Origin of the sequence: Tistrella sp. (assembly GCF_002684955.1) — a bacterium.
Taxonomy (GTDB): Bacteria; Pseudomonadota; Alphaproteobacteria; order Tistrellales; family Tistrellaceae; genus Tistrella; species Tistrella mobilis.
Genome location: NZ_NYWI01000083.1, coordinates 1 through 54,090, shown reverse-complemented (window position 1 = coordinate 54,090; position 54,090 = coordinate 1). Strand labels below are relative to the sequence as shown.

Genomic DNA, 54,090 nt, shown 5'->3' with positions numbered 1-54,090 from the left:
CTGGTCCGCTGCATGATGCGCTGGTCGTCCACGACCCGTCTCCCTGGTTGTTGCTTGTGCCCGGCCGGCTGGGGTGCGGCCGTTTTGTCTGGACAAGCTACTGTATGCAGAGGGCGGGGGTGGGCGCAAGGTGATTTGTCCGGACAATATGGTTCCGCCAAAAAGGAGAGATTCATTTACGTATATGATCGCTCAGGTTACATGCGATGATGGGCGCCAGAGTTCTCCACCATACAAAAGCGCCCGAGAATGGATGTCCGGATCAAGAAGCTCGACGGCAGTTGGGATCTCGGCTACGCACTCCATAAACACACGCTGTCCAGCACTCACACAGGCATCAACGAATGGGGGCATGATCGGTTCGAGACGACGCGTTCGGAACCTGGAGAAGCCCTCTACCGGCTCAAATACCGCGGAGATTGGACACAGGTCGAACCGCTTGCCCGGCAGATAAATCTCAGCCTGCTACCCCTCTTCGGCAAAATCGGGTTGATTGTCCCCGTCCCCGCCTCAACTCCTCGCCAGAGGCAACCCGTGAATGAGGTGGCCTGTGCGCTTGGCAAGCTGACGGGCATCCCAGTCTTTGACAAAATGGTGCAGAGAGCGCAGGCCCCGGCCGGAAGCCCCCGGCTCAAAGACCTGCGGACCCGGGAAGAGAAAGAAGCAGCGCTTGCGGGTCGGGTTATCCTCCACGAGGTCATCAGGAATGAAGGCTGCTGGAACGCTTTGCTGATCGATGACCTGTTCGACACGGGTGCCACGATGAATGCGGCATGCCGGGCGCTGCGCGGCTATCGCAAGATTGGTCGCATCTATGCTGCGGCCGTTACCTGGAAATAGATCATGACCACAGTCTTCATTGCCGGATCGATCTCCATCACCCGCCTGCACGAGAAGGTGCAGGAGCGGATCGCCGGAATCGTGGCGTCGGGGCTGGATGTGATCGTGGGCGATGCAGGCGGCGCCGACAGCTCCATACAGGCCTGTCTCCAGGATCTTGGCGCCACTCGGGTGACGGTCTATTGCACGGGCAAAGCGCCCCGGAACAATGTCGCGGGCTGGCCAGTCCACTACGTACAGTCGAAGGCGCGGGCGGGAAGCCGTGCCTTTTTCACCGCAAAAGATCGCCAGATGGCCAGGGACGGCGACTACGGCCTGATGATCTGGGATTGCAAAAGCACCGGCACCCTCAGCAATGTTCTGGAGCTGCTCGGGCACCGAAAAAAATCACTCGTGTTCGTCAACAAGACCAGGGACTTCGCGAAGATCGGTAACCCCGCAGATCTTGAGCAGCTGTTGCAGCTGATGTCCGACAGTGCACGCCGACTGGCGGACGAGAAGATCGGACTGTCCGCCAGGCTCGCAGCTCTGGGCCCGGACAGGTCTGCAGACGATCCGTCGCCGGATGCCGCGGCCGTCGCGGCGCAGACTGTTGCCGCCGAGGCCCCGGCCAGCCCGCTCCTCAAGGATCCGACCGGCGGCACGGCTATGAAGCTGCGCCTCTTGCTGATGTCGGCGCTCAGGGACCACATCCTGCAAAGCAGGCTCAGTGAGCCGGCCGCTGCGCGACTGCTCGGCGTGCCCCTGTCGCGCATTTCCGATCTCATGCGAGACAAGGCCGATGTCTTCGGCCTGGACATGCTTGTGAACATGGCCACCACCGCCGGTCTCAGGGTCGACATGCGGATTAGCGACCGGCCGGACCAGCCCTCGGGAGGTATTCCGGGCCTCGGATTTCAGGACAGCCTTCTGTAACCGCTGCCCCCCATCACACCGTCCTGATTTCCCCGCCGCTTGATGCAGGCCGCCCGCCGGACTGCACATGGGGAAATAGCGGGGCGAAAGCTCAGGCGAGCGGTAAGCCTTGAGGCACGGGCAGACGACCCGTTACCTCATCGGGAACAAGGGCTATGACGCCGACAGGCTGCCCGCGCCCTTGCGAGACCTCGATGCGGTTCCGCTTGTGCTGAGACAGCGTATTCCTCGCGGTTGCCGACCGGAGAGAAAAATATTTATATATATCAATAAGTTACTTCAAAGTTTCCGGCTTGATTATCAACCTTAATTGTTCTTGAACATCAATATCTATGACATTATGATTGAATTGTGACAATATGATAATGTCCTATGCCATTGACATGGGCGGTGCGCCACCGCTGCCCTCCGGCATCTGACAGTCGCGGATCCTGGTGCCTTCAAACCGGTGCGCCTGCAGGCGGGCTTCACGGTCCACCACGACGACATCGTCCGAAGACCCGCCGAGCAGATCCGACCCTTCGTTGCGCAAGGAGACGACGTATGTCGCTGGTTTCCGAAAACTTACGCCCCGCCCCCGCCCCCAAGGTTGCAACCGACGACGACATCCGCGACGTCCTGGCTCTCGTCACGCCAGAGGACTATCAGGCCGCCTGCGATCGGCTGGCCCGCATGTACGGGCTGCGATACCGCGAGACGGCCGGGCATCCGCTCAACATCAAGACCATCATCAAAGGCCGCGACATCACCTTTGCGCAGGGCGTTTCCCTGTCGTCGCGGATGTTTATGCTTCTGCACAGCCTGGGGCATTATTTCTTCATCTGTGCGGCGAAGGATAAGAAGATCGAGCGTTATTCTTACATATACGATCTGCGCGGCGTGCAGTCTGCGCTTCACTACTATGAAACCGAAGGCCAGGCCAACGGGCTGGATGCGCCGCCGGAGATGACCGATCAGAAGCGCAAGGATCGGGTGTCGTTCGAAGTCGGCGCCAATAATTTCGCGACCGACCTGCTCCGCCATATCGGTTTTGCCAGGGGCGAGACGGTCGTGCGGACCTACGAGGCCGGGGACATCAACTACATCGTCGACGTCTCGGGCTATGGCAAGAACGCCATCGTGCCGACCGACGGCGATTATCTGCGCAAATATGTCTGCGCCGGCCTGACGATCGATCCCGACGACACCTGTGACGACGGCGTCTACGATGCAACCAGCTTCCGCGTCGACGGCATCGACTGGGATTACATCGAAGACATTAAGCTGGAAATCCATTTCTTCTAGGATTGTGCGACGGGAGATCGACCATGCCTGATGCCGTATCGGCCGCGCTCGACGCACGACCAACAGTTGCCGAGGCAGAAGAAGCCGTCCGGACACTGCTCCGCTGGGCCGGTGATGATCCGGACCGCGAAGGATTGCTGGGGACGCCGGGCCGGGTCGTGCGCGCCTATGGCGAATTCTTCGCCGGCTATGCGATGGAGCCGCAGGAGATTCTGGCCCGAACCTTCGAAGAGATCGACGGCTACGACGAAATCGTGGCGCTGCGCGACATTCGGTTCGAAAGCCATTGCGAGCACCATATGGTGCCGGTCGTGGGAACCGCCCATGTCGCATATCTGCCCCGGACCCGGGTCGTGGGCATTTCGAAACTGGCGCGTGTCGTCGAAGGCTCTGCGAAACGGTTCACCATCCAGGAGAGGATGACGGCGCAGATCGCCAATGCCATCACCACGGTTCTCGACCCGCGGGGCGTTGCAGTCGTCGTCCAGGCATCACACCAGTGCATGACCACGCGCGGCGTGCACAAGCCGGGCGTCGCGATGATCACCAGCCGGATGACCGGCGTTTTCCGGGAAGATCCCGGGGCGAGGCTGGAGCTTTTCTCTCTGCTCGGCATGCGGCCCGGTGCCGGTCCGGAGGGGGCCTGTTGACGTCGACCAGTGCCTTGAATGGCGGCCAGGGAAGCAGAGGCCAGGGAAGCAGCGGCCAGGGAAGCAGCGGCACGGGCGCCTGGTTCGCGGTTCTGTGGGTCTGCCTGTTCATCATCGGTTCGGCGGAAGTCGTCGCCGGGCCGATGATGACGGTGATGGGCGCCCATTTCGGCGTGCCGTCCAGCCGCATCGCGCTTCTTCCGGCCGCCTATGGTCTGGTCTACGCGGCGGTCGCACTTGCCGCAGGCCCGCTCGCCGACCGCTTCGGTCGGAAACAGATGTTGACCGCGGGCCTGATCGGTCAGGCCGTCACGCTCTCGGTCCTGCCGCATTGCGGCAGCCTCACCATCGCGGTCTGGCTGTCGGGACTGGCGGGGTGCAGCGCCGCGATCATCCAGCCGAACGCCTTGACCATTGTCGCCGACCAGGCGCCACCCGATGAGATCGGCCGGCGGCTCGCCAGGGTCTTTGTCGGGCTGATGGCGTCTTTCGTGATCACTCCGGTCGTGGCCGGCTGGATGGCGAGCGGCATAGGCTGGCAACATGCCTACCATGCCCTTGGCGCGACGGCGTTTCTCTGCGCCATCGGGGTGGTCGCCCTGTGCCCGCCGGGCAAGCGGGGGCGTCCGGCATCCTTCTTCGCCACGCATGGCGCCGCCCTGCGAACGCCCGGCGTGCGGTCCGGTCTTGCGACCAGCTTTCTGTGGCTGGGATGTGCCGCCGGCTTCGGCGCCATCGTGGCCAATGTCGCGGCCCGCAGCCTGCCGATCACGACCGCGGGGGTGGGGCTCATCGCGGCGTGGTTCGGGTTTGTCGTCATCCTCGGCAATCTCTGCGGCCATGCCCTTGAACGGCGCTGGCCAGGCCGGGCGCTGCCGGCCCTTGCTGCCGCCTCGGCCATCGGCATCGCCCTCTTCGCCCTGCCCGCGGGCTCACCCTGTCTTCTGGCAGTTGCAGGAACACCCTGGGCCTTCGGCTACGGGGCCGCGGGGCCGCTTCATCACGCACGTCTGAACCATCTCTCGGAACGGTGGCGCAGCACGATCAATTCCTATCACGCCAGCCTGCTCAATCTTGGAATCTTCGCGGTGTCGGGCCTGTATGCCGTCATGACACCGTACCTGTCGCCCGGCTGGTTCTGCGTGGTCATCGCCGGTCTCTGTTTCTCGGGAACGGTCTTCATGCCCGGCACGGGGCGCAGCCTTGCGAGAGCGCGGCTCGGTTCCGGTGATCCCAGGACGAACCAACCGAAAAAGCAAGGTGGCGTATGACCGGAAGCACTATCGCGCCCGTATGTCATTGAGCCCGGAGCCTGAGCCCCAGATCATCGCGGCCCCAGATCATCGCGGCGGCGGCCGGACAGGGGATAGATCAGGATCTGACGGAAACGGCTCTCGATCGCCTCGACGAGTGCAAAGGCGGCGCGCGGGTTATGATCGGCGACATAGAGCGCAATGCCTTCCAGATCCGCCGCCGCCTGCGGAAGAAGCCGAAGCTTCATACGTCGTCGGAGAGGCGGGCGCGCAGCTTCTCACGAAGTCCCGCGAAGATCTCTTCGGCGTCGATCGACGGGCCGCTGTCGATACCAGCCTGAACCAGATCGCGCAATTCGTCGACCGTGTAGCCCAGCAGATCGCGACGATCGTGCCATTCGCGCACGGCCTCGCCGATCACCTCGCTGGTCGAGGCGTATTGGCCCGTCTGCACCGCATCACGGACCGCCCCTGCCATGTCTGGCGGCAGGACAACCGTCATCTTCTCGACGTCCGCCATGGCGCACCTCGTTCACCAATCGTTCTAAAGACTAAGCGATCCACGCCGTAGCGGCAAGGCCCCAGCGGGGCCGATCCCCTCTGCCCCAACCGCATTACCCCTTCCCCCCACCCCTGATGCATACTGCCCGCCGCCACGCACAGCATCGTGAAGGGGTCCATGGCGACGGGGTGGAAGAAGGCCGGCGCGGTCTGCGTCGGGGTGGTCGGGTTCGTGCTGGCCTGCATGGCCGGCAGCTGGCTGTCGGCGGTGACCGGGATCGGGCTGCCGGGGCAGATTCTGGCGGTGCCGATCGTGCTGGCGGTGCTGGCCTGGGTGCCCGTCGCGCGGCGGCCGATCGAGGCGGCGGGGGATGTTCTGCTGCCGCTGCTGGGGCTGTTCCTCATCCCGCCCGCCACCCGGGCCCTGCAGGCGATGGTGGATGATCCCGGCCGGCTGCCGGGGTTGGTGGCCGCGATCGCCCTGACCCTGCCGGTGACGGTGGCGGTGACGGTGGGCGTGTTCACCCGCCTCCGGCGGCAGCCGCCGATGCCGGTGGCGGCGCGCGAGGATCCTGGCCATGACTGATCCCGTCGCCGAGCTTCTGGCCTGGGCCGGGGCGCTGTCCTGGCAAGGCGTGGCGCTGCTCGCGCTCACCTTCGCGGCCTGGGCCGCGGCGCGGCGGTTGTGGGCAGCGGCGCGAGGCTCCGCCTTTCTGACCCCGGTGCTGACCGCGGCGGTGCTGATCATCGGCGTGCTGACGGCGACCGGTGTGCCGGTCGGGGATTACGGCCGCGCGACCACGCCGCTGTCGGCCGCCCTGCTGCCGGCGACCGCGGCCATGGCCGTGCCGCTCTGGCGGATGCGGGCCTATCTGCGGTCGGTCTGGCGGCCGCTGGTGGCGGGCACGGTGGCGGGCGGCGCCACCTCGTTCCTCGGCATCTTCCTGATCGGCCCGCTGCTGGGCCTGCCCCTGGCCGACCAGCTGGGGCTGGGCCTGCGCGCGGTTACGGCGCCGGTCGCGATCCCGCTGGCACAAAGCCTGGGCAGCACCATGGACGTCACCATGCTCGGCATTCTGGGCAACGGGTTGTTCGGGGCGATGGTGACGCCGCTGCTGGCGCGGCTGGCGCTGACCCGTCTGGCCGGCGTTCGCGACGATGACCGCGTCACCGGCTTCACCCTCGGCCTCACCAGCCATGCGATCGGCGTGGCCCATGCCGCCCCCCGCGGCGGCGACATGGCGGCGATGGCGGCGGCCGGCATGCTGGCGAACGCGGTCTGCACGACGCTGATGGTGGTCCCGCTGCTCTGACCGCGGCCCGGCCTCAGCCCTCGACCGGAGAGGTTTCCACCGGAGAGGTCTCCACCGGGCAGGCCGGCCCCTCAAGGCCGATATCGGCCAGCCGCCGCTTGAAATCCTGCGCCAGATCCTGAAGCGTCACCGCCTCCAGCCGGGCGCGCAAAACCGCCTCGGCCGCGGCCAGCGCGCCCGCCAGCGCCGCATCCACCGCCTGTTCCACCAGGCAGTCCGGGTTGTCGTGGGCAAGGCCGATCGCGAAGATGGCAGGGTCGCCCACCGCCCGGTGCACATCCAGAAGCGTGATGTCGGCCAGCGGCCGGGCCAGGGTCCAGCCGCCGCCATGGCCCTTTTCCGAGCGCACATGGCCGGCCTCGCGCAGGCCGGCCATGGTGCGGCGCACCACCACCGGGTTGGTCGACAGCATCGCCGCGATGGCGTCCGAGGTCATCGGGCCGTCATGGCGGTTCATGTGGATCAGCACATGCAGCATGCGCGACAGGCGACTGTCGGATCTCATCGCGTGGGTCCGGGCGGTCAAGGGTGGCAGGCGGGCTCCGATCCCTTCATCCCATCATGCAGCCCCGTCACGCAAGAGCGGAAGCGACATGAGTCTTGACCGGCTGGACACGCCACTCCTAAAGTTACGTAACTTCGAACGATACGTAATCAGGAGAGATCCATGCGCTTCGACGCGATCGTGGTCGGTGGCAGTTTTGCGGGGCTGGCGGCGGCGATGCAGCTGGCCCGGGCGCGGCGGCAGGTGGCGGTGATCGATGCCGGCCAGCCGCGCAACCGGTTCTCGCCCGCGCTGCACGGCATGCCCGGGCAGGATGGTCGCACCCCCGCCGCGATCCTTGGCGAGGCCCGCGCCCAGCTTGCCGCCTATCCGGCGGCAACGCTGATCGGCGGCGAGGTAGCGACAGCGGCGGCCACCAGCGACGGCTTTCTGGTGCAGCTGGCCGATGGCCGCGAGATGACCGCCGCCCGGCTGATCCTGGCCCACGGCCTGACCGACGCCATGCCCGGCGCCGGGGCCGGCCGCAAGCTGGCCCCGGCCCTGGCCGAACGCTGGGGCCATGGCGTGCTGCACTGCCCCTATTGCCATGGTTATGAGACGGCGGGCGGGCCGCTCGGCGTGCTCGCCACCCGCCCCGACATAGCGGCGCATGCACTGCTCTTCACCGATTGGGGGCCGACGACGCTGCTGCTGGACGGCATCCCCGCCCCCGATGCCGAAACCGCCGCCCGCCTGACCGCGGCCGGGGTGACGATCGAGACGGTGCCGGTGGCGGAGCTGCTGGGCCCCGCCCCCCGCCTCAGCGGCATCCGCCTTGCCGACGGCCGCGAGCTGCCGATGACCGGCCTGTTCGTGGCCCCCGAGACGCGTTTCACCGCCCCGCTCGCACAGGCGCTGGGCTGCAGGATCGAGACCGGCCCGACCGGCCCCTGGATCGCGACCGACGACTGGGGCCTCACCTCGGTGCCGGGCGTCTATGCCGCGGGCGACATCGCCTTTCCCATGCACAATGCCAGCCTGGCCCTCGCCTCGGGCGTGCGGGCGGGGGTGGGCGCGCATCGGTCGCTGGTTTTCGGCGCCTGACGGCGCGGTCAGGCCGGCAGGCCCGCCTGTTTGCGCAGGCTTTTGTCGAAGGCTGATTCCGGCACGAACCGGCGGAGCAGCCGCACCCGGCCTGCCATCTTTCCGGCGGTGTAGCGCAGCTTCGGGGTGGCGGCCCGGGCAGCCTTCAGCACGGTCTGTGCCACGATATCGGGGGGATCACCAGCCGTCACGCCCCTCTGCATCAGCCGTTCGGCCTGCGCCCGGACCTCGTCATAGATCGCAAGCGGCTGATCCGGGGTCATGCCATGGGCATCGAAGCCGGTGCTGGTATAGGCGGGTTCGATCAGCACCACCCGGATGCCGAAGCCGCGCAGCTCGTGATCGAGCGATTCGGAATAGCCCTCGATGGCGTGCTTGCTCGCCGCATAGATGGCGTTGTAGGGGGCGGGGATCACGCCCAGGATGGAGCTGATGTTGACGATCCGCCCGGCCCCCTGCCGGCGCATCGCCGGCAGCGCCGCCCGGGTCATCCGCATGGTGCCGAAGACATTCACGTCGAACAGGGCCTGGGCCTGCGCGACCGACGATTCTTCAGCCCCGCCGGTCACGCCGATGCCGGCATTGTTGACCAGCAGATCGATCCGGCCGGCCTCTGCCAGCACATCCCCGATCAGCCGCGCCACCGAGGCATCATCCCGGACATCGGCGGTGCGCATGGCGACACCCGCCGGGCCGGCGGCGGGCGTTTTGCGGCTGGTGCCGTAGACACGGTATCCCGCCTGCAGCAGGGCGGCGGCCGTCGCGTAACCGATGCCCGAGGATGCCCCCGTCACCAGGGCGACGCCGGCACTGACTTTGTTCATGGGTACGACATCTTTCTGCTGGCCCGGCGACCGACGCCGGGTGGGGTCATCCGCGATCGCGGGTCAGGCTGGCGGCGGCGGTATCCAGGAAACGCTTCGACAGATCGGGGTCATTCACGACGCGCGACAGGATCAGCGCGCCGACCATGGTCGACAGCGCAGCCATCGCCGCGTCTTCCGCGCCCCCGCTCTCATCCGCGCCCATCAGGCGGCGAAGGTTGTCGAGACGCTCTCTGATCCCCTCCTCGAACGATGCCCTGACGGTGCTGCCCTGTCTGGCGGCATCGGTGCCCAAGGCCGCGATCGGGCAGCCCTCCGGGGTCTCGTCGCAATGCTCCGCACTCAGGTAAAAGGCGACGGCCGCCGCGAAGGGATCCTCCGGCGCTGCCGCCAGGGCATCCGACCAACGGTGGGAGACGCTCTCGAACGCCCGCCGGGAGGCCTGGGCCGCCAGATCCTCTTTCGAGGCGAACTGTTTGTAGAAGGCGCCCTGGGTCAGCCCGGCGCCCTTCATCAGATCCTTGAGACCGATGCCGTCGAAACCGTGTTCGCGGAACAGGCGGCTGGCGACATTGATGACGTTTTCCCGATTTTCCGCGGCCTGAGCCCGGCTGACGCGCATTGCCATTCTCCGTCTTTTTAGATTGTGTTCGACATCTATAACCTATATAGCGGTCGTATGCAATCTATTCGGACGGGGACATCGGGCATGACGGCAAAATTCCGGGCTGCACTTTGGGGGCTGGCGGTGGCAGGGGCAGGGGTGGCCGGCTTCGCGGCCCTGTCCCTGCGCGCAGACGAGGCCGCGGCCGTGACCGACCCGCGACAGGCGCCGCAGACCGTCAGGCTGGCGACGGCCCGGGTGGTCGGCGGATCCGAGCGTGGCTTCACCGGCGTGATCGGCGCGCGGGTGCAGAGCAATCCGGGCTTCCGCGTGCCCGGCAAGATCATCGAACGCCTGGTGAATACCGGCGAGGCGGTCAGGGCCGGCCAGCCGCTGATGCGGATCGACGACAGCGATCTTCAGCTGGCCCTGACCGCCCGGCGCAATGCCGCGGCGGCGGCCCGCGCGGTCTTCGTTCAGGCGAAGGACGACGAGCGGCGCTATGCCAACCTGGTGAAGAACGGCCTGGCCGCCAGCCCGCAGCGCTATGACCAGGCCAAAGCCGCCCTGGACAGTGCGGCCGCCCAGCTTGCCGCGGCGGAAGCCGAGGCCCGTGTGGCCGAAAATGAAGCGGCCTATGCCGTGCTGGTCGCCGAAGCCGACGGAACCGTGGTCGAAACGCTGGGCGAGCCGGGACAGGTGGTCGCGGCCGGCCAGACGGTGATCCGCCTTGCCTGGTCGGGGCCGCGCGAAGCCGTGGTCAGCCTGCCGGAAACGGTCCGCCCCGCGATCGGCTCGGTGGCGGAGGCCACGCTCTACGGCGACGGGGCGCATCGCTATCGGGCGCAGCTCCGTCAGCTCTCCGACGCCGCCGATCCCCTGACCCGCACCTATGAGGCACGCTATGTGCTGGAGGGCGAGGCCGCGGCGGCTCCGCTGGGTGCGACGGTGACCATCCGGATCGCCGGCCGCGCGGCCGAAGCAGAGGTCGAAGTGCCGCTCGGCGCCGTGCTCGACGACGGGCGGAAAACCGGCGTCTGGGTCTTCGATCCCGCCGCCTCGACCGTGCAGTTCCGCCCCGTCCGCCTGGTGCGGCTGGGCAGCGAAACCGCGGTGCTTGCAGGGGTGCAGCCGGGCGACGCCGTGGTCTCCCTCGGTGCCCATCTTCTGCGCGACGGCGCCGAAGTCAGGGCTGCCGCCGCAGTCGGTGGGGGGCAGTGATGCGCTTCAATCTTTCCGCGCTCGCCGTGCGCGAACGCGCGGTCACGCTGTTCTTCATTCTTCTGCTGATGGCGGCCGGCGCCTATGCCTTCCTGAAGCTCGGCCGGGCGGAGGACCCCAGCTTCACCATCAAGACCCTGACGGTTACGGCCGCCTGGCCGGGCGCAACCGCGCGCGAGATGCAGGATCTGGTGGCCGAACCCCTGGAAAAGCGCCTCCAGGAACTGGCCTGGTACGACCGGGTGGAGACGACCGCACGGCCGGGTTATGCCTATATGACCGTCACGCTGAAGGACAGCACGCCGCCTTCGGCCGTTCAGGACGAATTCTATCAGGCCCGCAAGAAGCTGGGAGACGAGGCCGGCAACCTGCCGCCCGGCGTCTACGGGCCCTTCGTCGACGATGAATACGCCGATGTAAGCTTCGCGCTCTATGCGCTCAAGGCCGAAGCCATGCCGATGCGCCAGCTGGTCCGGCAGGCGGAAATCGTCCGCCAGGATCTGCTGCATGTGCCGGGGGTGGAGAAGATCAACATCCTGGGCGAGCGCCCCGAGCGGATCTTCGTCGAATTTTCCCATGACCGGCTGGCGACGCTCGGCATTCCGGCGCAGGCGATCATCGCCGCGCTGCAGCGTCAGAACCCCCTGACCCCGGCCGGATCGATCGAGACCCGGGGCCCGCAGGTCTTCATCCGGATCGATGGCGCCTATGACGGGGTTCAGGCGATCGCCGACACGCCGATCGTCGCCGGCGGGCGCGTGCTGAAGCTCTCGGACATCGCCGGGATCCGCCGCGGCTACGAGGATCCGCCCGGCTATCTGATCCGCCATGACGGCAAGCCGGCCATCATGCTCGCCGCGGTGATGAAGCAGGGCTGGAACGGGCTCGAACTCGGCCGGGCGCTGGAAGAGAAGACGGCGGCCATCGCCGGCGGCCTGCCGCTCGGCATGACGCTCGACAAGGTGACCGACCAGGCGGTCAACATCACCTCGGCGGTCGACGAATTCATGCTGAAGTTCGCGATGGCGCTGGGCGTGGTGCTGCTGGTCAGCCTGCTCAGCCTCGGCTGGCGGGTCGGTATCGTGGTGGCGGCGGCCATCCCGCTGACGCTCGCGGTCGTGTTCCTGATCATGCTGGAAACCGGCCGGTTCTTCGACCGCATCACCCTGGGCGCGCTGATCCTGGCGCTGGGGCTTCTGGTCGACGATGCCATCATCGCCATCGAAGTCATGGTGGTGAAGATGGAAGAGGGCATGGACCGGATCAGGGCGGCGGCCTATGCCTGGAGCCACACCGCGGCACCGATGCTCTCGGGCACGCTCGTCACCATCGCCGGCTTCCTGCCGGTCGGCTTCGCCCCCTCCACCGCCGGCGAATATGCCGGCAACATCTTCTGGGTGGTGGGCTTCGCCCTGATCGTCTCGTGGATCGTCGCCGTGATCTTCACCCCCTATCTGGGCGTGAAGCTGCTGCCCGCGATCAGGCCGGTCGAGGGCGGCCATCACGCCATCTACGACACGCCCAATTACCGGCGTCTGCGCCGCTTCATCGCGCTGGCCATGCGCCACAAATTCCTGACCTGCGGCATCGTCGTCGTCGCCTTCGTCCTGGCGGGCATGGGGATGGGCGGGGTCAAGCAGCAGTTCTTCCCCAGCTCCGACCGCCCGGAAGTGCTGGTGGAGGTCCGCCTGCCCGAAGGCAGCAGCATCGAGACCACGACCGGTGCCGTCCGCAAGCTTGAACACTGGCTGGACAGCCAGCCCGAGGCCCGGATCGTCACCAGCTATATCGGCCAGGGGGCGCCGCGCTTCTTCCTGGCCATGTCGCCGGAGCTGCCCGACCCGGCCTTCGCCAAGATCGTCGTGCTGACACCCGATGCCGAGGCGCGCGACGCCCTGAAGCACCGGCTGCGGGCGGCCGTGGCCCAGGGGCTGGCGCCCGAGGCCTATGTGCGCGCCACACAGTTCGTCTTCGGCCCGCCCTCGGTCTTTCCGGTCGAATTCCGGATCATGGGCCCCGATCCCGCAACACTCTACAGCCTCTCGGAACAGGTGCTCGCCGTCATGCGCGGCATTCCCGAGGTGCGAGAGGCCAATCGCGACTGGGGCAATCGCACCCCGGTGCTGCGCTTCGTGCCCGACCAGGACCGGCTGAACCTGATCGGCCTGTCCCCGGCCGAAGTCAGCCAGCAATTGCAGCTTCTGCTGTCGGGCATCACCGTCACCGAGCTTCGCGAGGACATCCGCAACGTCGCCGTGGTCGCACGCAGTGCCGGCGGCGAGCGGCTGGACCCCACCCGTCTCGCCGATTTCTCCCTGACCAGCCGGGACGGCCGGCAGATCCCGCTCGACCAGATCGGTCATGCCGAAATCCGCCTGGAAGAGCCGATTCTGAAGCGCCGCGATCGCATCCCCGTCATCACCGTGCGGTCCGAGATCGACGAGACCACCCAGCCGCCCGAGGTCTCGAAACAGGTCATGACGGCCCTTCAGCCGCTGATCGCCACCCTGCCGCCCGGCTATCGCATCGAAATGGGCGGGTCGATCGAAGAGGCCGGCAAGGCCAATGCCGCTCTGGTCACCATCTTCCCGGTCATGATCGCGGCCACGCTGATCATCATCATGCTGCAGGTGCGGTCGTTTCCGATGCTGGCCATGGTGATGCTGACCGCCCCGCTCGGCCTGGTCGGCGTGGTGCCGGCGCTGCTCGCCTTCAACCAGCCCTTCGGCTTCAACGCCATCCTGGGCCTGATCGGCCTGGCCGGCATCCTGATGCGCAACACGCTGATCCTGACCGAGCAGATCAAGGAGAACCGCGCCGCCGGGCTCGACGCCTATCACGCCGTCATCGAAGCGACGGTGCAGCGGGCGCGGCCGGTGATCCTCACGGCCCTTGCCGCGGTGCTCGCCTTCATCCCGCTGACCCATTCGGTGTTCTGGGGATCGATGGCCTATACGCTGATCGGCGGCACGGCCTGCGGCACGCTGCTGATCCTCCTGTTCCTGCCGGCGCTCTACGCCGTCTGGTTCCGGATCAGGCCGACATGACGGAGGTATCGGTGACCGCTCCCCACCCGCCGCGCGCCAAACCCCCGCACGCCAGTGCCAACGAGATCCGCGCCCGCATCCTGCAGGTGGCGGAGGAGAGGTTTCGCCGCATCGGCCATCTCAAGACCTCGATGGCCGACATCGCCGCCGAACTCGACATGAGCCCGGCCAATCTCTACCGCTTCTTTCCGGCCAGGCAGGCCATTTCCGACGCGATCTGCCATCGGGCCGTGAAGGAGATTGCCGACATCGCCTTCGCGATCGCCCTGATGGACATGCCGGCGGCCCTGAAGATCGAACGGCTTCTGACCGCGGTTCATCGATACAATCGGGCACGCTTTTTCAACGACCGACGCATGCACGACATGATCATCGCCGCCAGCCGGACCAATACCGTCATCCTTGCGGTCCATCTCGACCGGATGGAGAAACTGTTCGAATACATCATCCGGCAGGGGATCGAAGCCGGAGAGGTCGAGGCCGGAGAGGTCGAAGGGGCATGTCCCGCACAGGCGGCGCGGGCCCTCAACGGATCCTTTGCCATCTTCCTCGACCCGGCCCTGATCGAGCATTGCCTGCGCTACGATCCGGACAGCGACGTCACCCTGCGGGAGCGCCTTCGCATCGTTCTGCCGGCCCTCCTGCCGGCGGTCCTCACCTCAACCCTTCCACGGTAAGATCCAGCTTGGTCAGATCCACCCCGAAGGTCGCCTGCGCGCCCCGCGCCACCGCCTCGCTGACCCGGCGTTGCAGGTCGGGGCGGTCGCGGGCGGCGCTGGCATGGCGGGAGATGATGACCGCCTGGACGATCATCGATTCGGCCAGTTCCTGTTTCTCGGCATCGCTCGCCCGGGTGAAGCCGGGGGTGGCGCCGATCGCCGCCGCCAGCTGGTCACGCAGGCCGCGCATCACCTCGGGCGCCGGGTCGGCCTCGCTGCCGCGCACGGCGCCCCAGGCGGTGGAAAGATAGACCGCCATGGCGTCGGCGACGTTCTCCGGTCGCATGCCATAGGGTTTCAGCCAGTCGCGGGCGGCGGCGATCACGTCGTTATCGGTCAGCAGCCGGTCGAGATTGTCGGCGGCCCCGGCGTCATGGGCCCGTAGCCGGTCGACGAAGACGTCGAAATTGCGCCGGCGCACCGCCGGGTCCGGCCGGTAGCTCAACACCTCGTCCGGGGCCGGCAGCCGGCCGGGCGGCAGGCTGCCGTCCAGCCGGGGCGCCAGGGCGCGCGGCGTAACCGGGGCCTGCGACGGCCGGTTGGTCAGGGCCGCGAGCTTCAGCGGCCCCTGATCGGCGCGGGCCGGCATGGCCACCACCAGCGCCCCCAGAACGAGCAACCGCAGATGGGGCAGGCGCAGACGGGCCGTTTTGGGAAGACGGATGGGCATCACCACACTCCTTCTGCCTGATTCCAACCTGGAGACGGGCGTGTGGCATCGGTGGGGTCATCCTGCGACCGTTTGGTGACGGCGCCGGCCGATCAGCAGCGCGATCAGGAAGCCCGCCCCCGCCGCACAGCCGCCAATCAGGAAGACCGGGCCATAGCCGGCGCGATCGGCGAGCAGCCCGGCCAGCGGGCCGGTCAGGCCATAGGCGAGATCCTGGAAGGCCGAAAAGCCGCCCAGCGCCGTGCCCCGCAGATGCGGCGGCACCAGATGCACCACCTCGCGCCCCATGGCGGGAAACACCATCGAACAGCCGAGCCCGGTAAGGAAGGCGCCGGCCAGCGCCAGCTCCGGCAGCGGCGCCGCCCAGATCAGGATCTGACCTGCCGCCTCGACCGCCAGCGAGGCGGTGGCGACCGGCAGCCCGCCCAGCCGGTCGGGCAGATGGCCGAACAGGATGCGCACCAGCACGAAACCGGCACCGAAGGCGGCCAGCCCCAGCCCGGCATGGGCCCAGCCCCGGTTCAGGAACAGCAGCACGAAGAAGGCGCCGATCGCGGCGAAGCCGATGCCTTGCAGGCAGACGATCAGCCCGTGCCGCCAGATCCGCCCCATCACCGACAGGAAAGACGGGCGCGCGGCATCGGGATGCGGGGCCACCCCCGGCATGGCCGCGACGGCGATCAGGCCCAGGCAGGGCAGCAGCGCCGCCACCGCCATGGCCCCCATGAAACCCGCATGGTCCATCAGCAGCAGGCCGAGCGGGCCGCCCAGGCCCAGCGCTCCATAGATCGCCGCCCCCACCAGCGCCAGCACCCGGCCGGCCCGTGCCGGCCCGGCAATGCCGATGCCCCAGGCGACCACGCCGACGCCGACCAGGCTCTCGCCCAGGCCCACCAGCAACCGACCGGCGAGCAGAACCACAAATGCAGTTATCGGCGCGAGTGATGTCAGCCCCGCCAGAAGCGAGACCAGGGCACCCGCGGCATAGAGCGCCAGGCCGCGCCCGACCGCGATCTTCGCGCCCGCGCGGTCCGATATCCGCCCGGCCGGGCCGCGGGTGAGGATGGTGGCGAGGAAGGCGATGCCCACCGCCAGACCGGCCTGAAGATTGCCCAGGCCCAGCCCGTCGGTGACCTGCACCGGTACCACCGGCAACGGGATCGCGACGCAGAGATACGAGAGGAAAAGAACGGCAACCAGCAGCAGAAGCCGCGCCTGCGCACCGGCTGAAGAGGTCGTCATGGGACGCTCCACCACAAGGAAGGGCGGGAAAGAGGCGGCCGCCGATGGTCAGCCAAGCCGCATCGACAGTTCGACATCGCCGCCAAAGGGCACCGACAGCCAGCCATTGGCCGGGTCACGGATCCGGGCCAGATAGTCGGGGGCGTGTTCGGCATTGTCGGCCACCACCAGGGCGCCGGGGCGGAGATGCGGCTCGATCAGCGCCAGGATCTCGGCATAGAGCACCTTGGCGCCGTCGAGCAGCACCAGATCGATCACGGGCGGCAGATCGCGGGCCAGCGTTTCCAGCGCATCGCCCTCGCGCAGCTCGACCAGATCGGCAAGGCCGGCGGCCCGCAGGTTGTCGCGCGCACGGGCGGCCTTGGCGGGCTCGAATTCAGTGGTGATGATCCGGCCCGCACCATCCGCACCGGCCGTATCACGCAGCGCCGCCGCCAGATGCAGGGTCGAGATGCCGAAGGAGGTGCCGAATTCGACGATCGTCTGCGCCTTCAGGCTGTATGCAAGCATGTAAAGCAGACGCCCGGTTGTGGGCGAGACCGGCAGCGCGACCTCGGCCAGACCATGATAGAGATCGCGATAGAGGCTTCGGCTGCGCATCAGCCGATCGCGCTCTTCGGCAGAGAGCCGGGCCAGGGCCGGCGGGATTTCCGCCGCGGCGGCCTCGGTGAACAGGCGGTCGAGCAGCGGCGCCACGGGCGCCGTGGTCAGGGTGGACATGGGGCAACATCCCTCTCGGACACAGAGATTTCAGGTCTCGGGGGTTTCGGGTCTCGGTGATTTCGGATTGAGAGGGGCGCCGCCTCGCCCTAAGAATATGACGAGATCGTCGCATTCACGCTAATCGCATTGGCGGAGCCCCTGATGCCCCCTGACCCAACCCCGCGGATTTCCTTGCGAAAGCGCCCGCAGCAGGCCCGGTCCGAAGGGCTGGTGGCGGCAATCCTGGAAGCGGCGGTTCAGGTTCTGACGACCGAGGGCGCGCAGCGTTTCACCACCGCACGGGTGGCGGAACGGGCGGGCGTGGCCGTGGGCTCGCTCTACCAGTATTTCCCCAACAAGGCGGCGATCCTGTTCCGCCTGCAAAGCGATGAATGGCAGCGGACCGGCCGCCAGATGCATGCGATCCTGGCCGACACCACCCGCACGCCCGCCGACCGGCTGCGCGATCTGGCAACCACCTTCCTCCGCTCGGAATGCGAAGAGGCCGCCATCCGCCGCGCACTCGACGACGCCGCCCCGCTCTACCGCGACGTGCCGGAGGCCCGCGCCGCCCGCGCCTGGATCCACGACACCCTCGCCGCCTTCATGCGCGAAGCCCTCCCCGACGCCGACGACGCCCGCCGCGCCCTGATCGGCGAGCTGATCCTGCGCACCCTGAAATCGGTGGGACAGGACTATTCGGAAACCCCACGATCCGACGCGGAAATCGCGGCGTTCGGGGGGGGGTTGGGGGAGATGCTGGTGGGGGGGTTGGGGGGTGGTGGCACGACGCAGCCAACAGGTGACACTCACCCCACACTGCGTCTAAAATCTACCTAGGCGGGTATCCGTCAGGGGAGACGCGGCCGGTGCTCGGCTGTGCGGAGGCACCAGGCATGGCGACCAGATTCACGGACCTCGCAGGAAAGGCTCTGGCCAAGCGCGCGCAGCAGCTCCACGCCAAGGCCGCATCCGTCGTCGATCCGGATACGGGCAAGCACGGCACCGTCTTTCTGCGCAAGACCGGCGACGGGCACTGGTCGATCTTCACTCGCGGCTCGCCGGCCTACATGCGGGCGGTGCGGGAGAGGCTGGGCCTTGATGCAGGAGAGGTGCGCGACATGGACGAACCGGCACGGCCCGAGCGACAGGTCTATCTGGCCCATGCCACCGAAGACAAGGCCGTGGCCGAACAGCTGGCCCGGGGCTTGACGGCGCGGGGGATCGAGGTTTGGTACGACAGCTGGGAGATCCGCGCAGGTGACAGCCTGCGGCAGAAGATGGACCAGGGCCTCGAAGATTGCACCCATTTCGTGGTTCTGCTGACCCCAACCTCCATCAAGAAGCGTTGGGTCAACCAGGAGATCGATGCTGGGTTGATGCATGCCGTGGAAGGCAGGGCGCACTTCGCCGGCCTGCGCCACAATCTACCGCTCGATGCGCTGACGCCCCTTCTGCGCACCAGGCTCACCCCGGAATACGTGCCGGGGGATGAAGGTCTGGACGCGCTCGCCGCCGAGATCTACGGCGTCAGCAAGCGGCCGCCGCTGGGCGCCGCGCCTGCCTATGTCCAAGCGCATAAGCCGGGTTCCGGCTGGTCGATGGCGGCGCGTGTTGTTGCGGAGTATTTCGTGCGTGAGAGCAAGCATGGACGGGCAATGGACCCGGAAGCAGATTATGAGGTGATTCAAAAAAAGACGCAGCTTCCAATGTCTGACGTGCGCATCGGTGTGCTTGACTTGGTTGGCGCAGGCTTGCTCAGACGGGACGAGTATATAGGGGGAGAAACAATCTCTCCAGAGGCAGACCTGTTCAGCATTTTCGACGTGGAGTTCATGGAGTGGGATCCAGAGCAAGACGCTCGTGACCTGGCAAGATACCTCGTCAACCTCAACAGCAACTCCACAAATTGCGCCACAGTCGCTCAGTCCCTCGGCTGGCCCGCTCGGCGGTTCAATCCAGCGATGGCCTACCTTATTTCGGCACGCATCGTCGAGAGTGACGAAGTCCTAGGTGAAGGCGCCCCCTATGATCCGTCAGAGGTGTTCATGGGCGACGAATTGCTACGCTACGTGCGAAGTCTTTGATCAGCCTGGAGGGCCGCCTGCATGCCAGATCGGCTCGCAGACAATGTGAACCTCGGTTATGCGGTTTATGGAACCTGGGCGCAGATTACGGCAAATGCCGCGGCCTGCCAGTACATGATTGAGGCGGCGAACGCTCGGGACAAACAGCTGATCGTCAACACCCGCCCCCTCAAACAACGGAATGGATAGAAGGGCCCCTGCATGTCACTCCCGACCCGTCCTTTCCTGATCGTCTACATCGTCTGGCATCCGGACTTCGAAGGCGGGCGGGTGATGGCGAAAGCGCTCTACGACCACTATCGCCGCGACGTGTTCAAGAATGTCGCAGGCGGGACGGGTTTGAGCGTGATCTATCGCTCCGAGCCGATGGGCGATGGCACGGCACCGTTGCCGATCGATTTCGAGGAGGGGGAGACGGCCGCCGTTGTGGTGCTCTACGATGCGCATTTTGGGGCAGATAATGCCTATCGCACATGGCTGGAGGAAACCGCCCGCTGTGCCGATGCCCATGGACTGGGGAGCCGGGTCTTCCCGATCGCCATCGATGGCACGTTCACCCAGCTGGGCATGGCCGAACAGGCCATTCGGTGGGATCGCTGGGACAAGATGGAACCGAAAGCCCGAATGCGGCGGCTGGTCTCGGACTTGACCTATGGATTTGCGCGCATGTCGCGCACCTATCTGGAACACCTCCGTAATCAGACCACCCCGGATGACGCGTTGCTGTGCTACCTCAAAAAGGTGGAGGTGTTCATCAGCCATTCCAAACGGGATGATGACGGGGAACGGATCGCCCGGCTGATCCGTCAGGCCCTGTTCGATCACGGCGGGCTGGCGAGCTTCTTCGATGTGCAAGACATACCGGCCTCACTGCCCTTCCACAGCGTCATCGCCAGCCAGATCCGCACCGGCGCCGTGATCGCCGTCCACACCGACAGCTTTTCATCGCGCGAATGGTGCCGGCGGGAGATTCTCGAAGCCAAACGGGCCAGCGTGCCACTCGTCGTCGCCAACTGCATCGCCGATGGCGATGAGCGGGGCTTTCCCTATATGGGCAATGTGCCGGTGGTGCGGATGGATCCGGTGCGGGCGGACCGGATCGACGACGTCATCGGCCGGCTTCTCGACGAAGTGCTGAAGGATTTCCTGTGGCGCTGCAAGGTGGCACTCGTCGCCGATGCGGCGGAGGCGAACGTCCGCTTTCTGCCGCGCCTGCCTGAACTGATTTCGCTGGTGGGGCTTGATCGCAAGGCTGCGGATGTGGCAACGCTGGTCTATCCGGACCCGCCATTGGGGACCGAGGAACAGAGGCTGTTTGAAGAGGTGGCCCCCACCGTGCGCCTGCGCAGCATGACGGAATGGATTGCCGAAAGAGAGGCGACCCGATGAGCTATCGGGAGCCGCTCAGCCAGTGCGCGATTGCCATTTCCGTGTCCGACAGCCCGGATATGGCGGGGCTGGGTCTTGCCCCGGAACATCTGCGGGATGCAATGACCGAGATCGCCCGCCATCTGCTTGCGATGGGCGCGCGTCTGGTCTATGGCGGCGATTTGCGCGTCAACGGCTTCACCGAGCTGCTGTTCGAACTTGTCGCGCGGCACAGGCGTGACGCCGATATCGGAGACCAGCGCCCGGCGATCCTCAATTTCCTGGCATGGCCGGTGGCTGCGTCGATCCCGCCTGAAGATCTGCGCCGTCTGGTCAGCGATCTTCGCGGGATGGCAACCCTGCACGTTCTCGATCGGGACGGAGGCGACATTCCGCTGGACGCGCTCGATGCCCCGCGGCCGACGTCGTTCAGCGCAGACGACTGGGCCGTCGCCCTCACCGCCATGCGCCGACGGCTAACCGCTGCCAGCCATGCCCGCATCGTGCTGGGCGGGCGTGTGCAAGGCTTCAAGGGGCGGATGCCCGGCATTGCCGAGGAAGCGCTCGCGGCGCTCGAGGCGGGGCAGCCGCTCTATGTGATGGGCGGTTTCGGCGGCTGCGCACGGGACGTCGCGATAATGCTGGGCGCGCTGAACATCCCCGGGGCCACCCCGCCCGGCTGGCCGGAAGCGGCGCTGTTCCAGGGCTTTGGACTGCCCGACCTGCAAAAGAACGGGCTGACGGCGGACGAGAATCGCCCCCTCGCCCGCACCGTCCACGTCGATCAGGCGATCGCGTTGATCCTGCGCGGCCTGCTGCGTCTGCAGCGGCCCGCGCAGGCTGACTAGGCCGCCCCTCACACCGCCGCAATCACCTTCTCCCGCGCCCAGAAACGCAGGTCACGGCAGGTCTTCAGGAAGGCGGGGGCGTCCGAGGGGGTGGCCAGTTTCGCGAAGCCGGCATCGCGTTTGGGCGGGGCCACGCCCGCTTCGGTCATCAGCGCGTCGGCGTCGGGGGCCCAGGCGATGAATTTGCGGTGGGCCCAGGCATCGCCGATGAAGTCGAGCGCGGCCGGGTGGGTTTTCAGCCGGTCGGCGCCTTTGGCCGAAGTGAGGATGGCCACCGCGTCGTAGAGCACCGAGGGGCCGCCGTCGATCTTCTGGGCCGCCGGCACAAGCATGCCGTCGCTGAGGGTGACGCCAGCGATTTCGGGGGCGATCACCTCGATCATCGCGCCTTCGGCCGAGACCGCCTTTTCAAGCGCGGCATAAAGATCGGCATCGGCGCCGTCGGTCAGCAGCACGCCGAGCTTGCGGCCGCGGAAGCTGTTCGGGCCGTTCAGCACGATCGACAGCGCCGGCGAGGGCGGCAGGTCGGTGCGGGTCGGCTTCGCCGCCGGGGCCGGGTCGGGCATGTCGCGCACGCCCAGCCCCGCCGCCACGGCATCTGCCAGATCCTCGTGCACGTTCTGAAGATGCGACAGCATGCGCAGGCGGATATCGGGGCGTTCCACCTTGCTCAGCTCGAAGACCAGCGCAGTCGCCATATGGGTGCGTTCCTCGGGCGTCTGGCTGATGTAGAACTGCCGCGCCTGGCTGTAATGATCGGCGAAGCTTTCCGGCCGCATGCGCAGCTTGTCGGGCTCGTGCTCGGTGACCCGCAGGCTGGAGAAGCCGGTTTTCGGGTCTTCGCGCGGGCCTTCCTTCCAGGAATTGGGCGCGTAATTGGCGCGGCCCTTGCGCACCTCCATGCGCATATGCCCGTCCTGCTGGAAGTGATGCATCGGGCAGCGCGGCCGGTTGACCGGGATCTCGTTGAAATTGGGGCTGCCCAGCCGCTTCAGCTGCGTATCGAGATACGAGAAGTTTCGCCCCTGAAGCAGCGGATCGTTGCTGAAATCGACCCCCGGAATGATGTTCTGGGTGCAGAAGGCGACCTGTTCGGTCTCGGCGAAGAAATTGTCGACCACGCGGTCGAGCACCAGCCGACCCACCCGGCGCACCGGCACGATTTCCTCGGGGATGATCTTGGTCGAATCCAGAATGTCGAAATCGAAGGCCTGGGCGAAGCTTTCGTCGAACAGCTGAAGCCCCAGCTCCCATTCCGGCGCGTCGCCCCTGGTGATCGCATCCCAGAGATCGCGGCGGTGGAAATCCGGATCGGCGCCGTTGATCTTCACCGCCTCGTTCCACACCACCGACTGCATGCCGAGTTTGGGCTTCCAGTGGAACTTCACGAAGGTCGATTTTCCATCGGCATTCACGAAGCGGAAGCTGTGCACGCCGAAGCCTTCCATGAAGCGGAAGGCGCGCGGAATCGCCCGGTCCGACATGATCCACATGACCATGTGCATGCTCTCGGGCGTCAGCGAGATGAAGTCCCAGAAATTGTCATGGGCCGTCTGCGCCTGGGGGAAGCCGCGATCGGGTTCCTGCTTGGCGGCGTGGATCAGGTCGGGGAATTTGATCGCGTCCTGAATGAAGAAGACCGGGATGTTGTTGCCGACGATGTCCCAGTTGCCGGCCCCGGTATAAAGCTTGACCGCAAAGCCGCGCACATCGCGCGCCAGATCGAACGAGCCCTTATTGCCGGCGACCGTGGAAAAGCGCACGAAGGCCTCGGTGCGCCGTCCCGCTTCCTGAAACGGATCGGCGGTGGTGATGTCGGTGAGCGATTCATAGGCCTCGAAGAAGCCGTGCGCGCCCATGCCGCGGGCATGCACCACCCGTTCCGGGATCCGCTCGTGATCGAAATGGAAGATCTTGTCGCGGAAATGCACATCCTCCATCAGGGTCGGCCCGCGCGGGCCGATCTTCAGCGAGGACTGATCATCGGCGACCGGCATGCCGTGCGAGGTGGTGAGCACCGGCGTATCGCCGCCGGCGGTCTGGTGCAATTCCCCGCCAGGGCCGCGCAGCGCCTCCTGGTCGTGGATCTTCACGGGCGTGCGGGCGGCGGGATCGGTGGTATTGGCCATCTGCTCGGGGCTCCGCTGGCGGGATCAGGCGATCCGGGGCTGGCTGAGAGAAGAGATCAAGGCTGACGTCAGAAGGCTGGCGGCCCGGCCGGGGAGGCGGGGCGGAGCGGCCGGGCGGCCCGCCGACGGGGGCAGGGCTCAGCGCCCGCCGCCGCCATTTCCGGCCGCGCCGTGCCCGGCGCGGCTCTGGTTGTGCGCACCACCGGGCACGACCACGCCGGTCATCGCGGTGCCGGTGGAGTCCGGCGAATAACCGAGGGCGCTGTCGGCCAGCGACAGCACGCCGACCAGACGGTCGTTCTCGCCCACCGGCATATAGCCGATGTCGCAATCCGCCATCCGCTCCGCCACCGCCCGCAGGCTTTCATTCGGCGTGGCGAGCTGGATGTTGCGATTCATGAGTTCCTGGACCTGCATGTCTCGATACTCCGTCACGGTGCCCGGCCGGAAAGACGGGGGCCGGGCCAGGGTGTGTCGGGGATCCGGGTGTGTCGGGATCTGGGCGCTCAACGCGCCCCGGCGGCGATGGTTCCGGAACGGATCGCGCGGAGAGGCGATTGAGGGGCCGTATCCGCAACGTGCCCGCCATGCCCGCCCAAACCGCCAGGAAGGATCTTCCAGTGACAGCCCAGACGACGGATCGCAAGGCGCAGACCCCCGGCTCGGGCGAGCCCGGCAATCTCGACGACCTGCTCGACCGGCTGGGAGAGGCGGGCCGGAACGACCAGGACGGCAAGGTGTCGGTCGACGACATCTGGCACACCATCGGCCAGCGATCTTTCGGGCCGCTGCTGCTGGTGGCGGGGCTGGTGGTGATGACGCCGCTGGGCGGCATCCCCTCGGTGCCGACGATTTTCGGGATGATCGTGATCCTGATCGCCGGCCAGCTGCTGCTGGGGCGCAAAAGCTTCTGGCTGCCGGGCTTTCTGCGCCGGCTGCGCACCGATCAGGGCAAGCTGGACAAATCCATCCGGGTGTCGCGGCCGGTCGCGCGCTTCGTCGACCGGCTGATCAAGCCGCGGCTGACCTGGCTGACCCGCACGCCCTGGAACCGGGTCATCGCCGGGGTCGCGGTCGCGCTGGCGGCCATCATGCCGCCGCTGGAACTGGTGCCGATGGGGGCCGCCGTGCCGGCGGCGGCGATCACCGCTTTCGGCCTGGCCCTGGTCGCCCATGACGGGGTGCTGGCGCTGATCGCTTTCGCAATCAGCCTCGGCGGCTTCGTGCTGGTGGGGACGCAGCTTCTGTGACGCCGCCGGTGACGAAGCTTTCCGTAAAGACGGAGACCGGCACCGGCCGGCCGAACAGATAGCCCTGGACCTCGTGGCAGTCGTGGCGGCACAGCATCTCCAGCTGCGCCTCGGTCTCCACCCCTTCGGCGATCACCTCCATGCCGAAACTGCGGCCCAGATAGAGCACCGCGCGCACCACGGCCGCATCCTCGGCATCGGTGGTGATGTCGCGGACGAAGCTGCGATCGATCTTCAGCCGGGTGACCGGGAAGCGCTTCAACAGGCTGAGCGAGGCGAAGCCGGTGCCGTAATCGTCGAAGGCCAGCCCCACCCCCAGCGCCCGCAGATTATGAAGCAGCTGCAAGGTCAGCGGGTCGTTGCGCAGCGCAATGGTCTCCACGATCTCCAGCTCCAGCGCCGCGGGCGGCAGGCCGGTTTCGGCCAGCACCTCGCGCACCAGCTCCGGCAGATGGCCGCTGCGGAACTGGGCCTCGAACAGGTTGACGGCGATCCGGAAGTCGGGCCGGCTGGCGCGCCAGACCGCCGCCTGGCGGCAGGCGGTGCGCAGGATCCAGTCCCCCACCGCCTCGGCCGAGGGTTTCTGCGCCAGCACATCGAGGAAAGCGGCCGGCGCCAGCAGGCCGCGTTCCGGGTGGTTCCAGCGGATCAGGGCCTCGGCACCGACCACCTTCCGACCGTCACAGGCGATCAGCGGCTGGTAATGAAGATCGAACTGCCCCGTCTCGAAGGCGATGCGCAGCTCATGCTCCAGCGCACGGCGGCGGGCGGCTGCCGTGCGGAAGGCCGGGTCGAACATCACCACCGGCCCGTGTTCGTCCGTCTTCGCCTGATGCAGGGCAAGATTGGCGGCCGCCAGCAGATCATCCGGAGCATCGCCGTGATCGGGGCCAATCGCCAGGCCGATCCGGGCGGCCGTGGTGCAGCTCCGCCCGTCCGGATCGTGCGGCGCCGCCAGCGCCGCAACCGCGCCCCGGGCCAGATCCTGCGCCCGGGCGACCGCATCGCCGGCTAGCAGAAGCACGAATTCGTCGCCACCGAGCCTCGCCACCATCAGCATATGATCCGGGGCATGTTCCCGGCCGAAGGCCCGCAGCCGGGCGGCCACGGATTTCAGCACCAGATCGCCGGTCGACGTGCCGAAGGCCTCGTTGATCTCCTTGAAGCCGGCAAGGTCGACGACCATCAGCGTGACCGGCCGGCCGGCGGCCAGTACGTCGGTCATGCGGTGGTACCAGGCACCGCGATTGGGCAGCCCGGTCAACGGGTCGAAATAGGCCAGCCGGAACAGGCGCTCCTCGCTGCTGCGCCGTCCGGTGACGTCGCGGATGATCAGGCCGATGCCGACGGTGCCGGCTTCGGTCCAGGTCGACACCGAGATGTCGGCAGGGATGGCCCGGCCGTCCCGATCGGCCACCGGCAGTTCGATCGTCCGGCCGCTCGCCGGCAGGCTGCGCCATTGCAGACGTTTCACCGCCCGCTGGCAGAGGGTCCGCCAGTTTTCCGGCACCAGCATGCCGACGCCCTGCCCGGTGGCCTCGGCGGCGGTGTAGCCGAACAGCCGTTCGGCCGCCGCATTCCAGAAGCTGATCCGGCCATCGCCGGTCAGACAGAGGATCGCATCGGGAGAGGTGGCGGCGATGTTCTCGAACCGCGCCTGATCGGCCAGGCGGGCATGGCTGAGACGGCGGATCTCCATCCGCTCCATCACCAGGCTGGCGATATCGGTCAGATTGCACCGGTCGGCGGCGCTGAAATCATGCCGCGGCCGGGTATCGATCAGGCACAGCGTGCCGATCCGCCGGCCGGCGGGGGTGACGAGCGGCTTGCCGGCATAGAAGCGGATGAAGGGTTGCCCCAGCACCAGCGGATTGCTCATGAATCGCGGATCCTGCCGGGCATCGGGGATGACGAAGACATCATCGGCCAGGATCGCATGGGCGCAGAACGACACCTCGCGGCTGGTCTCGCAGACATCCAGCCCCAGCCGTGCCTTGAAGAACTGCCGGTCCCCGGCCACCAGCGAGACCAGCACGATCGGCACGTCGAACAGCCGCGAGGCCAGCCCCACCAGACGATCGAATTCCTCTTCGGGCGGGGTGTCGACCAGATGATATTCCGCCAGCGCCGAGAGACGATCCGCCTCGTCTTCAGACGAGAGGACAGGGGTGGGCTCGGACGGTGTCTTCATCGTGGTCCTGCTCTGATGCTGTCTGCCAGCGGCAATGCCATGGAGTGTAGCAGAACCATGTTAACAATCACCGAAGCCCTCTCCGGCTGCTTGTCGCCGGTGACGGCACCCCATATCGTCATGGAACCGCCCATGCCGGGCCCGGTTGCGATCGACGAGACGGAGACCCGCCGTGACCACGCTCACCCCCGACGCGCTTCACGAGATCGAGATGCTGGCGGTAGAGCTGGCCGAACGGGCGGGGGCGGACATCGTCTCGCGGCTGGGTTCTCTGCTGTCGGTGCGCTACAAGACCGGCGCCGAAGACGACCGCACTTGGCGGAACCCGGTCTCGGATGTCGACGAGGCGGTGGAGCGCGCGATCCGCGAGCGCCTGGCCGGGCGCTTCCCGGAACACGACGTGATCGGCGAAGAATTCGACCACCGCCCCGGCCGCGATCACAGCGTGGTCTGGGCGATCGATCCGATCGACGGCACCTCCAATTTCGTCAACGGCTTCCCGCTTTTCGCCTGCTCGATCGGCGTGCTGGAACGGGGCCGGCCGGTGGCCGCGGCGGTCTGGTGCGCCACCAGCCATGCGCTGCGCCCCGGGGTCTATCATGCGCGCCGGGGCGGCGGCCTGCAGTTCGACCGCCAGCCGCTTGCGCCTGCCCGCAACCCGATGGTGCATCGCCGCCTGGCCGGTGTGCCGCAATTCCGCCGCGGCCGCCACCCCTGGGATCTGCGCAAGACCGGATCGGCGGCCATCGAATGCGCCTTCGTGGCGGCCGGCCTGCTGGAAGCGGCGGCCTTCAATTCGCCCAATCTCTGGGATGTCGCCGGCGGCGTGCTGCTGGTGATGGAAGCCGGCGGCACGGTGCTGGAGGGACGGCCGGGCGCCTGGCGGGATTTCGCAGAATTCGCCCCCCGCCGCGCCCGCGACGACACCCCCGACGCCCCCGCCGATCTGGCACGCTGGAACGCCGGCCTGATCCTGGGCACCAGTGCCGAAGCCGCCCGCATCATGGCCGAAGAGGCCATCGATGCCCGCTGACGCGGGCGCGGCGGCATCCGGACGGCCGGAGAGAAAAGGTCAGGTCACCTCTTTCAGCGGCTGATGGCGGGGGTCCCTAGGGCGTTGCCCGGCCGGTGTGCGGCACGGGGGCGGGGCGCTCGTGATCCGTGCCCCAACTCGCCAGCCAGTGATGGACTTCCTCCGCCGTCACATGCAGTCCTGTGCGCCGGTACTCCTCCCAGGCTGCCAGGGTGTCGTGATGAAGGGTCTCGTGACGAAGGGCGTGGCGCCACGCCTCGACGCCGGTGATGCAGGACCCGGCGAAATCGGCCTCAGCAAGCCCGTCGGCCGACGGCATCTCGTCGGGCGCATGCGGATCGATCATCTCATCGCCTCCAGGCCGCCCGTCACCACGGAACGGAACACACCTCAGAATAGATCAGGCTGTCGGCCTGCGTCGACCCCCAACCAAAAACGCCCCGGCAAAGATGCCGGGGCGTTTGTCTGGGCCGTCGCGGCCGGCCCGCGGGGGAATGGTTCCGGGGGAGGGGCCGGCCGGTCGGCAGGACTGGTCGGATGCCTTACCCGCGGGTGCCGAGCGCGGCGCGCAGCTCGCCGCCATGCTCGTTGTTGGCGGGGCCGTCCAGCACCTGATCGGGGCGGCTGGCGGCGCCGTAATAGGCCGCCGTGCGATCCTCGTCATACGAGATGTCGCCCACCGACACGGTGGCACCGGCGAAGGCGCCCTCGGTGCCCGACCACACCACCACATCCTTGGCGGTGTTGTCGGTGGTGGCGGCGGCACCGTCCCTGGCCTCGCCAAAGGTGTAGCCTGCCTCGGCGCTCAGCGTGAAATCATCGTCGTTGCGGAAGCCCTGAACGGCCTTGTCGGTCATCAGCATGAAGGCCATCGGGCCCGACTCGCCGCCGGCCTGGGCGCCGAAGCTCAACCCGCCCATCTCGTAAAAGGCCGGATTGCCCCAGCCGTCCGCGGTGCGGGCCAGGAACACGCCGGCACCGCCGCCGGCGCCGATGATCAGCGCACCCTGGGCGAAATCGGGCACGATGAACACGCCTTCCGCCTTGTCGAGCGCGGCCCGCGCCTGGCCGTCGGAGGCCATCTGGTTCGCGACCCTGGTGGCCTCGGCGATGATCTCCTGCGCTTCCTGCCGGTCCTCGGCGATGTCTTCGGGGTCCTCGCGGTCATTGTCGCGCACGGCAGGGGCCTGGTTCGCCGGGGCCTGTGCCACGTTGCGCGTCTCGTCGGTGGTGGGGGCGGCGGCAGAGAAAGCGGGGGCGGCGAGGCCGCCGGTCACGAGCATGGTGGCCGTCAGCAGGGCGAACTTACGCATGGAGCGGTCTCCTTCGGGGGACATGGGCAATTTGGATAAATAAGAAGGTTTTTGGGGCGGCATCGCCGCCGATCAGTACCAGTGGCGCCGGCCGTCGCCCGGATCGTCGTCGCCGTTGCGGCAGGCCAGGTAACAGGCGGCAAGCCCGATCACCCCGGCCACGATCAGCCCGGTGGTCATCGGATGCTCCCGCGTGGCCCGCCGGGCATCGGCGCCGAGCGCCGCGGCACGGTGGCGGGCGGCGCGCAGCGTTTCGGGCGCCGAGGTCTCGTGGGCGGCATGGCTCAGGCGGTCGGCCAGCTGGTGGACCTGGCGCTTCAGCGCGGCCAGATCCTCCTGAAGACGGTTGGTGGCCGTGCGGTCGTCGGTCATGAAGGCCTCCGGTCGATAGGGTCCTGATCGCACCCCGCAAGGTGCGGTTCGCCCTCTCAACGGCGACCATGCGGTTTGGGTTCCATAAAGGTCCGGTCCCGCGACGGGCCGGCCCGCCTTCTTCCGGAACCGCATCAGGCCGCGCGCGGTTGACGTCCCGGACCATCAGACCGGGAGACCGCCCCCCATGTATGACGGCACCGTTCCGCCGACCGATCGCAAGCCCATGGCCGATGCAGCCCGGCTTGCCGCCCTCACCCGCCTCGCCACCGACTTCGCCGCCATCCGGCACCAGACCGAAGCCCTGGCGGCGCCGCTCGATCCCGAGGATCAGGTCGTGCAGTCGATGCCCGATTGCAGCCCGACCAAATGGCATCTGGGCCACACCACCTGGTTCTTCGAACGCCTGGTGCTGCTGCCCTGGCTGCCGGGCTGGACCCCGGTCGACCCGGTCTATGACCACCTGTTCAATTCCTATTATGTCGGCCTGGGCAGCCGCCATCCCCGCGCCGCCCGCGGGCTGCTGACCCGCCCGCCGCTCGCCCGCGTGCTGGACTGGCGGGCCAGCGTCACGCAGGGCGTGCTCGACCTCATGGCCTCCGCCGGGCCGGATGCGCTCGCCCGGGTGATGCCGCTGGTCGAACTCGGCATCCATCACGAGCAGCAGCACCAGGAATTGCTCCTTATGGATGTGCTGCACCTGTTCGCGCAGAACCCGTTGCAGCCCGCCTATCTGCCCGGCGACGGCGGCACGGCACCGGTCGCGGCCATCACCGACACCCCCCGCCCCGCCAGCTGGACCGATCATCCGGGCGGCATTCATCAGATCGGCCACGACCCGGCCGCGGGTTTCTGTTTCGACAATGAAGGCCCGCGTCACCAGGTGCTGTTGCAGCCCTATCGCCTGGCCGACCGGCCGGTGACCAATGCCGACTGGCTGGAGTTCATGGCCGAGGACGGCTATGCCCGCGCCGAATTCTGGCTGTCCGACGGCATCGCCCGCGCCGAGGCCGAAGCCTGGCAGGCGCCGCTGCACTGGTTCCGGCCGGAACCGGACGGCCCCTGGTGGCAGATGACCCTGCGCGGCCCGATGCCGATCGATCCCGCCGCACCGGTGGTCCACATCAGCCATTACGAGGCCGATGCCTTCGCCCGCTTCTCGGGCGCGCGCCTGCCCACCGAAGCCGAATGGGAGGTGGCGGCCGCCGGGCAAAGCGTCGAGGGCAACCTGCTGCCGCGCGGCGTGCTGCACCCGCAGCCGGCCGACCCCCGACAGAGCGGCGGGCCGGTTCAGCTCTATGGCGACGTCTGGGAATGGACCGCCAGCGCCTATGGCCCCTATCCGGGCTTCCGCCCCGCGGACGGGGCGATCGGTGAATACAATGGCAAGTTCATGGCCAATCAGATGGTGCTGCGCGGCGGAAGCTGCGTCACCCCCGGCGGCCATGTCCGGCCCGGTTATCGGAACTTCTTCTACCCGCATCAGCGCTGGGCCTTCGCCGGCCTGCGGCTTGCCGCCGACGCCTGATCTCCCCCTTAAACCTGATCTTCCCCTTAAAGGAGGCCTCTTCCCATGTCAGCCAGCCCCACCGGCGGCATCACCGCCGCCGGCCCGCACGCCCGGGCCGCGGCCGCCGCCACCGACCCGTCGGATATCGAGATCCAGGCGCTGCGCGGCCTGACCCGGACCCCGAAATGCCTGCCGCCGGCGCTGTTCTACGACGATCGCGGCTCGGCGCTCTTCGACCGCATCACCCGGCTCGACGCCTATTACCCCGCCCGGGCCGAAACCGCGATCCTGCGCCGCAGGGCGCCCGAGATCGCGACCCATGCGGGATCGGGGGCGGTGCTGGTCGATTACGGCGCCGGATCCTCGGTCAAGACCCGGCTGGTGCTGGATGCGCTGGACCGCCCGGCGGCCTGGGTGCCGATCGATGTTTCGGCCGGCCATCTGGAACGGGCGACGGCCGCGATCGCCCGCGACCATCCGGGCCTTCTGGTCGCCCCGCTGGTCGCCGATTTCACCGCCGCCCTGGATCTGCCCGATGCGGTCACCGCCCTGCCCGGCCTGCGGCTCGGCTTCTTCCCCGGCTCGACCATCGGCAATCTGGCGCCCGAAGAGGCGGTGGCCTTCCTGCGCCGCGCCGCCTGCCTGCTGGGGCGCGACGGCCGGCTGATCGTGGGCGTGGACCTCGTCAAGGACGAAGACCGCCTGCTCGCCGCCTATGACGACCCCGAGGGCGTGACCGCCGCCTTCAACCTGAACCTGCTGGCCCGCCTGAACCGCGAGGCCCGCGCCGATTTCGACCCCACCGCCTTCGCCCACCGGGTGCGCTGGAATGCCGGCCTCTGCCGGATCGAAATGCATCTGGAAAGCCTGACCGACCAGGTGGTCAGCGTCGCCGGCCGCCCGATCCGCTTCCGGGCGGGCGAGACCATCCACACCGAGAACAGCCACAAATACACGCCCGAATCCTTCGCCCGCCTCGCCCGCCGCGCCGGCTGGCGCAGCCGGGCCTGCTGGATGGATGCAGCGCGGGATTTCAGCGTGCATGAGCTGGTGCAGAGTCATTAGGCCGGCAGGATCGACGACCCGACGCGCTACGACATCGGACACCCGACATCAAGCACTTGATGGTCGGCCGCATCGCTATGACATTTGAGAGCTGTGGAGCGATGGAGGTCGTGATGGCATCACTTGGGGTCACAGCTGAAGGTCAGGTCACGCTGAAGCAGGATCTGTTGCAGCATCTGGGGGTCAAACCGGGCGAACGGGTTGACGTCGAAAAGCTCCCCAATGGCGAGGTCCGGCTGCGGGCGGCGCGCCCGGCCGGCAACATTGAGGGCTTCTTTCATGCCCTGGACGGCAAGGTGTCGCTGCAGAAGCCGCTGACCATTGATGAGATGAACGACATCGCGGCGGCCGGCTGGGCCGGCACGTCTGGCGGCGCATGAAGGTCATCGCTGATACCAATGTGCTGGCGCGTGCGATCCTGCAGGACGACGAAGCACAATGCCGCATGGCACGTGACCTGCTGAAGCAGGCGACGTTGATCGCCGTCCCACTGCCGTGCCTGTGCGAACTGGTGTGGATCCTGCGGCAGGGCGCCAAACTGCCGAAAGAAGATGTGGCCGTCGCCATTCGGGCGCTGCTGAATACCGACACTGTCGTTGTGAACAGGCCGGCGGTAGAGGCGGGACTTGCGCTGCTGGACGCGGGCGGCGATTTCGCAGACGGCATCATCGCCCATGAAGGCAAATGGCTGGGCGGCGAGACCTTTGTCTCTTTCGATCGAAAAGCAGCGGCCCTGCTGTCGAAGCAGGGGGAATCCGTACGGTTGCTCAGCCAGCGCGACCCCCCTCACGGATCCGCATAGCCAACCGCCCGCATCCGCAGCGCCGCCCCGGTCGGATCGCGGTCGAACAGGATGCCGCCCTTGCGGGTGGAGCGGGCGGGCAGATAGTCGATGCGGGTGCGGCCGCGGGCGAGGACGTGGCCATGGGCCAGGATCTCGCCCTCGATCTCGACCTCGGATGCCGTGCGCGGGCCGGTGTTGCTGGCCTCGAAGGTGACGACCCAGCCCGCCCCGGCCTGCTGCACCGCCGTGGGGCGGACCGCCAGGGCCGGCGTGCCTGCGGGTTCGGTCAGGGCCAGATAGCCCAGCCATGCGGCCAGCGCCACCAGGGCCGCCGCCGCGACCGAGGCGATGATCCATTCCAGCGGGTCGGTCCTGTCGCCGCCCCCCGCGTCGTCCATCCGCGTCCCCATCACACGAATATCCTCATCACACGATGATTCTGGCAGCTGCGGCGCCCACGGCGCCGGGGAAAGACAGCACGATCACAAGGCCAGCCATGTCCACCGCGCCGGTGCCGTCCAGCCGGCCGATGGTCCAGAGCACGTAAAGACTGACCAGGGCGACCAGCACATAGCCGGTGACCGTGAAGCGCAGGAACAGGCTCCAGAAGCCGTCTTCCGTGCGGGGGCCATGGCCGCCGATGAATTCCAGCTGGTAGACCAGGGCATGCATCACGATCAGGCTGACCGCCAGAAGCCCCAGCTGCTGCCAGAGCGACATGCGCCAGGCGATCAGCACCACCTCTTCGGTCGGCGCGATGTTGAGCGACAGGAAGAGCGCGCCGGCCATCATCACGAACAGCTCTCCGGCATAGCTTTCCTCCACCTCTTCCCGCCCGGCATCCTCGTGGTTCGAGGCGCCGAGCTGGGCGCGGCCGAACAGCGCGCCCACCGCCCCGGGGGTGATCTGGATCGCGAGCTTGCCCAGCACTTCCGAGGCCGGCATCGCGTCCGAGATCACGCCGAAGATGCCGAGCACCCCGGCCGCGACCACAGCGGCGATACCGATCGCGATCGCGGCATCGGCCATGTCCTGGGCCAGGCTGGAGGTCCGGCGGAAGCCGCCGATCCGCGACAGCCCGACCAGCAGCGGCAAAGTGAGCACCAGCAGCAGAAGCAGCCGGGAGGCCGGCACCGTCACGCCCAGCTGCCAGGTTTCCATGGTCATCAGGATCGGCAGGGCGAACAGCAGGGCCCCCGCCGCGGCACGGCCCAGCCCGATGATCAGATCCCGCCGCGGCGATCGTCGCCCCTCACCCTGTCCCGACCCCTCACCTTGTCCCGACATGGCCTCTCCCGATGATGATGCCCCGATGGAAATCCGCCAGGGCCCGTCCGGGTTCCGCGGAATTCTGCTGATCCGTCGGCGGAACATAGCCCTCGGGCCGGGATTGCAGCTCCATACCGCGCAGCCCGAGAGGAGACGCCCCGATGATCCCCCGGCCGATCCGGACCACGACCATCAATGCCGTGCTCGCCGCCCGGCTGTTCGCCACGGCGGCCGGTGCCGTGCTGATCGGCAGCGGCATCGCCGCCGGCGCCAACATGACCGTCCCGGCCAGTTCCACCGCCGCCTATACCGAAGAGGCGGCGCTGTCCGACATCTTCGAGATCGAGGCCGCCAGGCTTGCCCGCAACAAGACGCAGAACGACGACATCCGCGCCTTTGCCGGCCGCATGGTGCTGGACCACACGGCCGCCACCGAAAAGATGAAGGAAACGCTGGCCGATATGGGCCTGTCGGTGCAGCTGCCGGCGCGGCTCGACGACCGGCGGATGAAGATCCTGGAAGATCTGAACGAACAGCAGGTCCCGGGCTTCGACCGGATGTATGTCGCGACCCGGATCGAGGCCCATGAAGCGGCGCTGCAGCTGCATCGGGGCTATGCCGAAGCGGGCGAGAACGGGGAACTGCGCGAGACCGCGGCGGAGATCGCCGACACCGTGGAACGGCATCTGGAGCACATCCGCGACATTGCCGACGGGATGGGCCCGTGACCGCGCCCGCCATCTTCCATTCGGAGGACGAGCCCGACCCCTGTCTGCACCAGATCTGTGAAGTCGGCCGGCCGAGACAGGACCCCTCAGCCCAGCTCGAAACTGGTGATGCCGTAGGTGCGGTCGATGGCGATCTCGGGGGCGGGGCCCGTATACATGCGCGCAGTTTCGAAGACCGGGGTCATGCCGTGACGGCCGGCCAGCGCCAGCGCCTCGGGCGTGACCGCCGGGGTATCGAGGAAGACCGGCGCCCCCGCCGGCACCGCGGCGGTCAGCGCCTGGAACAGCGCCTCGGCAACGGCCGGGCGCTCGGCGAAAAGCGGGCCGATCTTGAAGCCGGTGCGGCAGGGGCGGATCACGCCATAGCCCTGCAGGCGGCCCTCTGCCACATAGCTGCGCAGCACCGTGCCGGGCTGGGTGATCCAGGCCGAGAGGAACCCCGCACGCGGGGCGGCGAAGAAGCGGCGGTCCCAGGCCGGCAGGGCCGCGCGCTCGGCCGCACCGGGGGTCACGATCGCCGGATGCACCGGCCCGGCCAGCGTCGCGCGGCCTTCATGGCGGATATTGCGATGGGCCGGCACGAAGCCCGAGCGGCGATAATTGTCCTGCTGCGCCACCACCCCGTCCAGCCCGACCAGACGGCCCTGAAGCCTGGCCATCAGCGCCTGCCAGATCGCCAGCCCATAGCCGCGGCCGCGCATGTCGGGGCGGACGATGTAAAAGCCCAGAAAGGCGAACTCCGCGCCGTAGCGCACGCCGGAGATGACGGCGACCGGGGCGCCGTCCAGATGGCCGATCAGAAAGCCTTCGGGGTCTTCGGCCGCGAAGGGGGCGGCATCGTGGAGACCGGGATTCCAGCCCTCGGCCGCCGCCCAGTCCAGCGCCAGCCCGATCTCGTCCGGCCGCATCGGCCTGATCTCCGGCATCGTCCTGGTCTGCATACCTGTGCCCTCCGTGTCGCATCCGTCCCGATGGCAGCTTAGGCTGCTCGTGACATTGATGGTCACACAGGATCGGTCAGGGGTAAATGACAGGCGACCTGACGGGCACCCTCCCCCGCCAGCTGCGGCATCCGTTCCCGGCAGATGGCGGCGGCGCGGGGGCAGCGGCCCTCGAAGCGGCAGCGCTGCGGGGCGGGGTCGATCGGGCTTGCCGGTTCCCCCGCCAGCCGGCGGCGCGGGGGCGGGGGTGCGCCGGGCGCCGGGATCCGCGGGATGGCGGCGATCAGCCCGGCGGTATAGGGGTGGGCCGGGGCATCGAACACCCTGGCGGTCGGGCCGGTTTCGATCAGCCGGCCCAGATACATCACCGCCACCCGGTCGGTGACCAGCCGCACCACATTCAGGTCGTGGCTGACGAACAGGCAGGCGAGGCCCAGCTCGGCGCGCAGATCGTGCAGCAGGTTCAGGATCACCGCCTGGATCGAGACGTCGAGCGCCGAGGTCGGCTCGTCCAGGATCAGCAGATCGGGGCCGGGCGCGATCGCCCGGGCAATGCCGACCCGCGCAAGCTGCCCGCCCGAAAGCTGATGCGGCAACCGGTCGTGCAGGCTGCGCGGCAGATGCACCCGGTCCAGCGCCTGCCGGGCCGCGGTTTCGGCCGCCGCCCCTTTCAGCCCGTTCAGCCGGCGGAGCGGCCGCATCACCGCCTGGATCGCGGTCAGCCGCGGGTCCAGGCTTTCGCCCGGGTCCTGAAACACCATCTGGATCCGCCGCCGCCAGGGGGCATGGGCCGCGCGCCGCGCCGGCAGCCGGGCCAGATCCTCGCCGTCGAACAGGATGCGGCCCCGATCGGGATCGGCCAGCCGGGCGACCAGCCCGGCGAGCGTCGACTTGCCGCAGCCGCTTTCCCCCACCAGCCCCAGCGCCTCCCCCCGGCCCAGCGTCAGCGACACATCATCCACCGCCTGCAGCCAGCCGGCCGGGCGGTCGGCTGCGGCCGCCACCCGAAAGCGGCGGTGCAGCCCCTGAACATTCAGCAGCGCCGTCATCGCACCAGATCCCCGATCCGGCTGTCGGGCCCCGGGGTCGCGCGGATCAGCGCCTTTGTGTAGGGGTCGGCCGGGGCCTGGAACAGCCGCGCGGTCGGGGCCTGTTCCACCACCCGGCCGCGGCGCATCACCACGATCCGATGGGCGCGTTCCGCCGCCACCGCCAGATCATGGGTGATCAGGATCGTGGCCATGCCGCGCGCGTCCGCCAGATCGCCGATCAGGTCCAGGATCACCGCCTGGGTGGTGACGTCCAGCCCCGTGGTCGGCTCGTCGGCGATCAGCAGCCGGGGGCTGCCGGCCAATGCGATCGCGATCATCACCCGCTGGCACATGCCGCCCGAAAGTTCATGGGGAAAGGCCCGCGCCCGGCGCACGGGATCGGGGATGCCGACCGCGGCCAGCAGCGCCTGCACCCGGGCAGCGCGATCGGCACGCGTCAGCCGCCGCCCGGCATGCACCCCCACCACATCACCGATGGCATCGCCCACCCGGCGCAGCGGGTCCAGCGCCCGGCGCGGGTTCTGGAACACCATCGACATCGCCCGGCCGCGCAGCGGCGCCACGGCCGCCTCGCCACCCGCCACCAGATCGGCCCCGTCGAACAGGATCCGGCCGCCCAGAATGGTGGCGGCCGGCGGCAGCAGGCCCAGGATCGACAGCGCCGTCACCGATTTGCCGGAGCCGCTTTCGCCCACCAGCGCCAGCGTCTCCCCCGCGCCCAGATCGAAGGAGATGCCGTCGAGCGCCGGGGCCGCCCCCTTGAAGCCGACCTTCAGGCCGTCGACCCGCAGCAGCGGCGCGGTCATCGGCGCCTCGGGTCGAGCAGGTCGCGCAGCGCATCGCCCGCCAGGTTGAAGGCGAAGACCGCAAGCATCAGCGCCAGCCCCGGGAAGGTCGCGACCCACCATTGCCCGGTCATGATGAACTGGGCGCCCTCGGCCGCCAGAATGCCCCATTCGGGCGCCGGCGGCCGCACGCCCAGGCCGATGAAGGACAGGCCGGCGGCGTTCAGGATCGCCCAGCCCAGATTGAGCGAGACCTGAATCGCCAGCACCGGCAGCAGCGCCGGCAGCAGCACCTCGACCAGCAGCCGGGCCTCGCCATGGCCGCCCAGCCGCGCCGCCTGCACCCAGGCGGCATCTTTCAGCCCGGCGATGCCGGCGCGGGCGAAGCGGATATAGAAGGGCAGGTTGATGATCGCCGTCGCCCAGACGATGTTGGCGACCGTGTTGCCCAGCGCCGCGACCAGCGCCATGGCGACCACAAACAGCGGGAAGGCCATGGCGACATCGACCAGCCGCCCGATCCAGCGGTCGAGCCGGCCGCCGCGCAGCCCCGAGACGGCGCCGGTCAGCGTGCCGGCGATGCACGACATCGCCACTGCCGAAAAGGCGATCGCGAGATCAAGCCGGGTGGCGGCGATCACCCGGCTGAAGATGTCGCGGCCCAGCTGGTCGGTGCCGAACCAATGATCGGCCGAAGGCGGCTCCAGCCCGCGGGTGACGTCGGTGGCGAGCGGGTCATAGGGCACCAGCGCCGGGCCGGCGACGGCGGCGGCCAGCAGCAGAACCACCACCCCCAGCGCCAGAAAGCCCGGCGGGTTGGCGCGCATCAGCCGGACGAGCCGGGAAAGGCCGCCCGCAACACCGCCCGTCCCGCCGGCCGGCGGCGGGCCGCCCAGATGGCGTTCCGCGGTCATCCGATCCGCCCCACCCGGGGATCGATCAGCCCGTAGAGCAGATCGATCGCCAGATTGACCAGGGTGAAGGCGATGGCCACCAGCAGCACGAAGCCCTGCACCGGCGCGTAATCGGCGTTCATCAGCGCATCCAGCGCATAGGAACCGATACCCGGCCAGGCGAAGACCTTTTCGACCAGCACATTGGCGCCCAGCATGTACGAGAACACCATGCCGAGCGTGGTGACCACCGGCACCGCGGCATTGCGCAGCGCGCGGGTCAGCACCATGCGCCGCGGCAGGCCGGCGGCGCGGGCGGCGGTGACGAAATCGGCCGAAAGCACCTGGATCATGGCACCGCGGGTGATGCGGGCCAGCGGTGCCACCGCAAAGGCGGTCATCGTCAGGCAGGGCAGCACCATGCGCCCCAGCACCGACCCCAGAACCTCGGTATCGCCGGCCAGCAGCGCATCGATGACCAGCGATCCGGTCACCACCGGCGGCGGGATCAGCATCACATCCATCCGCCCCACCGGCTCCGGTGCCCAGCCGAGTTCGGAATAGAACACATGGATCAGCAGCAGCCCGGCCACGAAGGTGGGCAGAGAGGTGCCGGCGGCGGCGATCGCCCGGCAGAGATGGTCGATCGCCGATCCCGGCCGGGTGGCGGCAACCACGCCCAGGGGCAGCGCCACCAGGATCGCCAGCAGGAAGGCGGTCACCGTCAGCTCCAGAGAGGCCGGCAGCCGGGCGGCCAGGTCGTCGACCACCGCCTCGCCCGTGGTATAGGACCGGCCCAGATCGCCCCGCAGCACATCGCCCGCATAGATCGCCAGCTGTTCGGGAATGCTGCGATCCAGCCCCATCGACACCCGGATGGCCTCGATCTCCGCCTGCCCCATGCCGGGGCCCGAGGCAAGGAAGGCGGCCGGATCGGCCGGCAGCAGGCGCATCACCACGAAGGTGAACACCACCGCCCCCGCCAGAACCGGCAGGGTGGCGAGACAGCGCCGGCCGATGAAGCCGAGGATGGCGGGCAAGGCGGGGTCTCCGTTGGCTGGGCGGTCGACACGCGGAAGCAAAGGTGGATCCCCGCCTGCGCGGGGATGACGGGATTTTCTTTCTGACCGGAATTTTCTTTCTGACCGGACGGGCGCCGTCAATACCTCGCCACCGTCTCCATGCTCTGCACCCTCATGTCCGCATTTATACCGTCATCCCCGCGAAGGCGGGGATCCACCTTCTTCTGCCCGCTCCCCGCCCCGGTTCTGCAGGCTGCCTTACGCCTTGCGGTCCAGCGGCCGGAAATCCACCTGGCCGTGGATGTAATAGGTGAAGTCGGTCACCCCCGGCTTCAGCGCCGCGTCGAAAGCGGGCAGCCAGAGCGGCATGATCGGCAGCTCGCGGAACACGATCCGGATCGCCTGGCGCATCAGATCGTCATAGGCGTCCTTGTCGGTTTCCCAGCGGGCCTTTTCGACCAGGGCCCCCAGTTCCTCGTTCTTGAAGGCGCCGAAATTCCAGCGCCAGTCGCCCTGGAAGAAGATCCGGAAGAAATAATCCGGGTCGTTGAACCAGGCCGACGAGCCCTCGACGTAGAACGGCACCTTCTTTTCGGTCAGAAGCGTGCCCCACTGCGCCGCCGGCACCTTTTCGATCACCACCTTGATGCCGATCCGGCCCAGCTGTTCCTGAACCAGCAGCGCGATCGGATCGGCGGTGATCGCATCGGCGACATTGTACGAGAAGCTGGTCTCGAAGCCGCCCTCATGCCCCGCCTCGGCCAGAAGGGCGCGGGCGCGGTCCAGATCGGTGGCGTAAGGATAGGGCTGCGGGAAGGACGAGGTTTCGGGCTGGTCGGTGGCTGCGCCGTAAAGCGGCGTGCCGCGGCCGAAGATCGCGCCCTGGAACATGGCGTCATAGGGCAGCGCGAAGGCGATCGCCTGGCGCACCCGGACATCGTCGAAGGGGGCGGTCTGGGTGTTGAAGGCGACGAAGCGGAAGCTGTTGGTCACCGGCAGCGAAATCAGGTCGACCTTGGGGTCGGCATCGATCGCCGCCACATCCTTGGGCGGCAGCTGCAGCGCCACATCGGCATCGCCCTTGGTGACAGCCGCGACGCGGGCCGGTGCGGCCGGCACCACCTGCACCACGGCGCGGCGGATGCGGGGCAGATCACCGCTCTTCCAGTCGTCGAAGCGGTCATAGATCACCTGCTGGCCGGCGGTCCAGTTGGCGACCTTGTAGGCGCCGCCGCCGGCCGCATTGTTGCGCAGCCATTCCTTGCCCCAGGGATCTTCGGCGGTGGCATTGGCCTTCACCGCCTCGGCATTGATCACCGAGGCGAAGGTCAGCGCCAGATTGGGCATGGTGTAGCGGTCGGCCTTTTCGAACCGCATCCGGAAGGTATGGGCGTCCACCACCTCGAACTGATCGGCCGAGGTGATCGAGCCGGTGGACAGCTGGCGCTTGGAGGCCGGCAGGTTGATGCCGCGTTCCAGCGACCAGCGGACATCCTCGGCCGTCACCGGCTTGCCGTCGTGGAAGGTGGCATCGGGCCGCAGATGGAAGACCAGCACCCGACCGTCTTCCAGCACCTCCCAGCTTTCGGCCAGCTCGCCCTTGAACTTCAGATAGTCATAGCGGTAGAGCCCGGGCGCCACCTCGATCCGGTCGAAATTCACCAGCCGGTCGTAGATGTTGGTGAAGGTGCCCAGCGCCGCGCGGTTGACGCCGTCGCCATGGGGATCGCGCGAATTCGGCCCGTCCTCGGCCAGCACGCGCAGGGTGATGTCGTCCCCTTCGCGCGCAAAGGCCCGGCCGATCGGCAGCGACACGCCGCCCACCGACAGGAACAGCCCGGCCAGACCGCCGGTCTTCAGAAAATCACGCCGATCCATCTTATCGGGCCTCCCTTGTGTCGGGTATCTCGGGTCGTCTTCCGTCGTCGTCAGCTATAGCCGTCGGGCGGCGGATAGCGCCCGTTCAGGGCGTAGTCACCAACCTCCAGCACCTTGTACACCAGCGGGTCGTGCAAGGTGTGGGTCCGCGCATCCCGCCAGAACCGGTCGAAGGCATGGCGGTTATGGGTCGCACGGGCCCCCATGGCGTCGTAGATCTTCGTCGCCACGTCAAGGCTCAGGCGGGCAGAAAATACTTTTAAGGTTGCGACGTCAATGGCCGCATCACCCCGCAGTTGGATATCGAGCACCGGCCGCGCCGCCAGCAGCCGGTCCACCTTTTCCGCAGCACGGTCCGCCAGCGCCAGCGCCGCCTGCAGCCCGGTCCAGATCTCGCCGAACTGGCTGATCACCAGCGGGTCGTCGGCCGCGCGGGCATGGCCCGATGCCGGCCATGCCCGGGTGCTCTGCCGCACATAGTCGCGTCCGGCCCGGAAGGCGCCAAGGGCAAAGCCCAGATACAGATTGGCGAACATCAGCTGGTTGACCGGCACCCGCACCGCGGCGGCGAAGTCGCGGTCGCCCTCGCGCCGGTCGGGCAGCACCTCTGCCGCCGCGACCGGGACGTCTTCCATGGTGAAACCGCTGCTGTCGGCCCCGGCCAGGCCCAGCGCATCCCAATCGCGATCGCAGCTCAGCCCCGGCGCATCGGCGCGGAGCCAGGCGGTGACGGTCTCGCCGGTATCGGTGCGCCGGCCCCAGACCGACAGCCGCTCGGCAAAGGCCGCCCCGGTGCAGAAGCTCTTGCGGCCATTGACCCGGAAGCCGCCATCGGCGGCGGGCGTGATGCGGACATCGTCGTCGCGCGGATTGGCGACCCCCGCCGCCCACAGCCGGTCGCGGCCGATTTCGGCCAGCCGCGCCGCCCGGCGCGGGCCGGCGCCGATATCCTGATGGATCAGGTTCATCGAATGATAGCCGAACAGCGTGCCGACCGATCCGTCGACCGCGGCCAGTTCCCGCGCCACCGCCACCACCACCGGCCAGGGGGCGCCGCCGCCGCCCATGTCTTCGGGCAGCACCATGGTGGCGAGCCCGCTCCGCTTCAGCAGCGCGATCTGCGCCAGCGGCGGCGTCCGCGCCCGGTGGCGCTCGGCCACATCGCGCGCCAGCTCCGCCGCCACCTCGTCTGCAAGTGCTTCCCATGCCCTGCGGTCACGCGGCCCCGTCATTCGCCCCTCCCCTGCCCGGCCCCGCCCTGCCCGGCCCCGCCCTGCACGGTACGCACGGCCGCCGCCGGATGCCCGGCCCCCAGCCGCGGCCCCCGACCGAACAGCTTCTCGCGCAGCGTGCCCTCGGCATAACTGGTCTTATAGAGCCCGCGGGCCTGCAATTCCGGCACCAGCAGGTCGGCTGCATCGATGAAACTGCCCGGCGCCACGGTGCGGACCAGGTTGAAACCGTCGATACCGCTATCCGCCACCCGCCGGCCGATCTCTTCGGCGACCTCGCCGGCCGATCCGATCAGCGGCCGGAACCGGCCGCCCAGCGCCAGGCCGGCCAGCAGCCGGCGCACGGTCGGCTTCCCCTCCCCCTCGCCGCCAAGCCCGGCCAGGATGGAGCGGATGGCATTGCCGCCGCCGGGCGGGATGGGGATCGGCGCATCCGGGTCCAGGCTGCCGAAATCGATGCCGGTCGCCGCCGACAGCTGGGCCAGCGCCGCCTCGGGCACGGCATGGGCGGCATAATCGTGATATTTCTCCACCGCCTCGGCCCGGCTGCGGCCGATCACCGTCTGCAAAGAGCCGAAGATCTTCACCGCCGAGCGGTCGCGCCCGGCGGCCGCCAGCCGGTCTTCGATCCGCTGCACGATGGCGCGGGTGCCGGGGCCGCCATCGGCGGGGATGAAGATGCATTCCGCATGGGCGGCGGCGAAATCCAGCCCGCGCGCCGAGGCCCCGGCCTGGAACAGCACCGGCGTGCGCTGGGGCGAGGGCTCGGCCAGATGGATGGCGTCCAGGCGGAAATAGGGGCCGTCATGGCGCACCGCCCTCACCTTCGCCGGGTCGGCATAGCGCCGGGTGGTACGATCGCGGATCACGGCGTCGTCGTCCCAGCTCGCCTCCCACAGCTTGTAGGCGACCTGCATGAAATCATCGGCACGGTCATAGCGGTCATCATGCGGCAGCGTGCCGGCGGCGCCGGTGGCGCGCGCCGCACTGTCCAGAAAGCCGGTGACGATGTTCCAGGCCACCCGCCCGTCGCTCAGATGATCCAGCGTCGACATCCGCCGCGCGAACAGATGCGGCGGCTCGGCCGAGACATCGGCGGTGATGCCGAAGCCCAGATGCCGGGTGACGGCGGCCATCGCCGGCACCAGCACCGCCGGATCGTTCACCGGCAGCTGCACCGCCCGCTCGATCGCGGTGGCCGCCCCGCCGTCATGAACATCGTAAACCCCGGTGACATCGGCCAGAAACAGCCCGTCGAACAGCCCCCGCTCCAGAATCCGCGCCAGCTCCATCCAATAGCCGATGCGCCGATAGCCGGTCGCCCGATCTTCGGGATGGCTCCACACCCCATGGGCCAGATGGCCGACCGCATTCATCTCGAAAGCATTCAGCAGGACATGCGGGGGCGCCAAGACCGATCCTCCGGAGGGGCGGGATATCGTCCTGCGAGATTATTTTGTCAAAATGATTCGCGCAACGGGAGATGACTTCGCGGCTGAAGATCATCGCCTGCGGGCATAGCCATCAAGGTCGGTAACGGGTGGGGCGGCACCGCCCGGTGTAAGACGACGTTACCCCACAGGCGGAGAGGTGAGCAGTTGCCCACACCGGACACCGTGACCATCAGTGGAGTCAGGACCCAACGACGTAACCACAAATACCGGGTCGTAAGTCACTTTCCCCTACGCTATGATAAGCGATCAACGACACGGCATGGAAAACCGACATGTTCAGGTCCCCCGTCAAGGCTGCTGCTCTGGCCGCCCTGCTATTCACCGCAGCATGTAGTCATCAGATGCAATCAAGGGTTCGGGTTGAAGATTACGGCCCCTTCGTAGGCGTCGGCGACGGCAGCATCGTTGGCCAGGGATTCATGCGGCAGGTGGGAGGAGGCGTTGTTACCTGCGCCGGAGCACAGGTCATCGCCGTGCCCAGCACCCAGTACACCCGGGAAAGGTTTGCCGCAGCGCTAAGTGGTTTGCAGGTGAATGACCCGGATGCCCACACGTTTGCGACACTGGGGGTGACCAAACTGAGCCGTTGCGATGCGCAAGGGAACTTCACGATTGAAAATCTCAGGCCCGGCACCTGGCTGGTCGCAACGGATGTCACGTGGATGGTTGGCTATTCTGCCCAGGGTGGAAGCGTCGTCGGCGAAGCTCAGGTTTCGGAGGGCAAGGCGACGAAGATCATCCTGACGAGATAGTATGCTCCGCTTCTCTCCTGTCTGCCGCCTGCCAGCGGCCGGGACTGAAGAGTTGCGCCCGCTCCAGAATCCGCGCCAGCTCCATCCAATAGCCGATGCGCCGATAGCCGGTCTCCCGATCTTCGGGATGGCTCCACACCCCATGGGCCAGATGGCCGACCGCATTCATCTCGAAAGCATTCAGCAGGACATGCGGGGGCGCCAGGACCGATCCCCCCGGAGGGGCGGGATATCGTCTTGTGAGATTATTTTGGCAAAATGGTTCGCGCAATGGGAGATTACTTCGCGGCTGAAGATCATCGCCTGCGGGGGGGGCGGCCACGGGGCGGCATGCGGGGCGGAGCAGCGCCCACACGACCCCACGCAGCCGGGCCGCACCGCAGATGTCAGACGCCGGCACCGCCGGGTTCACCACACCCTCACCACCATCGGCCGCTCATGTCAGGCGCCGGCACCGCCCGGTTCGCAACACCCTCACCACCACCGGCCGGGCATGTCGGGCGCCGGCACCGCCCGGTTCGCAACACCCTCACCACCACCGGCCGGGCATGTCGGGTGCCGCCACCGCCTGGTTCGCAACACCCTCACCACCACCGGCCGGGCATGTCGGGCGCCGGCACCGCCCGGTTCGCAACACCCGCACCACCGTCATCCCGGCGAAGGCCGGGATCCAGGTTCCTCTCCGCCCGAAGAACGCCGACCGACATGAACCCGGCCCTGACCGGAGATTCCCCCTGATCGCTGACAGCCTGGTTCCCGCCAGGCGATCACCGTCCAATCCTGTAGAAGCCTACCTGGATCCCGGCCTTCGCCGGGATGACGGGATTTTCTTTCAGGGATAATTGGTTAGGTCTGATCGTGCATCAAACGACGAGAAGAGAGAAGCGAAGGCACCCCCATTGCTGGGGGTGCCGCTTCAATCCACGCACCCGCAAGGGTGCGACCGATCGACATCAGGTGCTCCCGCGCCCCCTCGCTGTTTCAATCCACGCACCCGCAAGGGTGCGACCCACCCCCTCTTAATATCCTGAATCCGGGTCCGGAAAAAGCCGATCCGCGCGAACCTCATCCAGAGGTCATGCCCAGGAATGCACACGCATACTTTGTTGAATTTAATCACCTGAAATGCCGGGAAAATTTTTCCCGCGAACCTCCCGGGGATTCTATGGGAGCTTGGGGTTCGCGGGTGCGGCGGTGCGGATCGGCGGTCGCTTCGGCGACCGGCCGGGGGGATCTGCCCGGGCCGGCCGCTCCGCCGGTCACGCAGCCGGCCAGCACCGGGCAAGATCCCGCGCCGGTCGGCCCAGAATCTCGGGCACGGCGGGGGTTGTGGCGCTGTTGCGGCCGTCGAACAGCGTGGTGAACAGCCAGGCCAGGAAGTCGCGCATGTCGCCAGGCACGCCCTGGGCCTGAAGCCCGGCCAGGAAATCGGCCAGCGGGATCTGCCGATAGCTGAGCGGCCGGCCGGTCAGGCGGCTGATCTCGGCCATGGCGGCGGCGAAGCTCAGCGACCGGGGGCCGGTCAGCTCCAGGATGCGGCCGCCCAGCCCGTCTTCGGTCAGGGCCTTGACCGCGATTTCGGCGATGTCGTCGGCATCGATGAAGGGTTCGGGCACATCGCCCACCGGCAGGGCCAGTTCCCCCGCCGCCAGGGCATCGGCCAGCAGGCCTTCGGTGAAGTTCTGCACGAACCAGCTGGCGCGCAGCACCGTCCACGCGAAACCCGCCCCATCCCGGCCGGCCCCCTCCTGCCCCGCCGCGGCCAGCGCACGCTCCGCGGCCTCGGCCCCCGGCTCGCCGCGGCCCGACAGCATCACGATCCGGCCGACACCCGCCGCCCGTGCCGCGGCGGCGAAGGCGGTGATGTCGTCCGCCGCCCCCGGCACCGCCAGATCGGGCGCATAGGCGACGTAAACCGCGCCCACACCATCCAAAACCGCCGGCCAGCCGGCCCGATCGGCCCAGTCGAAGCGCACCGCATCGGCGGCGGGTGCCACGCTGCGCGCCGCGATCCGCACCGGCCATCCGCGCGCCCAGAGCCCCGCCGCCACCCGCCGCCCGGTCTTGCCGGTACCGCCGGTCACCAGAACCGGCCGCCGGTCCGCGACCATCCCGCCGCCCCCCATCTCGCCTGTGGTCATGACCCGTCCCTCCCTAGAACATGAGCAACTCTCATATTGAAAAACATGAGCCAGACTCGTATTCTGGGTCAAGCGGGAAAATCAGGGGGAGAGCGGAACCCGGTGACGACCACGCCAGACCGCGCCGCGCCACGGCGCATGCCCACCCAGCAGCGCAGCCGCGAGCGGGTGGAGCGCATGCTTCTGGCCGCGCGGGAGATCATCGCCGCCGACGGCACCGACGGGCTGCGCATGGCGCAGGTGGCCGAACGCGCCGGTGTGCCGATCGGCTCGCTTTACCAGTTCTTTCCCGACAAGGCGGCGATCATCCGGATGCTGGCGATGCGCTGCAATGAAGAGAGCCGGGCCTGCATCCGCGCCGGTCTGGAACCGGTCGCCGACGAACCCGGCCTGCTCGCCGCCTTCGGTGCGCTGATTGATGAATACTACAGCCTGTTCCGGGCCGACCCGGTCATCTCGGACATCTGGTCGGGCATGCAGGCCGACAAGCTGCTGCGCGAGATGGAGGTCGAGGAAAGCCGGCTGAACGGCCGCCTTCTGGCCGACACCATCCGCCGCATCCGCCCGGGGGCCGACCCGGCCGCGGTAGAGGCCACCGCCTTCCTGGTCATGCATCTGGGCGAGGCGACCATGCGGCTCGCCATCGCCGTTCCCCCTGAGGAAGGCGACCGCCTGGTCGCCACCTATCGCCGCATGGCGCTGGAGGCGCTGGCCGGGTCATCGGCAGAGGGTGCTGGCGGCAGGGGCAGTGTCAGCGCCGGCATGTAGGATCGGTTGCCGTGACCATCGAAATCGAACTCGTAGAGCCGCACGGTGCCGAGCGCCGTGCGGCGCTGGCCCAGAAAGAAGGTGAAGGCGTTGGGTGCTGCAATGAACAGATGGACGAGCGCGCTGCCGCCGGCCTTTGCGGTGCGAACCGCATCCGTCGCGGCATCGGCCAGCCCGGCCGCGTGACGACCACAGGCAACCGACTGGCTGCCCGGCCCTGTCGTCGGCCGAAGGATCAGCAATCGCCCCACCTGGGGCAGGCTGGCCTCGACATAGGCACGCATGTCTGCCGCAACATCGTGCGTCAGGCCCAGCGCGACCGCGATATCGGGCTGATCCGGACGAAGCTCCACCGTCTCGGTCGCAAATGTCGGCCAGGCCGGATCGGGTGCCTGGTCATCGGCGGCCCAGATCTGCCGGCCGGCGACCCGCTGCTCCAGTTCCACCTCGCGCCCCGCCTTGACGTGAATGATCGATCCCGCCGCGAAGGCCAGGGTGGTGTGGGCGTCCAGCGCCAGCCTCAGCCGCGGCTCCGCCCTGGCCGCATCGCTCAGGAAGGTCTTGAGCCTGGGGTAGAGAGTGGATCTCCAGTCATCGTCCTGCCGGATATACCGCGCGTCGAAGGCCGGCACGAGGTCGAGAACCGCATGACAGTGTTCCTCAAGCCGGTCGAAGTCGTGTTCGAAGGATTTCACGCCATAGACCGATCGCCCGTTCTGGGCCAGGCGCAACAGACCCTCGCCCGCGCAGGCCTCGCGAAAGCCGGCGCGATCGAAATCGCGGCGTCCCTGGGCCAGCCATTGGAAGACCAGATCATCATAAGGGAAGGCGTTCTCGTTGGCCGGGATCCGGCGCAGCCCGACCCGGGCGAACCGCTCGTCCAGATCGCCGCGAAGTTCGTCGAGGCTTCGGGGGTCGTACCCGAAGGCGAGCGTCTGCACCAGACACCACAGCTCATCTTCTTTGATTTTCAGATGCTCCCGCCAGGCCTTGCGGACCCTGCCGAACCGGCTGTTGTCGGTGCGGGAGCTGTAGAGCGTCTCCCGCCGGATGCCGCCGGAGCGCTGGCTCACCAGATCGCGCAGCGGATCGGTCCTTTCGAGCATCCAGTTGCTGAGCAGCTTGAAGCGGATACCGACGTCTTCGGGGGCACCGATGCCTTCAGAGTCGACCACGCGCCGGGCGTCATGAGCGCGTTGCAGGAATGACCGCGTGCTCGCATTGATGAAGGCCGGGTCGACGAGATCGGCATAGCCGTAGCTTCCTTGCGTCACATGCCATTTGCACTGGATGTGCTCGCGCAGCACTGGCTTGCCGTAATGATCGTTCGGACACCGCGCCGGATCATAGACGATCCGGATATCGTCGAAACTTTTGGGCCCGGTTTCGAAACCGACGCGGCTCACCCCGCTCTCCGGGTCGAGCAGCCGGGCGGCATGCAACCAGAAGATGCGTGCCTGAAACGTATCGCCCTCACGCCGGGCAGCCACTGCCGGAGCCATCGCCGCATCCCTGTGCCGTTCCCATCCCGATCGCCATATGCGATGGCTGCCCGCCATAGTCAACCAGACGGTAGGGCTTTCCGCCCCCGCGCCATCCGGATCCCATCCCGCAGGTTGAGGCAGAGCAGGGTGATGTTGACCGCCCCGGCGACCAGCTCGATCGCCTGGACGAGGACGAAGCCGGTGTCGAACCGCCCCGCCCCGGCCCGGGCGGCAAGGAACAGGGCCGAGGGGATCAGGACCAGGATACCGTTGGCGGCGATGATCGCCATGCGCCTGCGCTTGCGCGCCGGCAGCCCGCTGCGTCCCCCCTGCGCAAGCGCCACACCCGAGCCACCGGTCGCCGCCAGGGCCGGCACCAGCAGCAGGAAACCCCAGGGGATGGCGGTCTTGACCAGGGTGATGGTGGCGGCGCTGCCCCAGATTTCGGCGACGACCGTGGCCAGCCAGAAGCTGGCGATGGTCAGCAGGGCGATGGTGCCGGCGATCGGGTGGATGCGGCGTATCGGTGCGGCGGATTTCATATGGGCGGCCTTCATCAGAACGCAGTCTCCCCATCGGCGCCGCCGGTATCCGGGGCTTGCCCGGGATGGGCAGACGCGCTAGCGTCACTTACATGACCAATTGACATCATGATGTCAATTAATGCGCAGAGTGTCAATCAGCTCGCAGGATGACGCATGTCCGACGACCAGCATGCCGCCAGGGCCACGGCCCTGACCGATCTGATCCTGGCTTTGTTCCGGGTGAACAATCTGACGCTCGCCTGGGGCGACCGGCTGGTGGCGCCGCTGGGGCTGACCAGCGCGCGCTGGCAGATTCTGGGCGCGATCGTCTATGCCGACCGGCCCCAGCCGGTGGCCTGGCTGGCCCGCGATCTGGGCGCCAACCGCCAGAACGTGCAGCGAATCGTCAATGATCTGGCGAAAGAGGGCATCGTCGCCTTCGCGCCCAACCCCCATCACAAACGCGCGCAGCTGGTGGTGCTCACCCCCCGCGGCCGCGCGGTCTATGACGAAGCGCTCCGCCTGTACGATCCGCAGATCGACGCCCTGGCCGAGGGGCTGAGTCTGGACGAGCTGCAAACCGCATATCGGGTGATGACGGCGCTGCGGAACAGGCTGGAACGAGACGGGGGCGATCCGGGCTGAGATTGCCCGGGCTCAGAGCAGCCCCAGCCAGCGCGGCAGGCTGAGCGACAGGGCGGGCACGAAACTGGTCAGCAGCAGCACCGGCAGCGCCACCCAGGCCATCATCCTGAGCGCCGGCCCCACGGCGTGCTGGGCCGAAACCCCGCCGATCCGGCAGGCCATGAACAGCAGCGGCGCCATCGGCGGGCTGTTGGCGCCGATCACCACCGAGGTGCCGACGATGGCGGCGAAATGCACCGGGTGGACATCGACCGAGACCATCAGCGGCAGCAGCAGCGGCGCGATCACCACCGTGATCGACACGTCGTCGATCAGCGCGCCGACCAGGATCAGGAAGAGGTTCACGATGATCATGATCATCACCGGATCCGACACCACCGAGGCGACCAGCGCCGCCAGATCCTGCGGTACCCGGCCGGCGACCAGCATCCGGCCGATGATGAACGAGAAGAGCAGGATGATGATGATCGATCCGGTGGTCTCGGCCGCATCGATGGTGGCCTGGCGGAGCTTTGCCGGCGTCATGTCGCGATAGACGAAAAGGCCGATCAGCACGGCGGCCAGCACCGCGAAGGCCGCGGCTTCGGTGGGGGTGAACAGCCCGCCATAGATGCCGCCGATGATGATCGCCGGCATCGACAGCGCTGGCAGGGCGCGGACCGACACGCCCAGCTTTTCGGCCGGGCTCTGCCGGCGGTCGCTGCGGATCTCGTGGATATGGCGGCCGATCTGGCTGCGGTTGAACAGGATCAACCCCACCATCAACAGCAGCCCCGGCACGATCGAGGCCGCGAAACAGGCCGCGACCGATTGCTGGGTCGCCACCGCGAACAGGATCATGGTGATCGAGGGCGGGATCAGGATGCCCAGCAGCGACGAGATGCCGAGCAGGGCCGCGGCATAGCCGCGGGAATAGCCGCGCTTTTCCATCGGGTCGATCATCAGCGTGCCGATGGCGGCCACCGCCGCGGTCGCGGTGCCGGCCATGGCGCCGAACACGCCCGAGGTCACCACCATGGCGCTGCCCATGCCGCCGCGGCGGCGGCCGACCAGCAGTTCGATGAAGGCGACCAGCCGGTCGGCGATGCCGCCCGACTGCATCAGATAGCCCGCCAGCACGAAAAGCGGCAGGGCCAGCAGGATGACGCCGTCGAGCGAGCGGAAGCCCTGCAGCATCAGGGTGTTGAAATTGGCGTCGTAGATGACGGCGAGCGCCGCCACCACCGCGGCGAAGGACCAGGCCACCGGCAGGCCGATGCCGAGCAGGACCAGCAGAAGCAGAAGGGCTGCGAGCGCGTCCATCTCAGCCACCCTCCCCCCGTCCGGCCAGGGCCAGAACGGCACGCGCCATGTCGCGCAGCGCATAAAGCACGGCGGTGACGGCGGCCAGCGCCAGCGGTGCCTGGGCCAGCCAGAGCGGCAGGCCCAGCACCGGGATGGTCTGCGGGCGTTTCAGGCCCCAGGCGAACATCTTCCACACCCAGAAGCAGAACAGCCCCGCCACCACCGCGGTGATCGCGGCGATGACCAGCCCGTGGATCGCCCGCGCCCGCCGGCCGGTCAGGCCGGTCGCCAGGAAATCGACCGTCAGATGGCGGCCATTGCGGGTGGCGAGTGTGGCGCCTGCCATGTAGAGCCACATGGCGGCCAGCATGCTGGCCTCGTGCATGCCGGTGAGCGGCAGGTCGAACCCGGCCCGTGCCGTCACCAGCAGCACCAGGGCGGCGGTGACGACAAGGCTGGTGACCAGCACAAGCAGGTTGAGGACGCGGGCGAACACCCCGTCCAGCGCAGCGAGGAAGGTGATCACGGGCACAACCCCCGAAGATTGCGGGCGGGACGGGCGGCGGGCGGGACGGGGCGAGAGGGGCCGCCGGTCAGTTGCCGGTCTGTGCGCGCACCCGGGCCATCAGCTCGGGCCCCAGCACCTTTTCCATGCCCGGCCAGACGGCGGCGCGCACCGCTTTGGTCAGGGCCGCCAGCTCTTCGGCCGAGGGTTCGACATAGGTGTGGCCGAGCTTTTTCCACGACGCCACATGGGCCTCGTCGGCCGCCTTCGCCGCATCGAACTGTGCCACCATCACCTGACGCGCGGCCTCTGCCACCACCGCCTGCTGTGCCGGCGTCAGCTCCTGCCAGCTTTCCTCGTTCGCGGTCAGGATGCCGGTCAGGAACTGCTGGCGGGTGTGGACGTAATCGGTCAGCACGTCGCCGAAATAGGTGACGTCGTAGAAGATGACATTGGCCGCCTCGCCATCGACCACGCCGGTCTGGATGGCGGAATACAGCTCACCCCAATCGACGGTCGCGGTCTGATAACCCATCGCCGCCACGGTCTCGGTGAAGGGCGACACCGGCGGCACCCGCACCTTGAACGCCCTGGCGGCCTCGATCGTGGTGGCATGGCCGCCGCGGGTGGCGACGCCGTTGAAGCCCTCGGGCCAGGCGCCCAGGAAGCGCAGCCCGATATCGCCATAGATGTCGTCCAGGGCCGCGTGGAGCCAGCCGCCCGGCCCATAGGCCTTCAGCGCCTCGGGCCAGTCGGTGAACATATAGGGCGTGTAGATCAGCGAAATCCGCTGATCGTAAGAGGTCATCGGCCAGTTCAGCATCAGATCGACATCGCCGGCCATCAGCAGGTCGAAGACTTCCTGCTGGCCACCCAGTTCGTTCTGATAGAAGACCTGGACATCGACCGCACCCTTGGTCCCGGCCCTGATCTTCTCGGCCCAGGCCTCGATCGCATTGCCGGCATCCGAGCCCTTGGCCCCGGAATCGGTCGCAAGCTTCAGCGTCACCGCCCGGGCGGGGGCTGCGGCAAACCCGGTCGCGGCCAGCGCCAGCAGCGCGGCGCCGGCGAGCATCGTCCTGATAGTCATGCGGGTATCCTCCCTGATCACATGGATGCGATCCTGTTGCGGATCGTCTTTGTGTGGATGGTCAACGCCGTCGACTGCCGGTCTCGGGCTCCCCTCTCCCGCCCCGCACCTGCCGACGTCCTGGATGACGGTGGTGAGTGTTTTGCAAAGAACATCGGGGACCGCTCAGGGCATCGACAGTATCCGTCTCAGGATCCGGCACCCGTTCCATGTTCTCACCCCCGCTCCTGTCAGCTTCTGCACCGGCAAACCTGTGTACATCCTCTATACCGTCATCCCCGCGAAGGCGGGGATCCAGGTTTCTGTCCGCGTGAAGACTG

59 protein-coding genes (1 of these 59 only partly in view) are annotated in these 54,090 nt (G+C 68.0%); 27 read left to right on the top strand and 32 right to left on the bottom strand.

Annotated elements, in window-relative coordinates; genetic code table 11:
* Positions 1-32: the beginning of a cupin domain-containing protein gene (locus CMO28_RS27930; protein ID WP_296720284.1), read on the bottom strand. The gene continues 352 nt to the left of window position 1, outside the view; 32 of the gene's 384 nt are visible here — the first part of the coding sequence; the start codon lies at positions 30-32; its stop codon lies beyond the left edge, outside the window.
* Positions 33-249: 217 nt separating this feature from the next.
* Here CMO28_RS27930 and CMO28_RS27925 point away from each other — a divergent pair, with 217 nt between their 5' ends.
* The 5 genes from CMO28_RS27925 to CMO28_RS27905 all read left to right on the top strand — a co-directional run bounded on the left by CMO28_RS27925 (position 250) and on the right by CMO28_RS27905 (position 4,960).
* Positions 250-840, top strand: coding sequence for a ComF family protein (locus CMO28_RS27925; RefSeq protein ID WP_296720282.1), 591 nt, complete (start codon positions 250-252; stop codon positions 838-840).
* A gap of 3 nt (positions 841-843) precedes the next feature.
* Positions 844-1,755 carry a helix-turn-helix domain-containing protein gene (locus CMO28_RS27920; RefSeq protein WP_296720281.1) on the top strand — a complete coding sequence of 304 codons (912 nt, stop codon included), beginning with the start codon at positions 844-846 and terminating at the stop codon, positions 1,753-1,755.
* 543 nt (positions 1,756-2,298) lie between these two features.
* The gene (locus CMO28_RS27915) at positions 2,299-3,039 is read left to right on the top strand and encodes a hypothetical protein (RefSeq protein WP_296720278.1); all 741 of its coding nucleotides are present in this window, start codon (positions 2,299-2,301) and stop codon (positions 3,037-3,039) included.
* A gap of 23 nt (positions 3,040-3,062) precedes the next feature.
* Complete coding sequence (folE, locus tag CMO28_RS27910; protein WP_296720277.1) at positions 3,063-3,689, top strand: GTP cyclohydrolase I FolE; 627 nt, start codon at positions 3,063-3,065, stop codon at positions 3,687-3,689.
* Positions 3,686-4,960, top strand: a complete 1,275-nt coding sequence (locus tag CMO28_RS27905) for an MFS transporter (protein ID WP_296720316.1) — start codon at positions 3,686-3,688, stop codon at positions 4,958-4,960. Before folE ends, CMO28_RS27905 begins: the two co-directional genes overlap by 4 nt.
* A gap of 53 nt (positions 4,961-5,013) precedes the next feature.
* Here the strand turns inward: CMO28_RS27905 and CMO28_RS27900 are convergent, their stop codons facing one another.
* Both CMO28_RS27900 and CMO28_RS27895 read right to left on the bottom strand, forming a co-directional pair.
* Positions 5,014-5,190 (bottom strand): type II toxin-antitoxin system RelE/ParE family toxin, encoded by a 177-nt coding sequence (locus CMO28_RS27900; protein ID WP_296720275.1) that lies wholly within the window; start codon positions 5,188-5,190, stop codon positions 5,014-5,016.
* Positions 5,187-5,462, bottom strand: coding sequence for a type II toxin-antitoxin system ParD family antitoxin (locus CMO28_RS27895; protein WP_296720274.1), 276 nt, complete (start codon positions 5,460-5,462; stop codon positions 5,187-5,189). The genes CMO28_RS27900 and CMO28_RS27895 overlap by 4 nt, the downstream gene beginning before the upstream one ends.
* A gap of 159 nt (positions 5,463-5,621) precedes the next feature.
* Between CMO28_RS27895 and CMO28_RS27890 the strand changes: the two genes are divergently transcribed.
* The gene (locus CMO28_RS27890) at positions 5,622-6,029 is read left to right on the top strand and encodes a CidA/LrgA family protein (RefSeq protein WP_296720272.1); all 408 of its coding nucleotides are present in this window, start codon (positions 5,622-5,624) and stop codon (positions 6,027-6,029) included.
* Positions 6,022-6,756: an LrgB family protein gene (locus CMO28_RS27885; RefSeq protein ID WP_296720271.1), complete on the top strand. Its 735-nt coding sequence runs from the start codon at positions 6,022-6,024 to the stop codon at positions 6,754-6,756. Before CMO28_RS27890 ends, CMO28_RS27885 begins: the two co-directional genes overlap by 8 nt.
* A 13-nt stretch (positions 6,757-6,769) precedes the next feature.
* Here CMO28_RS27885 and CMO28_RS27880 read toward each other — a convergent pair whose 3' ends face one another.
* The gene (locus CMO28_RS27880; protein WP_296720269.1) at positions 6,770-7,261 is read right to left on the bottom strand and encodes an Rrf2 family transcriptional regulator; all 492 of its coding nucleotides are present in this window, start codon (positions 7,259-7,261) and stop codon (positions 6,770-6,772) included.
* A gap of 162 nt (positions 7,262-7,423) precedes the next feature.
* On the opposite strand from CMO28_RS27880, the gene CMO28_RS27875 reads away from it, so the two are divergent.
* Entirely contained in the window at positions 7,424-8,344 is a 921-nt protein-coding gene (locus CMO28_RS27875) for an NAD(P)/FAD-dependent oxidoreductase (protein WP_296720268.1), read from the top strand.
* Positions 8,345-8,352: 8 nt separating this feature from the next.
* Here CMO28_RS27875 and CMO28_RS27870 read toward each other — a convergent pair whose 3' ends face one another.
* Together CMO28_RS27870 and CMO28_RS27865 are read right to left on the bottom strand one after the other, a co-directional pair.
* Positions 8,353-9,168, bottom strand: a complete 816-nt coding sequence (locus CMO28_RS27870) for an oxidoreductase (protein ID WP_296720267.1) — start codon at positions 9,166-9,168, stop codon at positions 8,353-8,355.
* 46 nt (positions 9,169-9,214) lie between these two features.
* Complete coding sequence (locus tag CMO28_RS27865) at positions 9,215-9,790, bottom strand: TetR/AcrR family transcriptional regulator (RefSeq protein WP_296720266.1); 576 nt, start codon at positions 9,788-9,790, stop codon at positions 9,215-9,217.
* A gap of 87 nt (positions 9,791-9,877) precedes the next feature.
* Here CMO28_RS27865 and CMO28_RS27860 point away from each other — a divergent pair, with 87 nt between their 5' ends.
* From CMO28_RS27860 to CMO28_RS27850, 3 genes are read left to right on the top strand one after another with little or no spacing between them, the layout of a single operon-like run.
* Positions 9,878-10,993 (top strand): efflux RND transporter periplasmic adaptor subunit, encoded by a 1,116-nt coding sequence (locus CMO28_RS27860; RefSeq protein ID WP_296720265.1) that lies wholly within the window; start codon positions 9,878-9,880, stop codon positions 10,991-10,993.
* Positions 10,993-14,040, top strand: coding sequence for an efflux RND transporter permease subunit (locus tag CMO28_RS27855; RefSeq protein ID WP_296720264.1), 3,048 nt, complete (start codon positions 10,993-10,995; stop codon positions 14,038-14,040). The genes CMO28_RS27860 and CMO28_RS27855 overlap by 1 nt, the downstream gene beginning before the upstream one ends.
* Before the next feature lie 11 nt (positions 14,041-14,051).
* Positions 14,052-14,717 (top strand): TetR/AcrR family transcriptional regulator, encoded by a 666-nt coding sequence (locus tag CMO28_RS27850; RefSeq protein WP_296720263.1) that lies wholly within the window; start codon positions 14,052-14,054, stop codon positions 14,715-14,717.
* Here the strand turns inward: CMO28_RS27850 and CMO28_RS27845 are convergent.
* From CMO28_RS27845 to CMO28_RS27835, 3 genes are read right to left on the bottom strand one after another with little or no spacing between them, the layout of a single operon-like run.
* Positions 14,695-15,429 (bottom strand): DUF6683 family protein, encoded by a 735-nt coding sequence (locus CMO28_RS27845; RefSeq protein ID WP_296720262.1) that lies wholly within the window; start codon positions 15,427-15,429, stop codon positions 14,695-14,697. The genes CMO28_RS27850 and CMO28_RS27845 overlap by 23 nt on opposite strands.
* 57 nt (positions 15,430-15,486) lie before the next feature.
* Entirely contained in the window at positions 15,487-16,671 is a 1,185-nt protein-coding gene (locus CMO28_RS27840; protein ID WP_296720261.1) for an MFS transporter, read from the bottom strand.
* Between the two features lie 48 nt (positions 16,672-16,719).
* Positions 16,720-17,391: an O-methyltransferase gene (locus CMO28_RS27835; protein WP_296720260.1), complete on the bottom strand. Its 672-nt coding sequence runs from the start codon at positions 17,389-17,391 to the stop codon at positions 16,720-16,722.
* Between the two features lie 144 nt (positions 17,392-17,535).
* Here CMO28_RS27835 and CMO28_RS27830 point away from each other — a divergent pair, with 144 nt between their 5' ends.
* From CMO28_RS27830 to CMO28_RS27810, 5 genes are read left to right on the top strand one after another with little or no spacing between them, the layout of a single operon-like run.
* Positions 17,536-18,213, top strand: coding sequence for a TetR family transcriptional regulator (locus tag CMO28_RS27830; protein ID WP_296720259.1), 678 nt, complete (start codon positions 17,536-17,538; stop codon positions 18,211-18,213).
* Between the two features lie 56 nt (positions 18,214-18,269).
* Complete coding sequence (locus CMO28_RS27825; RefSeq protein WP_296720257.1) at positions 18,270-19,460, top strand: toll/interleukin-1 receptor domain-containing protein; 1,191 nt, start codon at positions 18,270-18,272, stop codon at positions 19,458-19,460.
* A 21-nt stretch (positions 19,461-19,481) separates the two neighbouring features.
* Complete coding sequence (locus CMO28_RS27820) at positions 19,482-19,649, top strand: hypothetical protein (RefSeq protein ID WP_296720254.1); 168 nt, start codon at positions 19,482-19,484, stop codon at positions 19,647-19,649.
* Between the two features lie 12 nt (positions 19,650-19,661).
* On the top strand, positions 19,662-20,849 hold the full coding sequence (locus tag CMO28_RS27815) for a toll/interleukin-1 receptor domain-containing protein (RefSeq protein WP_296720251.1): 1,188 nt from the start codon (positions 19,662-19,664) through the stop codon (positions 20,847-20,849).
* The gene (locus tag CMO28_RS27810) at positions 20,846-21,676 is read left to right on the top strand and encodes a hypothetical protein (RefSeq protein ID WP_296720247.1); all 831 of its coding nucleotides are present in this window, start codon (positions 20,846-20,848) and stop codon (positions 21,674-21,676) included. The genes CMO28_RS27815 and CMO28_RS27810 overlap by 4 nt, the downstream gene beginning before the upstream one ends.
* Before the next feature lie 8 nt (positions 21,677-21,684).
* Here CMO28_RS27810 and CMO28_RS27805 read toward each other — a convergent pair whose 3' ends face one another.
* Together CMO28_RS27805 and CMO28_RS27800 are read right to left on the bottom strand one after the other, a co-directional pair.
* Positions 21,685-23,805 (bottom strand): catalase, encoded by a 2,121-nt coding sequence (locus tag CMO28_RS27805; RefSeq protein WP_296720245.1) that lies wholly within the window; start codon positions 23,803-23,805, stop codon positions 21,685-21,687.
* Positions 23,806-23,943: 138 nt separating this feature from the next.
* Positions 23,944-24,204 (bottom strand): CBS domain-containing protein, encoded by a 261-nt coding sequence (locus tag CMO28_RS27800; protein ID WP_296720241.1) that lies wholly within the window; start codon positions 24,202-24,204, stop codon positions 23,944-23,946.
* A gap of 221 nt (positions 24,205-24,425) precedes the next feature.
* Here CMO28_RS27800 and CMO28_RS27795 point away from each other — a divergent pair, with 221 nt between their 5' ends.
* The gene (locus CMO28_RS27795; RefSeq protein WP_296720239.1) at positions 24,426-25,055 is read left to right on the top strand and encodes an exopolysaccharide biosynthesis protein; all 630 of its coding nucleotides are present in this window, start codon (positions 24,426-24,428) and stop codon (positions 25,053-25,055) included.
* On the opposite strand, the gene CMO28_RS27790 is transcribed toward CMO28_RS27795, so the two are convergent.
* On the bottom strand, positions 25,012-27,246 hold the full coding sequence (locus CMO28_RS27790; protein ID WP_296720236.1) for a putative bifunctional diguanylate cyclase/phosphodiesterase: 2,235 nt from the start codon (positions 27,244-27,246) through the stop codon (positions 25,012-25,014). The two genes, CMO28_RS27795 and CMO28_RS27790, sit on opposite strands and share 44 nt — an antisense overlap.
* A gap of 172 nt (positions 27,247-27,418) precedes the next feature.
* Between CMO28_RS27790 and CMO28_RS27785 the strand changes: the two genes are divergently transcribed.
* Entirely contained in the window at positions 27,419-28,279 is an 861-nt protein-coding gene (locus tag CMO28_RS27785) for an inositol monophosphatase family protein (RefSeq protein ID WP_296720233.1), read from the top strand.
* Between the two features lie 76 nt (positions 28,280-28,355).
* Here CMO28_RS27785 and CMO28_RS27780 read toward each other — a convergent pair whose 3' ends face one another.
* The 3 genes from CMO28_RS27780 to CMO28_RS27770 all read right to left on the bottom strand — a co-directional run bounded on the left by CMO28_RS27780 (position 28,356) and on the right by CMO28_RS27770 (position 29,964).
* Positions 28,356-28,625 carry a hypothetical protein gene (locus tag CMO28_RS27780; RefSeq protein WP_296720231.1) on the bottom strand — a complete coding sequence of 90 codons (270 nt, stop codon included), beginning with the start codon at positions 28,623-28,625 and terminating at the stop codon, positions 28,356-28,358.
* Positions 28,626-28,821: 196 nt separating this feature from the next.
* Entirely contained in the window at positions 28,822-29,592 is a 771-nt protein-coding gene (locus tag CMO28_RS27775) for a lipid-binding SYLF domain-containing protein (protein ID WP_296720227.1), read from the bottom strand.
* 72 nt (positions 29,593-29,664) lie between these two features.
* The gene (locus tag CMO28_RS27770) at positions 29,665-29,964 is read right to left on the bottom strand and encodes a hypothetical protein (protein ID WP_296720223.1); all 300 of its coding nucleotides are present in this window, start codon (positions 29,962-29,964) and stop codon (positions 29,665-29,667) included.
* Between the two features lie 187 nt (positions 29,965-30,151).
* Here CMO28_RS27770 and egtB point away from each other — a divergent pair, with 187 nt between their 5' ends.
* The 4 genes from egtB to CMO28_RS27750 all read left to right on the top strand — a co-directional run bounded on the left by egtB (position 30,152) and on the right by CMO28_RS27750 (position 33,341).
* Positions 30,152-31,492 (top strand): ergothioneine biosynthesis protein EgtB, encoded by a 1,341-nt coding sequence (gene egtB / locus CMO28_RS27765; RefSeq protein ID WP_296720221.1) that lies wholly within the window; start codon positions 30,152-30,154, stop codon positions 31,490-31,492.
* A 45-nt stretch (positions 31,493-31,537) separates the two neighbouring features.
* A complete protein-coding gene (gene egtD, locus CMO28_RS27760; RefSeq protein WP_296720218.1) occupies positions 31,538-32,539 on the top strand; it encodes an L-histidine N(alpha)-methyltransferase in 1,002 nt (333 codons plus the stop codon).
* A gap of 113 nt (positions 32,540-32,652) precedes the next feature.
* A complete protein-coding gene (locus CMO28_RS27755) occupies positions 32,653-32,919 on the top strand; it encodes an AbrB/MazE/SpoVT family DNA-binding domain-containing protein (RefSeq protein ID WP_014747116.1) in 267 nt (88 codons plus the stop codon).
* On the top strand, positions 32,916-33,341 hold the full coding sequence (locus CMO28_RS27750; protein ID WP_014747117.1) for a type II toxin-antitoxin system VapC family toxin: 426 nt from the start codon (positions 32,916-32,918) through the stop codon (positions 33,339-33,341). The genes CMO28_RS27755 and CMO28_RS27750 overlap by 4 nt, the downstream gene beginning before the upstream one ends.
* On the opposite strand, the gene CMO28_RS27745 is transcribed toward CMO28_RS27750, so the two are convergent.
* A complete protein-coding gene (locus CMO28_RS27745; protein ID WP_296720212.1) occupies positions 33,326-33,733 on the bottom strand; it encodes a hypothetical protein in 408 nt (135 codons plus the stop codon). The genes CMO28_RS27750 and CMO28_RS27745 overlap by 16 nt on opposite strands.
* A gap of 16 nt (positions 33,734-33,749) precedes the next feature.
* Positions 33,750-34,610, bottom strand: a complete 861-nt coding sequence (locus tag CMO28_RS27740; protein WP_296720211.1) for a TIGR02587 family membrane protein — start codon at positions 34,608-34,610, stop codon at positions 33,750-33,752.
* 143 nt (positions 34,611-34,753) lie between these two features.
* Between CMO28_RS27740 and CMO28_RS27735 the strand changes: the two genes are divergently transcribed.
* A complete protein-coding gene (locus tag CMO28_RS27735) occupies positions 34,754-35,320 on the top strand; it encodes a DUF4142 domain-containing protein (protein WP_296720208.1) in 567 nt (188 codons plus the stop codon).
* Positions 35,321-35,406: 86 nt separating this feature from the next.
* Here the strand turns inward: CMO28_RS27735 and CMO28_RS27730 are convergent, their stop codons facing one another.
* The 8 genes from CMO28_RS27730 to CMO28_RS27695 form a co-directional block, all read right to left on the bottom strand.
* A complete protein-coding gene (locus tag CMO28_RS27730) occupies positions 35,407-36,261 on the bottom strand; it encodes a GNAT family N-acetyltransferase (RefSeq protein ID WP_296720205.1) in 855 nt (284 codons plus the stop codon).
* A 62-nt stretch (positions 36,262-36,323) separates the two neighbouring features.
* A complete protein-coding gene (locus CMO28_RS27725) occupies positions 36,324-37,310 on the bottom strand; it encodes an oligopeptide/dipeptide ABC transporter ATP-binding protein (protein ID WP_296720200.1) in 987 nt (328 codons plus the stop codon).
* The gene (locus CMO28_RS27720) at positions 37,307-38,119 is read right to left on the bottom strand and encodes an ABC transporter ATP-binding protein (RefSeq protein WP_296720197.1); all 813 of its coding nucleotides are present in this window, start codon (positions 38,117-38,119) and stop codon (positions 37,307-37,309) included. Before CMO28_RS27720 ends, CMO28_RS27725 begins: the two co-directional genes overlap by 4 nt.
* Entirely contained in the window at positions 38,116-39,012 is an 897-nt protein-coding gene (locus CMO28_RS27715) for an ABC transporter permease (RefSeq protein ID WP_296720195.1), read from the bottom strand. Before CMO28_RS27715 ends, CMO28_RS27720 begins: the two co-directional genes overlap by 4 nt.
* Positions 39,009-40,031: an ABC transporter permease gene (locus tag CMO28_RS27710; protein WP_296720190.1), complete on the bottom strand. Its 1,023-nt coding sequence runs from the start codon at positions 40,029-40,031 to the stop codon at positions 39,009-39,011. The genes CMO28_RS27715 and CMO28_RS27710 overlap by 4 nt, the downstream gene beginning before the upstream one ends.
* A gap of 240 nt (positions 40,032-40,271) precedes the next feature.
* Complete coding sequence (locus CMO28_RS27705) at positions 40,272-41,891, bottom strand: ABC transporter substrate-binding protein (RefSeq protein ID WP_296720187.1); 1,620 nt, start codon at positions 41,889-41,891, stop codon at positions 40,272-40,274.
* A 50-nt stretch (positions 41,892-41,941) separates the two neighbouring features.
* Positions 41,942-43,123, bottom strand: a complete 1,182-nt coding sequence (locus CMO28_RS27700) for an acyl-CoA dehydrogenase family protein (RefSeq protein ID WP_296720184.1) — start codon at positions 43,121-43,123, stop codon at positions 41,942-41,944.
* Positions 43,120-44,535 carry an NtaA/DmoA family FMN-dependent monooxygenase gene (locus CMO28_RS27695; RefSeq protein WP_296720183.1) on the bottom strand — a complete coding sequence of 472 codons (1,416 nt, stop codon included), beginning with the start codon at positions 44,533-44,535 and terminating at the stop codon, positions 43,120-43,122. The genes CMO28_RS27700 and CMO28_RS27695 overlap by 4 nt, the downstream gene beginning before the upstream one ends.
* 314 nt (positions 44,536-44,849) lie before the next feature.
* Here CMO28_RS27695 and CMO28_RS27690 point away from each other — a divergent pair, with 314 nt between their 5' ends.
* Positions 44,850-45,329: a hypothetical protein gene (locus tag CMO28_RS27690; RefSeq protein WP_296720180.1), complete on the top strand. Its 480-nt coding sequence runs from the start codon at positions 44,850-44,852 to the stop codon at positions 45,327-45,329.
* Here the strand turns inward: CMO28_RS27690 and CMO28_RS27685 are convergent.
* Together CMO28_RS27685 and CMO28_RS27680 are read right to left on the bottom strand one after the other, a co-directional pair.
* Positions 45,313-45,498, bottom strand: coding sequence for a hypothetical protein (locus tag CMO28_RS27685; RefSeq protein WP_296720178.1), 186 nt, complete (start codon positions 45,496-45,498; stop codon positions 45,313-45,315). The two genes, CMO28_RS27690 and CMO28_RS27685, sit on opposite strands and share 17 nt — an antisense overlap.
* Before the next feature lie 1,090 nt (positions 45,499-46,588).
* Complete coding sequence (locus tag CMO28_RS27680) at positions 46,589-47,470, bottom strand: NAD(P)H-binding protein (protein ID WP_296720175.1); 882 nt, start codon at positions 47,468-47,470, stop codon at positions 46,589-46,591.
* Positions 47,471-47,572: 102 nt separating this feature from the next.
* Here CMO28_RS27680 and CMO28_RS27675 point away from each other — a divergent pair, with 102 nt between their 5' ends.
* The gene (locus CMO28_RS27675) at positions 47,573-48,238 is read left to right on the top strand and encodes a TetR/AcrR family transcriptional regulator (RefSeq protein ID WP_296720172.1); all 666 of its coding nucleotides are present in this window, start codon (positions 47,573-47,575) and stop codon (positions 48,236-48,238) included.
* Here the strand turns inward: CMO28_RS27675 and CMO28_RS27670 are convergent.
* Both CMO28_RS27670 and CMO28_RS27665 read right to left on the bottom strand, forming a co-directional pair.
* Entirely contained in the window at positions 48,154-49,740 is a 1,587-nt protein-coding gene (locus CMO28_RS27670; RefSeq protein WP_296720169.1) for an SAVED domain-containing protein, read from the bottom strand. The genes CMO28_RS27675 and CMO28_RS27670 overlap by 85 nt on opposite strands.
* Before the next feature lie 59 nt (positions 49,741-49,799).
* Positions 49,800-50,279 (bottom strand): hypothetical protein, encoded by a 480-nt coding sequence (locus CMO28_RS27665; RefSeq protein ID WP_296720167.1) that lies wholly within the window; start codon positions 50,277-50,279, stop codon positions 49,800-49,802.
* A gap of 141 nt (positions 50,280-50,420) precedes the next feature.
* On the opposite strand from CMO28_RS27665, the gene CMO28_RS27660 reads away from it, so the two are divergent.
* Positions 50,421-50,891: a MarR family winged helix-turn-helix transcriptional regulator gene (locus CMO28_RS27660; RefSeq protein WP_296720164.1), complete on the top strand. Its 471-nt coding sequence runs from the start codon at positions 50,421-50,423 to the stop codon at positions 50,889-50,891.
* Positions 50,892-50,903: 12 nt separating this feature from the next.
* Here the strand turns inward: CMO28_RS27660 and CMO28_RS27655 are convergent, their stop codons facing one another.
* The 3 genes from CMO28_RS27655 to dctP all read right to left on the bottom strand — a co-directional run bounded on the left by CMO28_RS27655 (position 50,904) and on the right by dctP (position 53,770).
* Positions 50,904-52,193 carry a TRAP transporter large permease gene (locus tag CMO28_RS27655; protein WP_014747256.1) on the bottom strand — a complete coding sequence of 430 codons (1,290 nt, stop codon included), beginning with the start codon at positions 52,191-52,193 and terminating at the stop codon, positions 50,904-50,906.
* Between the two features lies 1 nt (position 52,194).
* Complete coding sequence (locus CMO28_RS27650; protein ID WP_296720158.1) at positions 52,195-52,701, bottom strand: TRAP transporter small permease; 507 nt, start codon at positions 52,699-52,701, stop codon at positions 52,195-52,197.
* A 67-nt stretch (positions 52,702-52,768) separates the two neighbouring features.
* The gene (dctP, locus tag CMO28_RS27645; protein ID WP_296720156.1) at positions 52,769-53,770 is read right to left on the bottom strand and encodes a TRAP transporter substrate-binding protein DctP; all 1,002 of its coding nucleotides are present in this window, start codon (positions 53,768-53,770) and stop codon (positions 52,769-52,771) included.
* Positions 53,771-53,894: 124 nt separating this feature from the next.
* Here dctP and CMO28_RS27640 point away from each other — a divergent pair.
* The coding region (locus CMO28_RS27640; RefSeq protein WP_296720154.1) for a hypothetical protein at positions 53,895-54,090 on the top strand (196 nt) is incomplete at its 3' end.

What these genes read in the sequence shown, in the direction of transcription:
- CMO28_RS27925 (WP_296720282.1), top strand. Translation starts at nt 250, where the DNA reads ATGGATGTCCGGATCAAGAAGCTCGACGGCAGTTGGGATCTCGGCTAC.
- CMO28_RS27920 (WP_296720281.1), top strand. Translation starts at nt 844, where the DNA reads ATGACCACAGTCTTCATTGCCGGATCGATCTCCATCACCCGCCTGCAC.
- CMO28_RS27915 (WP_296720278.1), top strand. Translation starts at nt 2,299, where the DNA reads ATGTCGCTGGTTTCCGAAAACTTACGCCCCGCCCCCGCCCCCAAGGTT.
- folE (WP_296720277.1), top strand. Translation starts at nt 3,063, where the DNA reads ATGCCTGATGCCGTATCGGCCGCGCTCGACGCACGACCAACAGTTGCC.
- CMO28_RS27900 (WP_296720275.1), bottom strand. Translation starts at nt 5,190, where the DNA reads ATGAAGCTTCGGCTTCTTCCGCAGGCGGCGGCGGATCTGGAAGGCATT.
- CMO28_RS27895 (WP_296720274.1), bottom strand. Translation starts at nt 5,462, where the DNA reads ATGGCGGACGTCGAGAAGATGACGGTTGTCCTGCCGCCAGACATGGCA.
- CMO28_RS27890 (WP_296720272.1), top strand. Translation starts at nt 5,622, where the DNA reads ATGGCGACGGGGTGGAAGAAGGCCGGCGCGGTCTGCGTCGGGGTGGTC.
- CMO28_RS27885 (WP_296720271.1), top strand. Translation starts at nt 6,022, where the DNA reads ATGACTGATCCCGTCGCCGAGCTTCTGGCCTGGGCCGGGGCGCTGTCC.
- CMO28_RS27880 (WP_296720269.1), bottom strand. Translation starts at nt 7,261, where the DNA reads ATGAGATCCGACAGTCGCCTGTCGCGCATGCTGCATGTGCTGATCCAC.
- CMO28_RS27875 (WP_296720268.1), top strand. Translation starts at nt 7,424, where the DNA reads ATGCGCTTCGACGCGATCGTGGTCGGTGGCAGTTTTGCGGGGCTGGCG.
- CMO28_RS27870 (WP_296720267.1), bottom strand. Translation starts at nt 9,168, where the DNA reads ATGAACAAAGTCAGTGCCGGCGTCGCCCTGGTGACGGGGGCATCCTCG.
- CMO28_RS27865 (WP_296720266.1), bottom strand. Translation starts at nt 9,790, where the DNA reads ATGCGCGTCAGCCGGGCTCAGGCCGCGGAAAATCGGGAAAACGTCATC.
- CMO28_RS27860 (WP_296720265.1), top strand. Translation starts at nt 9,878, where the DNA reads ATGACGGCAAAATTCCGGGCTGCACTTTGGGGGCTGGCGGTGGCAGGG.
- CMO28_RS27855 (WP_296720264.1), top strand. Translation starts at nt 10,993, where the DNA reads ATGCGCTTCAATCTTTCCGCGCTCGCCGTGCGCGAACGCGCGGTCACG.
- CMO28_RS27845 (WP_296720262.1), bottom strand. Translation starts at nt 15,429, where the DNA reads ATGCCCATCCGTCTTCCCAAAACGGCCCGTCTGCGCCTGCCCCATCTG.
- CMO28_RS27840 (WP_296720261.1), bottom strand. Translation starts at nt 16,671, where the DNA reads ATGACGACCTCTTCAGCCGGTGCGCAGGCGCGGCTTCTGCTGCTGGTT.
- CMO28_RS27835 (WP_296720260.1), bottom strand. Translation starts at nt 17,391, where the DNA reads ATGTCCACCCTGACCACGGCGCCCGTGGCGCCGCTGCTCGACCGCCTG.
- CMO28_RS27830 (WP_296720259.1), top strand. Translation starts at nt 17,536, where the DNA reads ATGCCCCCTGACCCAACCCCGCGGATTTCCTTGCGAAAGCGCCCGCAG.
- CMO28_RS27825 (WP_296720257.1), top strand. Translation starts at nt 18,270, where the DNA reads ATGGCGACCAGATTCACGGACCTCGCAGGAAAGGCTCTGGCCAAGCGC.
- CMO28_RS27820 (WP_296720254.1), top strand. Translation starts at nt 19,482, where the DNA reads ATGCCAGATCGGCTCGCAGACAATGTGAACCTCGGTTATGCGGTTTAT.
- CMO28_RS27815 (WP_296720251.1), top strand. Translation starts at nt 19,662, where the DNA reads ATGTCACTCCCGACCCGTCCTTTCCTGATCGTCTACATCGTCTGGCAT.
- CMO28_RS27810 (WP_296720247.1), top strand. Translation starts at nt 20,846, where the DNA reads ATGAGCTATCGGGAGCCGCTCAGCCAGTGCGCGATTGCCATTTCCGTG.
- CMO28_RS27805 (WP_296720245.1), bottom strand. Translation starts at nt 23,805, where the DNA reads ATGGCCAATACCACCGATCCCGCCGCCCGCACGCCCGTGAAGATCCAC.
- CMO28_RS27800 (WP_296720241.1), bottom strand. Translation starts at nt 24,204, where the DNA reads ATGAATCGCAACATCCAGCTCGCCACGCCGAATGAAAGCCTGCGGGCG.
- CMO28_RS27790 (WP_296720236.1), bottom strand. Translation starts at nt 27,246, where the DNA reads ATGAAGACACCGTCCGAGCCCACCCCTGTCCTCTCGTCTGAAGACGAG.
- CMO28_RS27780 (WP_296720231.1), bottom strand. Translation starts at nt 28,625, where the DNA reads ATGATCGATCCGCATGCGCCCGACGAGATGCCGTCGGCCGACGGGCTT.
- CMO28_RS27775 (WP_296720227.1), bottom strand. Translation starts at nt 29,592, where the DNA reads ATGCGTAAGTTCGCCCTGCTGACGGCCACCATGCTCGTGACCGGCGGC.
- CMO28_RS27770 (WP_296720223.1), bottom strand. Translation starts at nt 29,964, where the DNA reads ATGACCGACGACCGCACGGCCACCAACCGTCTTCAGGAGGATCTGGCC.
- egtB (WP_296720221.1), top strand. Translation starts at nt 30,152, where the DNA reads ATGTATGACGGCACCGTTCCGCCGACCGATCGCAAGCCCATGGCCGAT.
- egtD (WP_296720218.1), top strand. Translation starts at nt 31,538, where the DNA reads ATGTCAGCCAGCCCCACCGGCGGCATCACCGCCGCCGGCCCGCACGCC.
- CMO28_RS27755 (WP_014747116.1), top strand. Translation starts at nt 32,653, where the DNA reads ATGGCATCACTTGGGGTCACAGCTGAAGGTCAGGTCACGCTGAAGCAG.
- CMO28_RS27750 (WP_014747117.1), top strand. Translation starts at nt 32,916, where the DNA reads ATGAAGGTCATCGCTGATACCAATGTGCTGGCGCGTGCGATCCTGCAG.
- CMO28_RS27745 (WP_296720212.1), bottom strand. Translation starts at nt 33,733, where the DNA reads ATGGGGACGCGGATGGACGACGCGGGGGGCGGCGACAGGACCGACCCG.
- CMO28_RS27740 (WP_296720211.1), bottom strand. Translation starts at nt 34,610, where the DNA reads ATGTCGGGACAAGGTGAGGGGTCGGGACAGGGTGAGGGGCGACGATCG.
- CMO28_RS27735 (WP_296720208.1), top strand. Translation starts at nt 34,754, where the DNA reads ATGATCCCCCGGCCGATCCGGACCACGACCATCAATGCCGTGCTCGCC.
- CMO28_RS27730 (WP_296720205.1), bottom strand. Translation starts at nt 36,261, where the DNA reads ATGCAGACCAGGACGATGCCGGAGATCAGGCCGATGCGGCCGGACGAG.
- CMO28_RS27725 (WP_296720200.1), bottom strand. Translation starts at nt 37,310, where the DNA reads ATGACGGCGCTGCTGAATGTTCAGGGGCTGCACCGCCGCTTTCGGGTG.
- CMO28_RS27720 (WP_296720197.1), bottom strand. Translation starts at nt 38,119, where the DNA reads ATGACCGCGCCGCTGCTGCGGGTCGACGGCCTGAAGGTCGGCTTCAAG.
- CMO28_RS27715 (WP_296720195.1), bottom strand. Translation starts at nt 39,012, where the DNA reads ATGACCGCGGAACGCCATCTGGGCGGCCCGCCGCCGGCCGGCGGGACG.
- CMO28_RS27705 (WP_296720187.1), bottom strand. Translation starts at nt 41,891, where the DNA reads ATGGATCGGCGTGATTTTCTGAAGACCGGCGGTCTGGCCGGGCTGTTC.
- CMO28_RS27700 (WP_296720184.1), bottom strand. Translation starts at nt 43,123, where the DNA reads ATGACGGGGCCGCGTGACCGCAGGGCATGGGAAGCACTTGCAGACGAG.
- CMO28_RS27690 (WP_296720180.1), top strand. Translation starts at nt 44,850, where the DNA reads ATGTTCAGGTCCCCCGTCAAGGCTGCTGCTCTGGCCGCCCTGCTATTC.
- CMO28_RS27685 (WP_296720178.1), bottom strand. Translation starts at nt 45,498, where the DNA reads ATGAATGCGGTCGGCCATCTGGCCCATGGGGTGTGGAGCCATCCCGAA.
- CMO28_RS27680 (WP_296720175.1), bottom strand. Translation starts at nt 47,470, where the DNA reads ATGACCACAGGCGAGATGGGGGGCGGCGGGATGGTCGCGGACCGGCGG.
- CMO28_RS27670 (WP_296720169.1), bottom strand. Translation starts at nt 49,740, where the DNA reads ATGGCTCCGGCAGTGGCTGCCCGGCGTGAGGGCGATACGTTTCAGGCA.
- CMO28_RS27665 (WP_296720167.1), bottom strand. Translation starts at nt 50,279, where the DNA reads ATGAAGGCCGCCCATATGAAATCCGCCGCACCGATACGCCGCATCCAC.
- CMO28_RS27660 (WP_296720164.1), top strand. Translation starts at nt 50,421, where the DNA reads ATGTCCGACGACCAGCATGCCGCCAGGGCCACGGCCCTGACCGATCTG.
- CMO28_RS27655 (WP_014747256.1), bottom strand. Translation starts at nt 52,193, where the DNA reads ATGGACGCGCTCGCAGCCCTTCTGCTTCTGCTGGTCCTGCTCGGCATC.
- dctP (WP_296720156.1), bottom strand. Translation starts at nt 53,770, where the DNA reads ATGACTATCAGGACGATGCTCGCCGGCGCCGCGCTGCTGGCGCTGGCC.